General features: G+C 42.7%; 62 protein-coding genes and 1 riboswitch (1 of these 63 running past the window's edge). Of the genes, 26 read left to right on the top strand and 36 right to left on the bottom strand.

The annotated features are described in order from the left end of the window. The 7 genes from secY to rplQ form a co-directional block, all read left to right on the top strand. Positions 1-587: the end of a preprotein translocase subunit SecY gene (gene secY, locus L4C33_RS02975; protein ID WP_017054810.1), read on the top strand. It extends 748 nt beyond the left edge of the window; the window shows 587 of its 1,335 coding nt (coding positions 749-1,335); its start codon lies beyond the left edge, outside the window; it ends in the stop codon at positions 585-587. 41 nt (positions 588-628) lie between these two features. Then, on the top strand, positions 629-742 hold the full coding sequence (gene rpmJ, locus L4C33_RS02970; RefSeq protein WP_000868186.1) for a 50S ribosomal protein L36: 114 nt from the start codon (positions 629-631) through the stop codon (positions 740-742). A gap of 148 nt (positions 743-890) precedes the next feature. Next, positions 891-1,247, top strand: coding sequence for a 30S ribosomal protein S13 (rpsM, locus tag L4C33_RS02965; RefSeq protein ID WP_004738779.1), 357 nt, complete (start codon positions 891-893; stop codon positions 1,245-1,247). A 19-nt stretch (positions 1,248-1,266) separates the two neighbouring features. Further along, complete coding sequence (gene rpsK, locus L4C33_RS02960) at positions 1,267-1,656, top strand: 30S ribosomal protein S11 (RefSeq protein ID WP_004738778.1); 390 nt, start codon at positions 1,267-1,269, stop codon at positions 1,654-1,656. 31 nt (positions 1,657-1,687) lie between these two features. Continuing rightward, on the top strand, positions 1,688-2,308 hold the full coding sequence (gene rpsD, locus L4C33_RS02955; RefSeq protein WP_137375141.1) for a 30S ribosomal protein S4: 621 nt from the start codon (positions 1,688-1,690) through the stop codon (positions 2,306-2,308). Between the two features lie 22 nt (positions 2,309-2,330). Beyond that, a complete protein-coding gene (locus L4C33_RS02950; RefSeq protein ID WP_004729813.1) occupies positions 2,331-3,323 on the top strand; it encodes a DNA-directed RNA polymerase subunit alpha in 993 nt (330 codons plus the stop codon). Positions 3,324-3,347: 24 nt separating this feature from the next. Continuing rightward, a complete protein-coding gene (rplQ, locus tag L4C33_RS02945) occupies positions 3,348-3,728 on the top strand; it encodes a 50S ribosomal protein L17 (protein ID WP_004729812.1) in 381 nt (126 codons plus the stop codon). 224 nt (positions 3,729-3,952) lie between these two features. Here the strand turns inward: rplQ and L4C33_RS02940 are convergent, their stop codons facing one another. Then, positions 3,953-4,450: a DUF2780 domain-containing protein gene (locus L4C33_RS02940; protein WP_428810976.1), complete on the bottom strand. Its 498-nt coding sequence runs from the start codon at positions 4,448-4,450 to the stop codon at positions 3,953-3,955. A gap of 133 nt (positions 4,451-4,583) precedes the next feature. Beyond that, the gene (gene bamJ / locus L4C33_RS02935; RefSeq protein WP_428810975.1) at positions 4,584-5,204 is read right to left on the bottom strand and encodes a BamJ family beta-barrel-assembly machinery protein; all 621 of its coding nucleotides are present in this window, start codon (positions 5,202-5,204) and stop codon (positions 4,584-4,586) included. 213 nt (positions 5,205-5,417) lie between these two features. Here bamJ and L4C33_RS02930 point away from each other — a divergent pair, with 213 nt between their 5' ends. Then, positions 5,418-5,981: a LysM-like peptidoglycan-binding domain-containing protein gene (locus L4C33_RS02930; RefSeq protein WP_428810974.1), complete on the top strand. Its 564-nt coding sequence runs from the start codon at positions 5,418-5,420 to the stop codon at positions 5,979-5,981. Positions 5,982-6,015: 34 nt separating this feature from the next. On the opposite strand, the gene L4C33_RS02925 is transcribed toward L4C33_RS02930, so the two are convergent. The 10 genes from L4C33_RS02925 to L4C33_RS02880 form a co-directional block, all read right to left on the bottom strand. Next, the gene (locus L4C33_RS02925) at positions 6,016-6,864 is read right to left on the bottom strand and encodes a DMT family transporter (protein WP_428810973.1); all 849 of its coding nucleotides are present in this window, start codon (positions 6,862-6,864) and stop codon (positions 6,016-6,018) included. After that, a complete protein-coding gene (locus L4C33_RS02920; protein ID WP_428810996.1) occupies positions 6,864-7,316 on the bottom strand; it encodes a GNAT family N-acetyltransferase in 453 nt (150 codons plus the stop codon). Before L4C33_RS02920 ends, L4C33_RS02925 begins: the two co-directional genes overlap by 1 nt. Before the next feature lie 58 nt (positions 7,317-7,374). After that, on the bottom strand, positions 7,375-7,941 hold the full coding sequence (locus L4C33_RS02915) for a Crp/Fnr family transcriptional regulator (protein ID WP_428810972.1): 567 nt from the start codon (positions 7,939-7,941) through the stop codon (positions 7,375-7,377). Between the two features lie 80 nt (positions 7,942-8,021). Continuing rightward, entirely contained in the window at positions 8,022-9,776 is a 1,755-nt protein-coding gene (locus L4C33_RS02910; protein WP_428810971.1) for a bifunctional lysophospholipid acyltransferase family protein/GNAT family N-acetyltransferase, read from the bottom strand. Between the two features lie 2 nt (positions 9,777-9,778). After that, entirely contained in the window at positions 9,779-10,231 is a 453-nt protein-coding gene (locus L4C33_RS02905; RefSeq protein WP_428810970.1) for a hypothetical protein, read from the bottom strand. Between the two features lie 11 nt (positions 10,232-10,242). Next, a complete protein-coding gene (locus tag L4C33_RS02900; protein ID WP_428810969.1) occupies positions 10,243-10,680 on the bottom strand; it encodes a YHS domain-containing (seleno)protein in 438 nt (145 codons plus the stop codon). A 23-nt stretch (positions 10,681-10,703) separates the two neighbouring features. After that, positions 10,704-11,453: an NRDE family protein gene (locus L4C33_RS02895; RefSeq protein ID WP_428810968.1), complete on the bottom strand. Its 750-nt coding sequence runs from the start codon at positions 11,451-11,453 to the stop codon at positions 10,704-10,706. A 2-nt stretch (positions 11,454-11,455) separates the two neighbouring features. Next, a complete protein-coding gene (locus L4C33_RS02890) occupies positions 11,456-11,998 on the bottom strand; it encodes a hypothetical protein (protein WP_428810967.1) in 543 nt (180 codons plus the stop codon). A gap of 22 nt (positions 11,999-12,020) precedes the next feature. After that, entirely contained in the window at positions 12,021-13,154 is a 1,134-nt protein-coding gene (locus tag L4C33_RS02885) for a D-alanine--D-alanine ligase (RefSeq protein ID WP_428810966.1), read from the bottom strand. Then, a complete protein-coding gene (locus L4C33_RS02880) occupies positions 13,151-13,738 on the bottom strand; it encodes a DedA family protein (protein ID WP_428810965.1) in 588 nt (195 codons plus the stop codon). Before L4C33_RS02880 ends, L4C33_RS02885 begins: the two co-directional genes overlap by 4 nt. Before the next feature lie 93 nt (positions 13,739-13,831). On the opposite strand from L4C33_RS02880, the gene L4C33_RS02875 reads away from it, so the two are divergent. Further along, positions 13,832-14,275 (top strand): hypothetical protein, encoded by a 444-nt coding sequence (locus L4C33_RS02875; protein ID WP_428810964.1) that lies wholly within the window; start codon positions 13,832-13,834, stop codon positions 14,273-14,275. A 20-nt stretch (positions 14,276-14,295) separates the two neighbouring features. Here L4C33_RS02875 and cpdB read toward each other — a convergent pair whose 3' ends face one another. Next, on the bottom strand, positions 14,296-16,275 hold the full coding sequence (gene cpdB, locus L4C33_RS02870) for a 2',3'-cyclic-nucleotide 2'-phosphodiesterase (protein WP_428810963.1): 1,980 nt from the start codon (positions 16,273-16,275) through the stop codon (positions 14,296-14,298). A 426-nt stretch (positions 16,276-16,701) separates the two neighbouring features. On the opposite strand from cpdB, the gene cysD reads away from it, so the two are divergent. The 4 genes from cysD to cysC all read left to right on the top strand — a co-directional run bounded on the left by cysD (position 16,702) and on the right by cysC (position 21,538). Further along, positions 16,702-17,646 carry a sulfate adenylyltransferase subunit CysD gene (gene cysD, locus L4C33_RS02865; protein ID WP_428810962.1) on the top strand — a complete coding sequence of 315 codons (945 nt, stop codon included), beginning with the start codon at positions 16,702-16,704 and terminating at the stop codon, positions 17,644-17,646. 18 nt (positions 17,647-17,664) lie between these two features. Further along, positions 17,665-19,092, top strand: a complete 1,428-nt coding sequence (gene cysN, locus L4C33_RS02860) for a sulfate adenylyltransferase subunit CysN (protein ID WP_428810961.1) — start codon at positions 17,665-17,667, stop codon at positions 19,090-19,092. 64 nt (positions 19,093-19,156) lie between these two features. Next, complete coding sequence (locus L4C33_RS02855) at positions 19,157-20,881, top strand: SLC13 family permease (protein ID WP_428810960.1); 1,725 nt, start codon at positions 19,157-19,159, stop codon at positions 20,879-20,881. 33 nt (positions 20,882-20,914) lie between these two features. After that, complete coding sequence (gene cysC / locus L4C33_RS02850; protein ID WP_428810959.1) at positions 20,915-21,538, top strand: adenylyl-sulfate kinase; 624 nt, start codon at positions 20,915-20,917, stop codon at positions 21,536-21,538. Here the strand turns inward: cysC and L4C33_RS02845 are convergent. The 7 genes from L4C33_RS02845 to L4C33_RS02815 form a co-directional block, all read right to left on the bottom strand. Continuing rightward, a complete protein-coding gene (locus tag L4C33_RS02845; protein WP_428810958.1) occupies positions 21,535-22,449 on the bottom strand; it encodes a TIGR03899 family protein in 915 nt (304 codons plus the stop codon). The two genes, cysC and L4C33_RS02845, sit on opposite strands and share 4 nt — an antisense overlap. 303 nt (positions 22,450-22,752) lie before the next feature. Then, positions 22,753-23,247 carry a DUF3299 domain-containing protein gene (locus tag L4C33_RS02840; RefSeq protein WP_428810957.1) on the bottom strand — a complete coding sequence of 165 codons (495 nt, stop codon included), beginning with the start codon at positions 23,245-23,247 and terminating at the stop codon, positions 22,753-22,755. 12 nt (positions 23,248-23,259) lie between these two features. Further along, positions 23,260-24,519 (bottom strand): ABC transporter permease, encoded by a 1,260-nt coding sequence (locus L4C33_RS02835; RefSeq protein ID WP_428810956.1) that lies wholly within the window; start codon positions 24,517-24,519, stop codon positions 23,260-23,262. Next, the gene (locus tag L4C33_RS02830; protein ID WP_428810955.1) at positions 24,516-25,229 is read right to left on the bottom strand and encodes an ABC transporter ATP-binding protein; all 714 of its coding nucleotides are present in this window, start codon (positions 25,227-25,229) and stop codon (positions 24,516-24,518) included. Before L4C33_RS02830 ends, L4C33_RS02835 begins: the two co-directional genes overlap by 4 nt. 74 nt (positions 25,230-25,303) lie before the next feature. Next, positions 25,304-25,975: a zinc uptake protein ZrgA gene (zrgA, locus tag L4C33_RS02825; protein WP_428810954.1), complete on the bottom strand. Its 672-nt coding sequence runs from the start codon at positions 25,973-25,975 to the stop codon at positions 25,304-25,306. 38 nt (positions 25,976-26,013) lie between these two features. Continuing rightward, the gene (locus L4C33_RS02820; RefSeq protein ID WP_428810953.1) at positions 26,014-26,295 is read right to left on the bottom strand and encodes a DUF2607 family protein; all 282 of its coding nucleotides are present in this window, start codon (positions 26,293-26,295) and stop codon (positions 26,014-26,016) included. Positions 26,296-26,386: 91 nt separating this feature from the next. Further along, positions 26,387-26,938 (bottom strand): YtfJ family protein, encoded by a 552-nt coding sequence (locus L4C33_RS02815; protein WP_428810952.1) that lies wholly within the window; start codon positions 26,936-26,938, stop codon positions 26,387-26,389. A 254-nt stretch (positions 26,939-27,192) separates the two neighbouring features. On the opposite strand from L4C33_RS02815, the gene L4C33_RS02810 reads away from it, so the two are divergent. Further along, a complete protein-coding gene (locus L4C33_RS02810; RefSeq protein ID WP_428810951.1) occupies positions 27,193-27,393 on the top strand; it encodes a DUF1107 family protein in 201 nt (66 codons plus the stop codon). Between the two features lie 45 nt (positions 27,394-27,438). Here L4C33_RS02810 and msrA read toward each other — a convergent pair whose 3' ends face one another. Further along, a complete protein-coding gene (gene msrA, locus L4C33_RS02805; RefSeq protein ID WP_428810950.1) occupies positions 27,439-28,071 on the bottom strand; it encodes a peptide-methionine (S)-S-oxide reductase MsrA in 633 nt (210 codons plus the stop codon). A 166-nt stretch (positions 28,072-28,237) separates the two neighbouring features. Between msrA and tamA the strand changes: the two genes are divergently transcribed. From tamA to L4C33_RS02785, 4 genes are all read left to right on the top strand, one after another. Beyond that, positions 28,238-29,950: an autotransporter assembly complex protein TamA gene (tamA, locus tag L4C33_RS02800; protein ID WP_428810949.1), complete on the top strand. Its 1,713-nt coding sequence runs from the start codon at positions 28,238-28,240 to the stop codon at positions 29,948-29,950. Beyond that, positions 29,947-33,711, top strand: coding sequence for an autotransporter assembly complex protein TamB (tamB, locus tag L4C33_RS02795; RefSeq protein WP_428810948.1), 3,765 nt, complete (start codon positions 29,947-29,949; stop codon positions 33,709-33,711). Before tamA ends, tamB begins: the two co-directional genes overlap by 4 nt. Positions 33,712-33,723: 12 nt before the next feature. Next, positions 33,724-34,071, top strand: coding sequence for a gamma-glutamylcyclotransferase family protein (locus L4C33_RS02790; RefSeq protein ID WP_428810947.1), 348 nt, complete (start codon positions 33,724-33,726; stop codon positions 34,069-34,071). Positions 34,072-34,143: 72 nt separating this feature from the next. Beyond that, on the top strand, positions 34,144-34,500 hold the full coding sequence (locus L4C33_RS02785) for a DUF2799 domain-containing protein (protein ID WP_428810946.1): 357 nt from the start codon (positions 34,144-34,146) through the stop codon (positions 34,498-34,500). Positions 34,501-34,611: 111 nt separating this feature from the next. Here the strand turns inward: L4C33_RS02785 and ppa are convergent, their stop codons facing one another. After that, positions 34,612-35,145 (bottom strand): inorganic diphosphatase, encoded by a 534-nt coding sequence (gene ppa / locus L4C33_RS02780; RefSeq protein WP_428810945.1) that lies wholly within the window; start codon positions 35,143-35,145, stop codon positions 34,612-34,614. 123 nt (positions 35,146-35,268) lie between these two features. Here ppa and L4C33_RS02775 point away from each other — a divergent pair, with 123 nt between their 5' ends. Next, on the top strand, positions 35,269-36,210 hold the full coding sequence (locus tag L4C33_RS02775) for an ABC transporter substrate-binding protein (RefSeq protein ID WP_428810944.1): 942 nt from the start codon (positions 35,269-35,271) through the stop codon (positions 36,208-36,210). Next, positions 36,207-38,144 (top strand): ATP-binding protein, encoded by a 1,938-nt coding sequence (locus tag L4C33_RS02770; RefSeq protein ID WP_428810943.1) that lies wholly within the window; start codon positions 36,207-36,209, stop codon positions 38,142-38,144. Before L4C33_RS02775 ends, L4C33_RS02770 begins: the two co-directional genes overlap by 4 nt. 61 nt (positions 38,145-38,205) lie before the next feature. Here the strand turns inward: L4C33_RS02770 and fbp are convergent, their stop codons facing one another. After that, positions 38,206-39,216: a class 1 fructose-bisphosphatase gene (gene fbp / locus L4C33_RS02765; RefSeq protein ID WP_428810942.1), complete on the bottom strand. Its 1,011-nt coding sequence runs from the start codon at positions 39,214-39,216 to the stop codon at positions 38,206-38,208. A 280-nt stretch (positions 39,217-39,496) separates the two neighbouring features. Between fbp and mpl the strand changes: the two genes are divergently transcribed. The 5 genes from mpl to thiQ all read left to right on the top strand — a co-directional run bounded on the left by mpl (position 39,497) and on the right by thiQ (position 45,103). After that, a complete protein-coding gene (mpl, locus tag L4C33_RS02760; RefSeq protein WP_428810941.1) occupies positions 39,497-40,858 on the top strand; it encodes a UDP-N-acetylmuramate:L-alanyl-gamma-D-glutamyl-meso-diaminopimelate ligase in 1,362 nt (453 codons plus the stop codon). A 52-nt stretch (positions 40,859-40,910) separates the two neighbouring features. After that, positions 40,911-41,534, top strand: a complete 624-nt coding sequence (locus L4C33_RS02755; protein ID WP_428810940.1) for a flavin prenyltransferase UbiX — start codon at positions 40,911-40,913, stop codon at positions 41,532-41,534. A 44-nt stretch (positions 41,535-41,578) separates the two neighbouring features. Further along, positions 41,579-41,698: riboswitch (TPP riboswitch) on the top strand. A 52-nt stretch (positions 41,699-41,750) separates the two neighbouring features. Continuing rightward, entirely contained in the window at positions 41,751-42,743 is a 993-nt protein-coding gene (thiB, locus tag L4C33_RS02750; protein WP_428810939.1) for a thiamine ABC transporter substrate binding subunit, read from the top strand. Between the two features lie 15 nt (positions 42,744-42,758). Further along, positions 42,759-44,387: a thiamine/thiamine pyrophosphate ABC transporter permease ThiP gene (thiP, locus tag L4C33_RS02745; RefSeq protein ID WP_428810938.1), complete on the top strand. Its 1,629-nt coding sequence runs from the start codon at positions 42,759-42,761 to the stop codon at positions 44,385-44,387. An 11-nt stretch (positions 44,388-44,398) separates the two neighbouring features. Further along, positions 44,399-45,103, top strand: coding sequence for a thiamine ABC transporter ATP-binding protein (gene thiQ / locus L4C33_RS02740; RefSeq protein ID WP_428810937.1), 705 nt, complete (start codon positions 44,399-44,401; stop codon positions 45,101-45,103). Positions 45,104-45,217: 114 nt separating this feature from the next. On the opposite strand, the gene yjgA is transcribed toward thiQ, so the two are convergent. Further along, complete coding sequence (gene yjgA / locus L4C33_RS02735) at positions 45,218-45,742, bottom strand: ribosome biogenesis factor YjgA (RefSeq protein ID WP_428810936.1); 525 nt, start codon at positions 45,740-45,742, stop codon at positions 45,218-45,220. Between the two features lie 117 nt (positions 45,743-45,859). Between yjgA and pmbA the strand changes: the two genes are divergently transcribed. Further along, positions 45,860-47,203: a metalloprotease PmbA gene (gene pmbA, locus L4C33_RS02730; protein ID WP_428810935.1), complete on the top strand. Its 1,344-nt coding sequence runs from the start codon at positions 45,860-45,862 to the stop codon at positions 47,201-47,203. 90 nt (positions 47,204-47,293) lie between these two features. On the opposite strand, the gene mgtE is transcribed toward pmbA, so the two are convergent. The 12 genes from mgtE to L4C33_RS02670 form a co-directional block, all read right to left on the bottom strand. Further along, a complete protein-coding gene (gene mgtE, locus L4C33_RS02725) occupies positions 47,294-48,649 on the bottom strand; it encodes a magnesium transporter (RefSeq protein ID WP_428810934.1) in 1,356 nt (451 codons plus the stop codon). A gap of 130 nt (positions 48,650-48,779) precedes the next feature. Continuing rightward, entirely contained in the window at positions 48,780-49,055 is a 276-nt protein-coding gene (locus tag L4C33_RS02720; RefSeq protein WP_428810933.1) for an HPr family phosphocarrier protein, read from the bottom strand. A gap of 7 nt (positions 49,056-49,062) precedes the next feature. Next, positions 49,063-49,926, bottom strand: a complete 864-nt coding sequence (gene rapZ / locus L4C33_RS02715; RefSeq protein WP_428810932.1) for an RNase adapter RapZ — start codon at positions 49,924-49,926, stop codon at positions 49,063-49,065. Between the two features lies 1 nt (position 49,927). After that, positions 49,928-50,389 carry a PTS IIA-like nitrogen regulatory protein PtsN gene (gene ptsN, locus L4C33_RS02710; protein ID WP_428810931.1) on the bottom strand — a complete coding sequence of 154 codons (462 nt, stop codon included), beginning with the start codon at positions 50,387-50,389 and terminating at the stop codon, positions 49,928-49,930. A 1-nt stretch (position 50,390) separates the two neighbouring features. After that, positions 50,391-50,678: a ribosome hibernation promoting factor gene (hpf, locus tag L4C33_RS02705; protein WP_428810930.1), complete on the bottom strand. Its 288-nt coding sequence runs from the start codon at positions 50,676-50,678 to the stop codon at positions 50,391-50,393. Between the two features lie 48 nt (positions 50,679-50,726). After that, on the bottom strand, positions 50,727-52,202 hold the full coding sequence (locus L4C33_RS02700) for an RNA polymerase factor sigma-54 (protein WP_428810929.1): 1,476 nt from the start codon (positions 52,200-52,202) through the stop codon (positions 50,727-50,729). Positions 52,203-52,260: 58 nt separating this feature from the next. Beyond that, entirely contained in the window at positions 52,261-52,986 is a 726-nt protein-coding gene (lptB, locus tag L4C33_RS02695) for an LPS export ABC transporter ATP-binding protein (RefSeq protein ID WP_428810928.1), read from the bottom strand. A 3-nt stretch (positions 52,987-52,989) separates the two neighbouring features. Next, the gene (gene lptA / locus L4C33_RS02690; protein WP_428810927.1) at positions 52,990-53,484 is read right to left on the bottom strand and encodes a lipopolysaccharide transport periplasmic protein LptA; all 495 of its coding nucleotides are present in this window, start codon (positions 53,482-53,484) and stop codon (positions 52,990-52,992) included. Continuing rightward, on the bottom strand, positions 53,465-54,028 hold the full coding sequence (gene lptC / locus L4C33_RS02685; RefSeq protein WP_428810926.1) for an LPS export ABC transporter periplasmic protein LptC: 564 nt from the start codon (positions 54,026-54,028) through the stop codon (positions 53,465-53,467). Before lptC ends, lptA begins: the two co-directional genes overlap by 20 nt. Next, a complete protein-coding gene (kdsC, locus tag L4C33_RS02680) occupies positions 54,025-54,582 on the bottom strand; it encodes a 3-deoxy-manno-octulosonate-8-phosphatase KdsC (RefSeq protein ID WP_428810925.1) in 558 nt (185 codons plus the stop codon). The genes lptC and kdsC overlap by 4 nt, the downstream gene beginning before the upstream one ends. Continuing rightward, complete coding sequence (locus L4C33_RS02675) at positions 54,582-55,553, bottom strand: KpsF/GutQ family sugar-phosphate isomerase (RefSeq protein ID WP_428810924.1); 972 nt, start codon at positions 55,551-55,553, stop codon at positions 54,582-54,584. The genes kdsC and L4C33_RS02675 overlap by 1 nt, the downstream gene beginning before the upstream one ends. 48 nt (positions 55,554-55,601) lie before the next feature. Then, entirely contained in the window at positions 55,602-56,567 is a 966-nt protein-coding gene (locus tag L4C33_RS02670; RefSeq protein WP_428810923.1) for a calcium/sodium antiporter, read from the bottom strand. Positions 56,568-56,741: the final 174 nt, after the last annotated feature.

The following is a 56,741-nucleotide window of genomic DNA, read 5'->3' as shown; positions in this document are numbered from 1 at the left end:
AACAAGGTCGTAAAGTTTTTGCAGCTCAAAGCTCGCATCTGCCACTTAAAATTAATATGGCAGGTGTAATACCAGCGATTTTTGCATCAAGTATTATCTTGTTCCCAGGAACATTGGCTCAATGGTTCGGTCAGAACGGTGAGAGCAGCGCATTCGGTTGGTTAACTGATGTGTCTTTGGCTCTTAGCCCTGGTCAGCCGTTGTATGTAATGCTTTATGCAGCAGCTATAATCTTCTTCTGTTTCTTTTATACAGCGTTGGTTTTTAACCCACGTGAAACAGCTGATAACTTGAAGAAGTCCGGTGCATTCGTACCCGGTATCCGCCCAGGTGAGCAGACAGCGAAATATATCGATAAAGTGATGACAAGATTGACCCTAGCGGGCGCTCTATACATTACTTTTATATGTCTGATTCCTGAGTTCATGATGGTCGCGTGGAACGTTCGTTTCTACTTTGGCGGCACATCACTACTAATCGTAGTGGTAGTTATCATGGATTTCATGGCACAGGTACAGACTCATCTGATGTCACAACAGTATGATTCTGTGTTAAAGAAAGCGAATTTGAAAGGCTACGGTCGTTAATCCGACAGTAACTATTTCAATTCCATTTACGGAGTTTAGCAATGAAAGTTCGTGCTTCCGTTAAAAAAATCTGCCGTAACTGTAAAGTTATCAAGCGTAACGGTGTCGTTCGCGTGATTTGCAGTGAGCCAAAGCATAAGCAACGCCAAGGCTAATTAGCAGAAATTTTTACTTGAAATACAAGGTAGAGTCGAGTATATTTCTCGGCCTACCTTTTGCGTGCAAAAGAAGTAGTATGCCGCAGCGTATCCATAACGGGCTTTGCTGCGGATAATTCTTTTATGAACCCCTTAGGAGTGAATAATGGCCCGTATAGCCGGCATTAACATTCCTGATCATAAGCATTCTGTAATTGCATTAACTGCAATCTACGGTATCGGTAAAACTCGCTCTCAAGCTATTCTAGCTGAAGTGGGTATTGCTGAAGATGCTAAGATCAGTGAACTAACTGAAGAGCAGATCGATCAACTGCGTGATGGTGTAGCTAAATACACTGTAGAAGGTGATCTACGTCGTGAAGTATCGATGAACATCAAGCGTCTTATGGACCTTGGCTGTTACCGCGGTCTTCGTCATCGTCGCAGTCTACCACTACGTGGACAGCGTACTAAAACCAACGCTCGCACCCGTAAGGGTCCGCGCAAGCCGATCAAGAAATAGTCGGATAAGGTAGAGTACAATGGCAAAACAACCAACTCGCGCGCGTAAGCGCGTACGCAAGCAAGTAGCTGATGGCGTAGCGCACATCCATGCTTCTTTCAACAACACAATCGTAACTATCACTGACCGTCAAGGCAACGCTCTTGCATGGGCTACAGCAGGTGGTTCAGGTTTCCGTGGTTCTCGTAAATCTACTCCGTTCGCAGCACAAGTTGCAGCTGAGCGTTGTGGTGAAATGGCTAAAGAATATGGCCTAAAGAACTTGGAAGTTATGGTTAAGGGTCCAGGTCCAGGTCGCGAATCTACTGTTCGTGCACTGAACGCTGCTGGTTTCCGTATCACTAACATTGTTGATGCGACACCAATCCCTCATAACGGTTGTCGTCCACCTAAGAAACGTCGCGTTTAAGTTTCGTTTCTAGGAATATTGGAGAAAGATCATGGCAAGATATTTGGGCCCTAAGCTTAAGCTTAGCCGTCGCGAAGGTACTGACTTATTCCTTAAGTCTGGTGTCCGCGCGATCGAGACCAAGTGTAAAATTGATAACGCACCAGGTGTACACGGCGCTCGTCGCGGTCGTCTATCTGAGTATGGCGTTCAGCTTCGTGAGAAGCAAAAAGTTCGTCGTATCTACGGCGTTCTAGAAAAGCAATTCCGTAACTACTACAAAGAAGCTGCACGTCTTAAAGGCAACACAGGTGCAAACCTACTTCAGCTTCTTGAAGGTCGTCTTGATAACGTAGTTTACCGTATGGGCTTTGGTGCGACTCGCGCTGAATCTCGTCAACTGGTTAGCCACAAGTCTATCCTAGTTAACGGTAAAGTTGTAAACGTTCCTTCTTTCAAAGTAGCGGCAAATGACGTTGTTTCAATTCGCGAGAAAGCTAAACAGCAATCTCGTATTAAAGCTGCTCTAGAAGTTGCTGAACAACGTGAAAAGCCAACTTGGATTGAAGTAGATGCTGGCAAAATGGAAGGTACATTCAAGCGTATGCCTGAGCGTTCTGACCTATCAGCTGACATCAATGAACACTTGATCGTCGAACTTTACTCTAAGTAAGGTTAAAAAAAGAGAGGACACAATGCAGGGTTCTGTAACAGAATTTCTTAAGCCGCGTCTTGTTGACATTGAACAGATCAATACGACACACGCGAAAGTAACTCTTGAGCCATTAGAGCGCGGTTTCGGCCACACTCTAGGTAATGCTCTTCGCCGCATTCTTCTATCTTCTATGCCGGGTTGTGCCGTAACTGAAGTTGAAATTGAAGGTGTGCTACACGAATACAGCACTAAAGAAGGCGTTCAGGAAGATATCCTGGAAATCCTTCTAAACCTTAAAGGTTTAGCTGTACGAGTTGCCGAAGGCAAAGATGAAGTGTTTATTACACTGAACAAATCAGGCTCAGGCCCTGTTGTTGCAGGTGACATCACCCACGATGGTGATGTAGAGATCGCTAACCCTGAGCACGTTATTTGTCACCTAACGGATGACAACGCTGAGATCGCTATGCGTATCAAAGTTGAACGTGGTCGTGGTTACGTTCCAGCTTCAGCTCGTATCCATACTGAAGAAGATGAGCGTCCAATCGGTCGTCTACTAGTTGACGCTACTTACAGCCCGGTTGATAAAATCGCTTACGCTGTAGAAGCTGCACGTGTAGAACAGCGTACTGATTTAGACAAGCTTGTTATCGATATGGAAACGAACGGTACTCTTGAACCTGAGGAAGCAATCCGTCGTGCAGCTACTATTCTAGCTGAACAACTGGATGCGTTCGTAGATCTTCGTGATGTACGTGTACCTGAGGAGAAGGAAGAGAAGCCAGAATTCGATCCTATCCTACTACGTCCTGTAGACGATCTTGAACTAACAGTTCGCTCTGCTAACTGTTTGAAAGCAGAAGCGATTCACTACATCGGTGATCTTGTACAGCGCACTGAGGTTGAGCTACTTAAAACGCCAAACCTTGGTAAGAAATCTCTTACAGAGATTAAAGATGTGCTTGCTTCACGTGGTCTTTCTCTAGGCATGCGTCTAGAAAACTGGCCACCAGCGTCAATCGCTGAAGATTAATCGAAAAGTTAGAAGGATTAGGTCATGCGCCATCGTAAAAGTGGTCGTCAACTCAACCGCAACAGCAGTCATCGCAAAGCGATGTTCAGCAACATGGCTAGCTCTCTTGTTCGTCACGAAGTTATCAAAACTACCGTGCCAAAAGCAAAAGAACTACGTCGCGTAATTGAGCCATTGATTACCCTAGCTAAGACAGACAGTGTTGCTAACCGTCGTCTTGCATTTGCTCGCACTCGTGATAACGAAGTTGTAGCAAAACTATTTAATGAACTAGGCCCGCGTTTCGCGGCTCGCCAAGGTGGTTACACTCGCATTCTTAAATGTGGTTTCCGTACTGGTGATAAAGCTCCAATGGCTTACATTGAGCTTGTAGACCGCCCAGCTGCTGAAGAAGCTGCTGAGTAATCTATACTAGATTCTTAATACAAAAGCCGAGCATTAGCTCGGCTTTTTTGTACCTAAAATTCGGCGTTTGATCATAGTTTGGTATTAAATCTTCACTCGCAAAAGACGTCCCTCAAACTCTATTCCCTATATTTATCTTCAGGTATAAAAAAGAGCACCTTAGTGCCCTTCATTTCTGCTTTGTAGCTGTTCAATTCATCGATGAAACAATATTCGTTAGACAATTATTGCCAAATCGTTCCAAGAGAGCTTAATAGCGAATTGCTTGCTCCTTGAGATTGCAGTGCTTGAATAATAATTGGAGCAAAAGTCGATATCATTGATGCGTCCATCCCAAGGCCGGAAAATGCACTTTCAACGGCACCTTTCGAACTAAGCATAGATGTTAAACCTGTCTGCTGAAGAGTATCTAATCCAGGTACTAATGTTGCTAGCTCCTGTGAGTTTGAAGAGCTTAATGAGTTCTGAGCTAGGGCAAAAAGAGATCCGGCACCACCTAACGCTTGTTCTGTTGTGACCGATGTTTGTTCTGCAATAGAGTCTGCAACAGGTGTGGACTGGTTTTGTTGAGTCCAAATATTTATCGCTGTTGTTAGGGCTGTTTGAGTCAGTTGTGAGTAGTTGGTCGTCGAGGTAGAAGCTGATTCTTGACTAGAATCATTTGTACTTGCACAAGAAACAACAGCAAGGCTGCTGAGTACAGTAATGATTACTTTCTTCATTATTCGTCCTTAAGTAATAAAGTAATAGACTTTGATACTATAAACGAAAAACGGCGATGTTGTTACATCGCCGTTGCATTATTTTAACTTTCATTTGCGCCTAGTATTTTGTTTTACTTGGGCTTTTTGAAAATTAAAGAATTGCTAGAAGTTCTACTTCAAAAACTAGAGCTGCAAATGGTGGGATTGCAGCACCTGCGCCGCGCTCGCCGTATGCAAGATCTTGTGGGATGTATAGTTTCCACTTAGAACCTACAGGCATCATTTGTAGAGCTTCTACCCAACCTTGAATTACGCCAGTTACTGGGAATTCTGCTGGTTGACCGCGAGATACAGAGCTGTCGAAAACAGTACCGTCTGTTAGTTCGCCGTGGTAGTGAACACGAACTTGCTTGTCTGAAGTTGGGATCTCGCCAGTACCTTCAGTTAGAACTTCGTATTGAAGACCTGACTCAAGTACAGTTACTTCTGAACGCAGTGCGTTGTCAGAAAGGAAAGCTTCACCGTCAGCAGATGCTGCTTTTGCTGCTTCTTGACGTGCCGCTTCACCGCGAGTGTGTAGCTCTTGTAGTGCGTTGTTGATTTCGTCAACTTCGATAGCTGGCATGTCACCAACTAGTGCTGTAGCGATACCAGCAGCGATAGCGTCAACGTTTAGGCCTTCAAGACCAGAACCTGCTAGTTGTTGGCCCATTTGTAGACCGATACCGTAGCTAGCTTTTTGCTCAACAGTTTCAAATTTTACTTCAGACATGAATGTCACTCTTAATTATGTAGATAAAGGGAAAGGATACCAGTTCTGAGTTTGTGAAGAAATCCCTAGCCGTTAGGTTCTCGGATTAGCTGTGTATTTAGCTCTCAAAATTGTCCGATTTGTGCTAATTCGACGTGGGAATGCTTGAAATGTCTATACTCTATGCAAATTGCTTTTTAYACTCATACTAGTTTTAAATTTAGGCTGGAAGCTATGAATCGTCGTCATAAAAAGAAGCAAGAAGTAGATTACCTTGGGTTAGTTAAAGCTAAGGTTAGCGCTATCGATTTTTCACAGGCTAAAACTCAAGCCCTTAGTGCTTGGTCATCCCTTCCCGCTTTGCATCGAAAGGTTCTGCTCGTATTGGTTCCTGTTGTTGCTGTTCTCGCTGTTATTCCGTTACCTGCACCATCATCTGCAGTTAAAGCGCCTGCGACTAACGCTAGAGTGGAACTAGAGATCAATACGGTAGGTTTAAGTGCTCAAAAAAGCGATGAACAAAAGCAGCTTAAATCTAATCAGTGGCATGAGTACACCGTAAAGTCCGGTGATACATTGGCTCAAGTGTTCCGTAATAACGAGTTACCTTTGTCTGATTTAAATGCGTTAGTGAAAATTGAAGGTGGTGATAAACCTTTAAGTCGTATTAAGCAAGGGCAATTGGTTCGCTTTAAGTTAGCTGAAACTGGCCAGCTCGATATACTTCAGTTAGAAAAAAACGATTCTTCGGTGATGTTCTTCCGCCTATCTGATGGCGGCTTTGGTCGAAGTAAATAGAAGTATAAATCGTAGTGTAAAGTGAAAGAGAGAGCTAATTTTTAGCTCTTTTTTTGGGTCTTTTAAAAGGAGCAAGCGGCAAGATGATCAAAAGGATACCAATGAAAGTTAGGGTATCAGGTATCTCTTCGAACCAAATTGCACCTATTATCGCGACAAAGACTAACCCTGAGTATTCTGCTAGCGCAATCTGGCTGGAGTGTGCTTTTCTATAGGCTGCTACTGCAAAGCCGTTATAACTTAATATTAGTAGGGCGCTCAAACTAATATACCCTAGCTGTTCAGCCGTCACGGGTTGCCAATAAAGAATGCATAGTAAAAAAGATACAGGGAGAGAAAACAGTGTAGTCCACCATAATGTGGTCGCAACTGATTGCTCACTTGGTAACTTTCTAACTAGAACATTAAAAAGAGCGAGAGTCAGGGCTGTGCCAAGCGCAAATAATGCGGCCCAGTGAAACTGCGAGGGGCGGAGAACTATCAACGCACCAATAAAACCTATGGTCGTAGCGATAACCTTGCCCAATGTAGGTATCTCTTTTAAGAGCAAGATAGACAGTGGCAGCATGAGTAAAGGAGCGACGTAAAAAACGGCGTTAGCAGTGGCAAGAGGTAAGTGAGTAATTGCGACGACCATGCAGCCACTACCGATGAGGATTAGGTGTCCACGGGCGAATGTGATGCCGACTTGTTTTAGTGCTCTTTGCTCACCGCGTTGTGATAGCCAGATAGGCATGATGATCAGCAGTGAAATTAATTGTCTGAAGAAAATGTATTGGAAAGGTGGAACGTCGCCACCCAAAAGCTTTACGGCCACGTCAGATAGCGATGCAAAAAAGTTTCCTGCAATGAGTAGTAGGATCCCAGCAGAAATGTTTGTCACTATTTCTCTAATCTCATATCAATATGTGGTATGTCATCTTCTAGGTACATCTCGGATATCTGGGCAAAACCATGTTCCTGATAAAACGCCTTAAGATGTTCCTGCGCGCCAATATCAATAGATTGGCTAGGCCATAATATTTCACACTCAGCTAATGCTTGTTTTAGTAATTGGTGACCTAAACCGTTGCCGCGAGCTGTTTGTTTGGTTGCTACTCGTCCAATGCTTACATTGTCGTAGCTGGTTCCCGCTGGAAGTAATCTTGCGCATGCGACTAATTCATTACCAGAGAAGCCCATTAAGTGCTGAACTCCATTTTGGTGATCTTTATCGTCCAACTCTGGGTAAGGGCAGGTTTGCTCTACGACAAATACATCAACTCGAAGTTTTATCAGTTGGTAAAGCTGCTGTTTGCTCAGTTCATTGAAAGGAATGCATTGCCAAGTTGTCATCATTTTATCCGAATAGTGAAGATGACGACGACTTTAGCAGTGTCTATTTATATCAGCATTAACAATTGTTAAGTCGCGATTTTATTCTACTTAAGCTAATCGCGGTGATCCCTAAGTAAGCGGCAATTTGATTATCATTGAGCCTGCTTTCCAGGTCTGGATAATGTTCACAAAATAATTGGTAACGTTGCTCCGGCGTGTATAGCAGCATAAAACGTTCTTTATTTTCTTTATGCATCAACTGAGTCTCGAGCAGCTTTATGTATAGCGGGTTCGACTCTTCACGCCACTCTGCTAAAGCGCTCATTGGTAATTGCAGCAAAACTATAGGGGTAAGAGTTTCAAGCAAGTACGGTGAGGCTTGCTGCTTAATCAAGCTTTCAAAGCCTAGTACCCAATCTTGCTCCCAGTAGAACTCTTTACTGAATTGCTTACCTTCTTCAGTCAGATAGCAAGCGTGACATAACCCTTCGATAATAAAATAAAACGAATCAGGGGCCTCACCTTGGTTGACTAGGATATGACGGGTAGGCAACTCCAATGGTTTTGCGATATCGATTAATGATTCAATTTCATTGTCAGTAAAGTTGAAGGACTTAAGTTGTTGGATAAATGATGAGTGCATGCAAAAAAACAAAGCCAAGATAGATGAACAAATAATGTCATTTATCTTGGCCTAGGTATAGTTTGATTTATTCCATGAGGTCACGACTTAGTATTTTCGAAATAGGCTTTAGCTTCTTCTCTCCCCATGTATTTCGATAATGTATTAAGAGGAACATTTTTTAGGTCGACGACAATCAAGCCATCTAAAGCATTGTTAAAGACTGGATCGACGTTAAAGCAAACGAGTTTACCGTTCATTCCGAGATATTGACGAAGTAATACAGGTAACCCTTTCCCTTGCTCCATTCGAGCTAGCACTTTTGAAAGCAATGGGACACTGGCAAGAGAACTTAAAAGGTGTGTTTGCCAAAACACATTGGAGTTTGAGTTCAGTGGCGATGAAGGTGATACCAGCGTCGCCTTGTCTTGGTCGTAATGATGAATCGAAAGTGTGGCAGCCATTAACTGCCTTGCAGTATGACTATAATCATTACTGATACTGACAGGGCCAAACAGATGAGTGTATTTAGGGTTGCGAGATACAAAAGTAGCGATGCCTTTCCAAAGAAGAAGCAGGGCATTGAGGCTTCGTTGGTAGTTTTTACTTACAACAGAACGACCTAACTCAATGCTGTTGTCGAGTTTTTCTATGAACTGTTCGTCGTAGTTGAATAGACTTCTTGAATAGAGGCCTGCCAATCCATGTTCCTTAATTAATTCATCAACTAACCCCATACGGTAGGCTCCAACAAGCTCTTTCTTTTGGTTATGCCACACAAATAATTGATTGTAGTAGAGGTCATATTCGTCTACATCGCACGCTAAACCACTGCCTTCTCCCACTTCCCTAAAGCTTTCTTCTCTAACTCTTCCTATTTCTTGCATCAGCTTAGGTATGGATTGGCTTGGTGAACAGTAAACAGAGAAGTCCCCTTGCTCCAGAAGTAGTTGCTCTTTAGGGAGCACACTTATCTCCTCGGCAAGTTCATCTGGGTTAATTGGTGAGATGATCGCTGTATCAAAGGAGAGGGAGTTTGACGTGCCAAGGACTTCTTCGTCTGATTTACTCATCAAATAGGTGTTGAGTCTTAGGTAGTTGACGATATCGACATCTTTTTCAAAACTCTTCACTTCAGAGAAGGGAATACTCGCCCCAATCGATATTGCGATGCTAGTTTGTTGCTTGTTAAGAAGCTCTCGGCCAAGCAGAGCGGTTCTTAATAAAGGGTGGATACGCCCCGCTTGATAGAAGAGGTCACTGTTTTTGCCGCTAATGTAAATCGGAACCGTTGTAGCTTGATTTCGCTTCACAAACTTAGCAACAGATTGGCTCCACTCAATGTCGGTAAGTTTTTTTTCTCCACGATGATATGCAGAAACTTCACCAGCAGGGAAGACAATGAGTAGTCCACCGTCAGCAAGGTGCCTATGTGCGTCACGTACTGCTTTGGTATTGGTTCTCTGTGAGTCTTTACCGTTAAACACATCGATACCAATGAACAAGTCATCAAGCTCTGGCAGGCGTTTTAGAATTTGATTCGCGAGGACTTTGACATCTTTACGCACAGAGCCAACAAGATCAGCAAGGATGACACCTTCAATCGCGCCGAGTGGATGGTTAGCAACAATAACGACAGGGCCTTCATTTGGAATGTTTTGTACCGACCCTGATTCAACCTCATAACTAATGTTGAGAGCTTCTAGAGTGTGATTCATGAATTCAAAGCTCGATAATTTCTCAGGTCTTTGTTTGTATAAATTATCGAGTTTAGATAGTCCCGTTGCCCACTCGACAAGAGACTCACCTAAACCAAAAGGCGTGTAACGAGAAAAACGAAAAGGACTAGTAATCATAATTAGGCTGCCTTATTTACAAGTTGATATAAGAAACCATCTTGGCTTTTTAGGTCTTTAATACTTAGAAACGCGCCACATAACCAAACAACACACGCCATGCCAAACAGTAAGCCTCCGTCGTTACCTATAATCTCACCCATCTCGTTGAATTCAGGCATTTCGATACCCAGTGGAGTGAATAGATGAAAGAAAATAGCGCCGGTCATAATGCCAGTACTCATGACAGCTCCAATCCCGTGAAGGCGAGTGAACAATAGAATGGCAGCGAAGAGTTCAGCAAAGCCAATCATATAGCCGCCAAATATGCCGAACCATGTTAATCCTGACCACTCAGCTAATGTCCCAAAAATATGATCCGTTTCGTAAGAGCCTGAAAATTTGAAGAATAACGATTGAACAAAAACAAATGCAATAAATGCAGATGGGATATGTTTAGTTGGTTGAAATGTCATAAATAGTTCCCTTATTTAATTAGATTTGGCCAGTTCTTGTTTGCTTGGGTAATGTGTTGCTGTCTGTTGCCATCCCAACGTTGTTTGATTTCTTCGTCGTAGTTCAAATAAAGTTTGTCATCGACAATTGCCCATTGCTCAGGGTCTCCAGGAGCGAAATCATTTTTCTCCGATACAGCCCAAGCGCAATACCCACCATATTGCGGTGCATATTTTTCAGGATTATTAATGAAAGCGTTTAAATTCTTTTTTGATGAGAAGTACCAGTCAGCACCTTTATAAGATGTTGTGAATTTCTTGCTGCCTTCTACTGGTTTGTTTTCCGTGAAATAAGCAACGGTGTCGTATCCATCGAGGGCTTTGCTGCTAAAAATACCGGTGTAGATTTCGTCAGCGGCAAAAGCGAACTGGCTCATAGAGAGTAAAACCAATGCTAATAACTTTTTCATAGATAGTTCCTTGTCTGTGGATGTTAAGCGATTAAAGACTCTTGTTTATCGAAGGTATAACAGTGCTTTTCGAGTTGTTGTCGGTTGAGCCCATCGCAAGGTGAACCCGCTAAATAACTCATAGAAAAAAGATCAGATGAAACAGCCAAGTGGGTGAAACTTACCGTTTGGGCATCATCTCTATGCATACAGGTAGATAAATAGCCCTTCTCAGCATGATGATGGGAGTGGAAGTTAAGTAAGCTTTGCTGATTTTTTCCTTCAGAGGTGATCGACGTATACACTTCTTTTCTGTAGTTCTGAACTTCTTCGAGCGCAACACCAGATGAAAAGAGTGGGGAGTCTGTAACTGCAATCTTGGAACTGACACCGTTCCACGAAAATGCCCATACTTCGGGTTTATTAAGTGAGAGGTCAGGGCCAAAGACCAATAAAGTGAAGGGAGCAAAACAGCTGAGTTTTAGTTGATTAAAGAGTTCGGTAACTTCAGTGCGGCTTTGGCTTGGTGCTAAATGTTGGAGTAACAACCCACGGCTAAGGCAAGCACCAGATGGCAGTTTACCTTGGTAGTTATTCAGCAGACACAAAGATAGCCCATGTTCATTTAAGCTTATCCAACTACCATTTCCTACTGGATCAATCGGCATTAATACTTGAGTGTTATTAATATTTTGGCTTTGTGGTGGCGTAGCTAGAGGTCGGTTTTTTTGCTCATCACGATTAAAAAACACTTGATAGCCATTTTCTTCAAGGAGCCAGGTTACTGAACACATGATTACTGACCTCTCAAATAACTAGTGGTTGTTGGAGCATAACCAAAGGTACTGGTCACCGGTGTTTCTAGAAAAGTTGCGATGACTTTCATCATGGCGTAGTGGTGGTTTGCATGTAATGCGGCGAAAGTAATTTCTCTGCCTACGCTAGATGTCATGGATTGAGATACCTGACTGTTGAGTGAAACCTCTGTCTCGATTGTGATTAGCTCATCAAGCATATTGGGTTCCAGTTGTTTTAGCCAAGTCGCAATGTAATGTAGCTCTTTGATCGCAACAGATTTATCGGTTTCAACGCTATGACCACGGCGGCGAGCGTTGTAATTTATCTGATTACTTTCTTGCAGAATCAGCGCATGAAATAGGTCAAGCGTATGGCGAAAGTGCTCACCTATACTGCTGTCGACATGAGGCATGGCTTTGTAGTTGTAGTCTTGATCGCTAATGCCCGATAAAAATTGCTCTCCTTGATTGAGAATGTCGATAGCTCCTTGAACCACACAAGGAATTGAGGTTTGAGACGAAATATTGCTGGCTAAACTCATAGTGTTTCCTTGTTCTATTGAACTAATCCGTTGTTGGATACTGTTCTGTTAGGTTCTTCTCTTCACGCCAAGCTTGGAAGAGTTCTTTAAGTGGTGGCGTTTTATGACCTCTTTGCTGCTGCTTTGCGCCTATGTCAAAAAGAATGCGGTATTGACTAAGTAGAGTAGTGAAGATCTCCCTAAGAGGAGTCTGACGATCCCAGATGTGCGCCGCTTCGCTGCTCGCACCATTAATCTCTAATATGGTGAAATCTTCACCAGCCATTAAGCTTTGAATATCCTTGAATTTGATGTCTAAGCGACCATAGTGAAACCCGTCGAAATCATCAAAGATCTGATCAAAACGCTCTGTGAGAGCATCAGAGACATATTGATTTCCATTTCGGAAAATAGAGCCTCGACTGTGGCTGCCTGCAAAAGCTAATTGGAATTCTTGATCTTTTTCGAGCACCCAATCTAATTTGTCTAGATGACGAGGAAGATATAAATGACTGAGTTGCCCAGCCCTAGGGCATTGGTCAATCAGATCTTTTAAGGTACTAATTCCGTCACCTGTCACTGAAGGGGCGTATTTCAGAGTGATCGAAATGATCTCGCCTTTCTTTTGTCCAGGGTAACGAACGTAAAACACCCCAGCTTCAGCTTGATAAGGGGCTTTTTCTTGGATCAAGAAACGAGCACCGATAGGAAATGATTCAAAATAATCATGAAGTTGATCTTGTGATTTGATCAGTTTGACGCCTGCTCCTCGACACCCTAAGTCGGGTTTAGCTACTACAGGGAAAGAAAGATCGGCTTGCTTCATTGAAGTCTTTGCTTGATCGACTTGAAGATCGGTGTCTGAATCGACTTTGGTTACCGTGATAAAGGGCGATATCCACTTTAGCGATTCTTTACCTGCTAGGCTGAGAATGTCGTGTTTTGATTCACCCACCATGCCACTGAGTTTAATGCTTGGGTTAGCGATCAATGGGAGTTTCCAATTCCTATATTTAAGCCCCTGAGCCAAACTTTGAATGATGACTGGCGTATAAAAAAACCAGCTAGGTAAAAATTCATATGGCGAGACGCTACGAGTGCTGTCTATTTCTAACGTTGGCATGCCGGCGTTAATTTTATGAGGTGCGATACATTGAATATCCATTTTCTCGCTCATACTTGCTCTCTTGAGTAGGATTTGTTGATGAGTTTATTCGCCCCGTATAACAATAAAATTGCACATGGAATGATGACCCATTGATATTGTGATGCTTGTAACCAAGCCGCATTACCCAGGTAATAAATGGTGGAAAAGACTAGCCCTGTCCATAACGCTGTCGCTCCGATGACTGCGCTTAAGAAAATCGGAAGTGGGATAGTAAAAAAGCCACTGAGTGTGAAACCCACCGTTCGTAAACCAGGAATAAAACGAATTACAAATAAACTGATAAATGCATTCTTTCTAAGCTTAGTACGTAGCGACCTGAAATTACGGTTGGTGAGTGCTTTATAACGAATACCGCGAAAGTAGCGTCCTGACCGTCCAAGATAATAAAGACCAAGATCGCCAGTCGCGATACCAATAAATATAGCCACTAGCGCTAAACTTGGTGAAAGTAGCCCCTCTAGCGCTAACCCTGCAGCTGCCACAATAGCGACATCTTCTAATAGGTAAGACAAAGCAATGATTCCTACCATCAGCCAAACAGTGGATTGTTGACCAGAATTTAGAAAATTTTGAATAGTCTCAATAGCATCCATAATTCCACCAGGAAATTTACAGTATGATGTATTGATATCAGTTTATGAACTTCTTATCAATATTTAGTATTAGTTAAAGAGACAGGGGAAAGGATGAAAAACTTACAATTTGTTCAGGTTATTTTATTGACGGTGGGAATGTTTACTATTTTTCTAATGATTTCATCATCTTTTGATGTGTATTTAGTTGTTCCTATTTTTGCCTTTTTTGCTTACAGCACGCTCATTGGCGGAATTTTATGGGCGGTATGTTTAGCGAAACATCGTTGGCATTTTATTTTATCGAGCGTTTGCCTTGTGTTGTTAGGGACAATGGCGTCATTGGATATCTTGCTATCAAAAGAAGAAATGTTGATAGTATTAAATCAACAGTTTGGAGAGGTAGTGACTGAGAAGCACGTGGATGATGCTGTGCAGGTTCTTCTGGTATTAGTGAATATTTTTACGGGGAGTTTGGCTGCGGATGTGTTGTTCCACGGCTTGAGCCTAAACTCAAAAAGTAGATACAAAAAGGCCGAGCGTTTAGCTCGGCCTTAAGTTAGCTTATTGAGATTTATCTATTTAGCTAAATCAATTTGGTAAACGCCAAAACCAACATCGTCAGTTGCTACGCGTTTCATTGGGTATTGACCTTTATCTGCAATAAACTTCGCAGCTTTCTCGCTTGGAGATGTCTCGAAACGAACGTCTAAAGGCTTATCAGATTTAATTGGAGCAAACGTCCAGTTGTTGTCTGCTGCAGGGTTAACTTGACCTTCTTCAGCACTTACACGTGTGATGTAGTTTGCTACAACAGTACGGTTTTCATCTGGAGAATCAAAAGCGATAAACTCGCTACCAGTACCTGGGAATTTATTACTGTATGCACGGTAGTTGTTTGTTGCGATGATGAAGTCTTGCTTCATATCGATTGGCTTACCTTGGTAAGTTAGGCCAACAATACGCTCAGAACCTTCGTTAATAACTTTACAGTTACCATCGTATTTTGCTGGTTGAGTTACGTCGATTTGGTAGTTAACACCGTCCATCACGTCGAAGTTATAAGTACGGAAGCCATCCCAGTCAATTAGCTGTTGAGGCGCAGTGCTGTTTACATCGATTTGTTGGAATTGGCCTGCAGAGCACTCTAGCCATTCTTTCACTTCGTGGCCTGTTACTTTTAGTGCCACTAGCGTATTCGGGTATAGGTAAAGGTCAGCAGCGTTACGGAATGTCAGTTGGCCAGATTCAACTTCAGTGAAGTTTGCTGGATCATTCTTACGACCGCCTGCTTTAAATGGTGCAGCAGCAGAAAGTACAGGTGTACCGTCTAGGTCTGGGTCACCTTGAATGAAACGCTCCACGTAATCTTTTTGCGCTAGGTTAACGATCTGTACTGTTGGGTCGTCTTGCACTAGAGCCAAGAAGCTGTACATCACATCGTCTGCTTTACCAATTGGTTGGTTAACGAATTCACGAGTACCTTTATGGTCATTTTCAAGAGCTTGAACAATACCAGCATCTGCTTCAGCTAGAGAAGTTTTTGTCTTTTTATCAAAGATAGGGCGAGCTTCTGATTTACCTTGTGCTACAACCCATTTGCCATCTTGCTGTTCAAGCGTTAGATCCATCACACCCACGTGGCTGCCCCAACGACCTGGCATTACAGCGGCTACGCCATTGATAGTACCATTTTCGTTGTCGATGCCTTGAACGTTTTCAAACCCTTTACCTGGGAATACTTGATGAGAGTGACCAAATGCGATGGCATCGATGCCTTCAACTTCAGAAAGGTAGTAAGTCGAGTTCTCTTCACCTTGCTTATATGGGTCAGTTGAAACACCTGAGTGAGGAATAGCTACGATTACGTCAGCACCTTCCGCTTTCATTTGAGGAATAAGCTCTTCAGCTGATTCTTTAATGTCTTTCGCGAAAACTTTACCTTCTAGGTTTTTCTTATCCCACACCATGATTTGTGGTGGAACGAAGCCGATGTAACCCACTTTAATTTCATGCTCTACACCGCCAGTATCTTTGAATGTGTGAGTCTTAATGATGTATGGCTTGAAGTAATGTTCGCCTGTCTCAGCGTCAAATACGTTTGCACTGATGTATGGGAAATCAGCATCGTTGATAGACTCAGCTAAGAACTCAAGACCGTAGTTAAATTCGTGGTTACCGATGTTACCTGCGTCGTAATCTAGCTGGTTCATTGCTTTGTAAGCTGGGTGAACTTCGCCAGCTTTAATGCCTTTGTCTGCCATGTAGTCACCCATTGGGCTACCTTGCAGTAAGTCACCGTTATCAACTAAAACGCTGTTGGTTACTTCATTTCGAGCTTCTTTAACAAGAGTTGCAGTACGTGCTAAGCCGATTTTTTGAGAAGGCTTGTCTTTGTAGTAGTCGTAATCCATTAGGTTGGTATGGATGTCAGTAGTTTCTACGACACGTAGTTTAATCACTTCATCAGTATCAGGCGTTGTTGTGCAACCTGAAAGTGTAAATAAGCCTAAGCCAGCAAGTACTGCTAGTGATAAAGGTTTTATTGCAACTTTCATTTTTAGCTCCAAATTGAGTGGGTAAAATTCACCGCGTAATGTAACAAAATTCAATGAAACAATGATTACAGTGGAAGGTAAAGTGTGACATCGAACGAATACTTGATAGCGTTCTGCTAGATGCATCCCAGAAATGCTCGTTATGTGAGCAAGTTAGCTTCAAATATAGCCTCTCTCTATGTGATTGAAATGTCGCATTACATTTTCTCTTATCAGCTTTTCGAATAAAAAATGAAATTTTAGAATTTCCGGTAATATAAGAAGCTAGTCATAATGCCAATATCAAGGACGTATAGAGGCACGCTGACTAGCTTGATCGGTTAATCAACGGCTTCATCTATCACGCAAGTGCTTCTATATGCCAACTCACCAGATTCATCAGTGAGCCAGATACCTAATTCGGTAGTTTCATTATCGAGTGAAGAAATGCTCGTTTGCACGAGCCTTAAAGGAAGCACAGAAATGGACCAAGAACGTTTAACCCACTTAAAACAGCTAGAGGCGGAAAGTATTCATATTATCCGCGAAGTAGCCGCAGAATTTGATAACCCGGTGATGATGTATTCCATCGGTAAAGATTCATCTGTAATGCTTCACCTAGCTCGTAAAGCTTTTTACCCAGGTAAAATCCCTTTCCCACTATTACACGTCGATACTGATTGGAAATTCCGTGAAATGATTGAGTTTCGCGATCGTACGGCTGAGAAGTACGGGTTTGATCTGTTAATTCATAAGAATCCAGAAGGTCTTGCTATGGGGTGTAGCCCATTTGAACATGGCTCTTCTAAGCATACCGATATTATGAAAACTCAAGGGTTGAAGCAGGCGTTAAACAAATATGGCTTTGATGCTGCGTTTGGTGGTGCTCGCCGTGATGAAGAAAAGTCTCGTGCAAAAGAACGTGTCTATTCATTCCGTGACAAAAATCATACATGGGATCCTAAAAACCAGCGTCCTGAGTTATGGAAAACGTATAACGGCCAAGTGAATAAAGGCGAGAGCATTCGTGTGTTCCCTCTATCGAATTGGACCGAGCTAGATATCTGGCAATACATCTACCTAGAAAATATTGAGATTGTCCCACTTTACCTTTCTGAAAAGCGCCCTGTTGTTGAGCGTGATGGCATGCTGATCATGGTTGATGATGACCGTATGAAGCTACAAGAAGGTGAAAAAATCGAAGAGAAAAGTGTTCGTTTTCGTACTTTAGGCTGCTATCCACTAACCGGAGCGGTTGAATCTGAGGCGAATACGCTAACAGGCATTATTGAAGAAATGCTGGTAGCGACCTCTAGTGAGCGTCAAGGTCGTGCGATTGACCATGATCAGTCTGGTTCAATGGAGCTGAAAAAGCGCCAAGGTTATTTCTAAGAATCTAAGGAAAGAAGAATGAATAGTGCAGTAGAAGCCGAACTAGCCGAGCTAGGAATTGAAGGCTACCTAAGCCAACACCAACATAAATCAATGCTTAGATTTTTGACATGTGGCTCTGTTGATGATGGAAAAAGTACTCTAATTGGACGCTTGCTCCACGATACAAAACAAATTTATGAAGWTCAGTTAGCAGCGGTTCACTCTGATAGCCAACGCGTTGGTACTACAGGTGAAAAGCCAGACTTAGCTTTATTAGTAGATGGTCTACAAGCCGAGCGAGAGCAGGGCATTACCATCGATGTTGCGTACCGATACTTCTCAACGCAAAAACGTAAGTTCATTATCTCGGATACTCCGGGGCATGAGCAATACACACGTAACATGGCGACTGGTGCATCGACGTGTGATCTCGCAGTGATCTTGATTGATGCTCGTAAAGGTGTGCTTGATCAAACCCGCCGTCACTCGTTCATTTCGAACCTGTTGGGCTTAAAGCACTTCGTGGTTGCAGTAAACAAAATGGATCTTGTGGATTACTCACAAGAGCGATTCGAAGAGATTCGTGATCAGTATCTTGAGTTTGCTGAAAATCTTGAAGGTGAAACGAATATTCAGATCATCCCAGTTTCAGCACTGGAAGGTATCAATGTCGCTTCAGAAAGCAAAGAACTTGCGTGGTTTGAAGGCCCGTCTTTGTTAGATGTTCTAGAAAATGTCGATATTGATCAGAGTCGATCTTCAGGTGAGTTTCGTTTCCCTGTGCAATATGTGAATCGTCCAAACCTAGATTTCCGAGGCTTTGCTGGCACGATTGCTTCAGGTCGAGTCAACGTTGGTGATGAAATTAAAGCACTACCATCGGGTAAAAAGTCAAAAGTGGCACGCATTGTTACTTTTGATGGTGACTTAGAGTCGGCACAGGCTGGGCTTGCGGTAACTCTGACTCTTGAAGATGAAATTGATATCAGCCGTGGCGACTTAATTGTTTTGGAAAATGCGCAAGTGGAGTCGACTAACAATCTTCTCGCTGATGTTGTATGGATGACGGAACAGCCGCTTCAGTCTGGCCGTGAATACGACATTAAGATCGCTGGTAAGAAGACTGTTGGTAAAGTTGAAACAGTCCGTCACCAGTACGACATTAACAACCTGTCGACTTTCGAAGCTTCTGAGCTGCCATTAAATGGTATTGGTTTATGTGAATGGTCTTTGAATGAATCAGTGGCATTGGATAAGTACCTAGACAGCGCAGACACAGGTGGCTTTATCATTATCGACCGCCTAACGAACGTGACTGTCGGTGCTGGTTTGATTCGTCAAAGTTTAGATTCCGTAGAGCAGCAAACTGGTGATTTCTCAGCGTTTGAAGTTGAGTTGAATGCACTTGTTCGTAAGCACTTCCCACATTGGGATGCGAAAGATCTTAGTCAATTACTGAAGTAACGCGTTACTGAACAATTGACATATATAGGTGGAAGCACCTGCTTCCACCTAGTAAGGATGAGTTATGTGGGAACAAGGATTTGTATTAGCGATTTTGCTTGGCATCATAACCTGCCTGCTTGTAACTCGTATTAAACCAAGCTTTATTTTTGCCGGTGCTGCTTTCTTAGCATTCATTGGCGGCATGATTGATGTAACTAGTTTAGCGACGAACTTTACTAACTCTTCATTACTAACGTTAATTTTACTTATTTTAGCTTCAAGTGCGTTGGAGAAAACTCGCTTAATCAGTTGGGTAAGCCGAAATATCTCGGAAGGTCGGCTTGGCACTGTGGTTGCGAAGTTGGGTATTTCCACAGCGTTACTTTCTTCATTTACAAATAATACCGCGGTTGTTGTTTCTTTGATCGGAGCGATCAAACGTAACCAACAACATGCGCCATCTCGTTTATTGATCCCCCTTTCTTATGCGGCAATCTTAGGTGGAACTCTGACTTTGATCGGCACATCCACTAACTTGATCATTAATAGCTTTGTGGAAGATGCTGGGCTACCAAGTTTAAGCTTTTTTGCGCCAACGACGATCGGTTTGGCAGTGCTGGTAGGCGGAGTGTTGATCCTAATTCCACTGAGTTACTTACTGCCAGCGTACGATGAGCATTCACAAGATGATCTTCCTTACTTTTTAGAAGCTCGAGTAGAGCCGGGCTCTCCGCTAGTCGGTCGCAGTGTCAGCGAGAATAATTTACGTGCGCTGAGAAAATTGTTCCTCGCTGAAGTCATACGCGATGGAAAAACGACTGCTTCTATTGATCCAGACTTCATATTACACGCTAAAGATCGTCTGCTATTTTGTGGCGATATTGAAAGTGTTGCGACACTTCAAGAAATACAAGGGCTTACCCTGTTTGGTCAGCATCATTTAAACGGACAAAACTTTGTAGAAGTCGTAGTGAGCTCGTCGGCCAGCTTCTGTAATAAAACCTTAAAGACCAGTCAATTTAGAGATAAATTTGATGCAGTGGTTGTCGCAATCCGACGTGGTCATGAAAGATTAGAAGGTGGGCTAGGGAACATTGTACTCACTGCTGGGGATACATTAGTTTTAGTTCCGGGTAAGCAGTTTGAGCAACAAAGACAAGAGCACAATAAAGAATTTGTGTTAATGAACGACTTAGACTCAAGTGCCAAATTAGACGCAGATAAATCTACCTATGTACTGCTCGGCTTTGCTTCTGTGATTGGTTTAGCGTTGGCTGATTTAGTGCCAATTATTAAAGGACTCGCTGTTTTTATTTTATTGCTGGTGGCGTTTGGTATTGTCCAACTGTCAGAGCTTCGCCGTCGTTTCCCTGTTGATATCGTTGTAATTGTTGGTTCAGCATTGTCTATAGCTCAGCTGATGATTTCCTCAGGGCTTTCTATCCGTATGGGAGAAATGTTCATGGAGGCGTTTAATGGTTGGGGAGTCTTTGGTGCCCTAGTCGCAACTTATTTGATGACGTTGATTCTTACTGAGTTGGTAACGAATAACGCAGCAGCGGCACTCGCATTCCCTATTGGCTATAGTATGGCGATAGGTTATGGCGTAGATCCTATGCCTTTTATTATGGCGGTATTGTTTGGTGCAAGTGCGAGTTTTATTTCCCCGTACGGTTATCAGACCAACCTACTTGTTTATAGCGTAGGCAATTATCAACTGACGGATTATTTGAGAATTGGTATTCCGATTTCTATCGTATATTCAGTACTGGTACTGAGTTTGATCCCTTATTTTTTCCCTTTCTAGTCGTGTGATGAAAGCTCATTTCAAGGATTATTTATGACAACATCTACCTTAACTAAAGACGAAAATGTCGTCTGGCACCAGCACTCAGTTGATAAGGCATTTCGTGCCAATTTAAAAAGGCAAAAGCCTGCTGTGCTTTGGTTTACGGGGCTTTCTGGTTCAGGAAAGTCGACGGTAGCAGGAGCACTAGAAAGCCGTTTGGCAGAGCTGGGTTACCATACATATTTGCTCGATGGCGATAATGTACGTCATGGGCTATGCAGTGATTTAGGGTTTTCTGAGCAAGATCGCCGTGAAAATATTCGTCGTATTGGTGAGTTGGCAAAATTGATGGCAGATGCTGGACTAATCGTCTTGTCGGCGTTTATCTCACCACATCAAGCGGAACGAAAGTTGGTGCGTGATTTATTGCCAGAAGAGGAGTTCTTAGAGGTATTCGTTAATACGCCACTCGAAATTTGCGAACAACGAGACCCTAAGGGACTATATAAGAAAGCCCGCGCGGGGGAAATTGCGAATTTCACTGGTATTAGTTCTGCGTATGAAGCGCCAACTCATCCAGAAATTGATCTGCCTGCAGGCGATAAGTCACTGGATGAATTAGTCGATCAATGTATTGCTGAGCTGAGAGCTAGGAATATATTGCCAAACGATTAGACGGTATGGTGCACACTGCTTTTTACCTCGGTTTGCACCGTAAACTTTTGGCTTAATAGTGCTATCAACTGGTCGTGATACTGCATATTAGGTTTGTTACCGAGCAAGTGGCAAAGCTCATTTCCTGTTGGACTAAAGCGGTAATAGATAAGCTTTACGCCTTTAGACATCGGCTGCAAACTCATGTTCTTACCCTGGTAAGAGAGATGTAGAGCAGGGTCGAACTCAATCTCTCCTGATTCCAATTCCGTACTTAGTAATAAACCAAGCTCAATTAAATGCAGTAAGGTCGAATAGGGAAGCTTAAAACTACCAAGGTTTATGGTGTTGGTGGTGTCTCTTTTGCCAAAACTAAATATGCCGCCATGAGCTTTGAATCCGAGCAATAATTTTCTGCTGTTATCACTACCAAAACTACAGGCTAAAGAGGCTGCTCGTTGTAAGTTTTGCGCTTCTTTGGGCGTCATATCTTGAAGCACTTGTAGTGCTTTCATCGAAGTTGAGCCAGGGTTGGTGACTTCTCGCTTCAGGACTTGAGCCCATAACCTTTGCATTGAGGTATTGTGGATATGTTGTGCCATATCGAAAAAGCGATAGAGCCAATCTTGATCTGGATCGCCCGCAGTTTCGTCTTTACATGAAACATGGGCTAACTTCATGATTTGCTCTAAGTTCTTTTGGCACTGCTCTTTGTGTTTTTTTTCACGAAGCAAGGCTCGTTCGAGTAGTGTTTTTTCTGGTTGTTCGGAAGAGCTATTCGGCTCTTTAAACAAAGCGTCTAAACCAAAAGACTGAGCAATACTGAGAACACGACTGGCGCTGTCTTTAATGTAGGCTTTCTTTTCATGATGAGTGGATTGTTGGCTGCCACTTTCATGATCAATAACAACGGGCTGCTTGCTATCTGACATAAATTTACCATTAGGGAAAATAAGAGCTTAACTGGTTAAAATGTAACTCTTTATGAGGCTAGTTGCTAGATAAACCCTTATCAAACCGATTCAAATAAATTTGACTTTAGATAATGATAAAAAAATGTTAAATTTGTATTAATTCCATAGGAGGGGTTAATGATGCAGATTGGTGATGATAAGCTGAAAAAGCAGCTCTCTATCGCAGTATTGTTGGTAATGTATGTGGCTGTGCTAACCTATCTATCTAAATATATAACCTAGAGTAGATAAGTTAGCTGGTTATCAAACTGTTAATTGTATTTACATGTCATCGTATTCTTCAATACTTGTTCCTTCGATCAAATATCCTGTCTCTGCCAATTCGTGGCTCATACTTTCTGTTTTGAGAGTTCCGACAACATAAACCACATCCCATAATTCTTGAACTGGTGCACCTTGTGGAAATTTCACATAGATGATTTGGTTTGGTGGCGGTGGTGGTACGTGAATACACGCGCCAAAATAAGGCACTAACAGAAACTCAGTAACTTTATCTGCATCGCCTTCGAGTGGGATAACAAACCCTGGGATTTTGACCTGGCTGCCATTGAGTTCAGTGCGAATTGCCCCTAGCGTTGATTGTTTTGCTTGAGTTGAGTGATCAACCGTTGGCATGCCAAAAGGATCGAGCTGCGCCCGCTCACTTTCTGGAATTAAATCGATCCAATCTAAGGTCAATATTTCTTCATCGTTTGTATCTGCTGCATAGACTGGCATCATCAATAAGCCAATCATTAATAGAATTACTTTTTTCATTGTTACTCCGAGTTAAACTCTAATCGTCATGCCGTCAGCCAGTGATTGGCGGTAAGCACGTAAGGCTGGAATAAATCCAACCAGAATTCCTGCTACCTGTACAAGTGCAAGTAACTTCCATTCGTAAGCGGTTAATGCAGAAACAGATATATTAATACCGTAGGTTTGTTGAATAATCGGGGCTGCTATTCCTATGATTAAAAACAGCAGACTGACGCCTAGTATGATACCTAAACAGGTGAGGGCACTGGCTTCACTGATCAAAAGGCTGAATACATGTCTTGGTCTTGCGCCCATCGCTCGTAAGATTGCCATTTCACGGCGACGTTCTTGTAAGCTCGTTAATAAGCTGCTGAGCATGCCTAAAAGCCCAGCTACAACAACAAAACCTGAAACCACCAATAGTGCTTGCTCTGCGACAGCCATCATTCCCCAAAGTTCATGTAAAGCGATGCCGGGCATAATTGCACTAAGAGGCTCTTGGCGATAGGTGTTGATCTCTCGTTGTAGAGCGAACGTTTGAATCTTCGAATTTAACCCCAGTAGCATGGCTGTAATTTGTTTGGGCTCAAATTGATGCTGTTTGAGTTGTTCTATGTCTGGAGTGTGGCCTAAATTAGCCCCGGACTCCCAGCCGACATGGATGGCTTCAATAGCCCCTAATGAAACGTGTACGGTTTTATCTACGGGAGTGGCCGTTGGTGCAATGATTCCGACAATTTTAAAGGGCAAGTTATCGTGGCGACTGAACGCAACGTCACTGATACCGTGCGCAAGAATGATTTCATCCCCTAGCTTATAATCCAGCTTTTTCGCAACTTCAGAACCAATTACGGCTTCAAAGGTGCTATTGAATGGCTTTCCTTGTTGGAAGGTTAGTAATTGCTTACTTCCATAGCGGTAGTGTTCAAAGTAGCTCTGATTGGTTCCCATAACTCGAAAACCTTTGTGCGAGTCACCTAAGGAAATCGGAACTGCCCATTTTACTGATTTGTGTTGGCTGAACTCTTGATAACTTTTCCAATCAATATTGTTGGTTGCGTTACCTATTCTAAATACTGAGTAGAGTAGCAAGTTTACCTGCCCAGAACGTCCACCTACAATGAGGTCTGTACCTGAAATCGTATTAGCAAAGCTACTCTTAGCTTGGGTTCTAACCCTCTCTACGCCAAGGAGTAGCATGACAGAGACCGCCACAGTTAGAATGGTCAGAATAGCTGTTGTCTTGCGGTTGAGTACGCTTTTAAATGCTAAGTGAGTAATTACTTTCATACAATAACCTCAGCTTGGTTCAGCGCTTTGAGATCAACGCTACGTTTGAATAACTTTTCTAGGGTTGGATCGTGGCTGACGAAAATTAGAGTAGAACCGGCTTCACTAGCTTGTTCCATGAGTAACTCAATGAAGAGTTCTCGATTGTCGTGATCCAATGCTGAGGTAGGTTCATCGGCAATAATCAATTTAGGTTGACCAATTAAAGCACGGGCCGCCGCCACACGTTGCTGCTGACCAATACTTAGCTCTGTGACTGACTTGTGCATTAGCGTTTCAGGTAGGTGGAGCCTTTTGAGTAAGTCGGTTGCTGTTTGTTTTAAGTCTGCAGTGACTCTTTGTTTACGTTGCTTGGAAAACTGGCATGGTAAAATAACATTATCTAAAACAGACAAGTAAGGTAACAGGTTGAATTGTTGGAAAATATAACCAATATTTTCTGCTCTAAATTGATCTCTTTGACTCGGAGATAATTGAGTTAGGTCTTGTCCAAGTATCCGTACTTGCCCTTGCTGAGCTTGGTTGATCCCCGTAAGAAGGCTTAATAGTGTGGATTTCCCACAACCGCTTGGCCCTTTAATAAACAAGTGTTCTTGAGATAAAACCGTCAGTGAAGGAATGTCTAACGTAGGGGAGAGTTCTGGTTTCCATTTAAAGCAAATATCGTTCAGTTCAACGACGAGCTCTTGTTGTTCGTATTCACGAGGCATGGCAGATCCTGCAAACTAATGTTCAATACTTATAGATGGGGTAAGTAGGTACTTACCCCACCGTAGTGGTTTATTTAGAAACGGAAGCTAGGTTTAGTTGCTGTTAATTCTTGTTGAGTCTGAACCTTGTCAGTTAATAGATTTAGTGTGATTGCTTTTGTATTACTAAACTTAGTAAACCATTGAGTATTAATGCTATTTAAGTCTTCAATTGAATCACATTGGTAGTGATATTCAACGGTAAACTCTCCATGGCCTGAGCTTTCATGTTCGTCATGATGTTCGTGTCCATCATGATCATGTTTGTGCTCGTCATGATGCTCGTGTTTATCATGGTCATGTTTGTGCTCGTCATGGTGATCATGTTCATCATGGTCATGTTTGTGTTCGTCATGATGATCGTGACCCGCATGGCTATCTTCTTTTGATAGAGAGTTCGTTACCGATTTGAAGATCAACTTACATTGAGCCGCTTCGGGAAATTGAAACATCGCTTGAGGCTGATTTAATAATGCTGTTGCATTTTTTACAGCTTCTTCTTCCTGAGCATTCTTGGGTGCGTGTTCAAAACCTACAACATCAGAACCTGGAGCTGTGACTTCAAGCAATAATTCTTTCCCGTCTTGTGCAATATTCACTTCTACATGACCATGAACGTGTGCGTCGTGAGAACGGTAAGAGTCTGCAGCAATTGCTGGAGCTGTAAGTGCTAGGCTGATTAATKTTGCGATTGAAGAGTGTTTCATTGGTATTTTCCTAAATAATTAATAAGTGTGTAAAAGTTTTAGCTTATTAACTTAGGAGGAGAGCGCGCCAAAAATGCAAAATAGAGTCGTTCAGTGTGACGGACAGAGAGCGTCGCCTGATGGCTCATAACCTGCTTTACGATAGGCAGAACCAGAGCTTGGTAACCCAAACCACTTTGAGCGATGGAAAATAGCTCACAGTGGTGCTGAATATGATGGTTTGGGTCTTGATCCAGAGAGTGCGAAACCACAGCAAAGTTCAACATCAGTATAAATACTAATGCTGTTGTTGAGATGAACTTTACGGAAGAGTAGCGCAATATAATTCTCGTTTAACGACAGATAAAAAAGGATATTGTTATAATATAACAATATCCTAATGTGAGATCTTCAAAAAGAAAGATTTAGTTATTAAAGATTAGCAGCAATGAGTTTAATTACCTGATTTACTTCAGATTCAGAAAGTGCGCCTTCTTTCACAAATAGGACTTTACCTTGCTTGTCTTGCACAATAATGGCTGAACTTTCTTCTTGTAGTTCCCAAGTTGCAGCAACTTTACCTTCTTCATCTACGACCATAGAAGACCAAGGAAATTCTTGCTTACTGCTTTCTGCTGAAGATTTAACGAAAGAGCCTGTGCCCCAAATAGAGTCATCTTGATTAATAACTGTCGTTGTTTGGTAGTTGGCTTCGTCAAACTTAGATGCGGTAATTGCAGCCATTAATGGTGCATTCATCTCTTTAGAGCTGCTTCGGCCGGCAATGGCTTGAATAACGCGTACTTTGCCAAGGAGCTGAGAGGTTTCCCATGCTTGGTAAGCCGTCTCTTGATTTTCTATAACAATTTCACCATAGCTATCAATAGCAGCCGCAGGAACGGCTTGGCCTACAGTAAGGTTGTGAGCGTTCGATAGTAGTGGTGTTGAAGCGAGTAGGAGAGCAATAAGGTTCTTTTTATTCATTATGTTAAGTTCCATTTGTTGGTTTGCTCAGGAAGTATAATATGAATTGAGAAAAAGGCGGAGGTGAGATTTTTATAGTATGACGTAAATTAGATGTTGCAGAACTGTTTTGTAGAAGTATAATGCCCTGAAACCGCTAATACAGAGCTATATTGTGTTAGCAAAGCCAAAGGATTTGGCTGATAAATAACGCAATAACTACTCAAGTTAGTGCTAAATACTGTTGTACCCCAAATGGATGTTGAGGTTTGTATATGCTACGTGAATTTTCTACCTATCGCCCACGTCAAGTGGCGCGTCTTGTTAAAATCCTTTTCAAAGGTCAATTTACCATTGAAGGAATTGGTCAATTCCAATTCGATCAAGGTAAAGTATTGCTTCCTGAAGTTTCAAATAAAAAAAAGCTCTCTATCTTTAAAGAAGTAAACGGCACTATCGCCGCACTTCCTATTTAATTTATTTGAATTTGAGGTGAGTTTGCTTCTGCAAGGTTCTTCTTTTTAAGAACCGGGTGGGAAGCAAACACCTGTACCGCCAATGCCACAGTATCCGTTGGGATTCTTAGCTAGATATTGTTGGTGGTACATTTCTGCAAAGTAATAACGGCCAGCGGGTAGAACCTCTGTTGTGAGCGTTTGAGCTAACGATTGAGTAATGGCTTGCTGGTATGTTTTCTTCGAGCTTAAGACCTCATTATGCTGCTCTTCATTGTAGGTATAGATTGCCGAGCGATATTGAGTACCAAGATCGTTGCCTTGCCTCATTCCCTGCGTAGGGTCATGACGTTCCCAAAAGACTTCTAACAATTTTGAAAGTGAGAGTACCTCAGGGTTAAACACCACGCGTACGACTTCGGTGTGTCCGGTTTGTCCGGTACATACGTCTTCATAAGTAGGGTTAACTGTAAAACCGCCTGAGTAACCGACAGAAGTCGAAATCACGCCATCTAATTGCCAAAACAATCGCTCAGCTCCCCAGAAGCAACCCATTCCGAAGAGGATCTCTTGCTCTGATTCTTTAAGTTTTGCAGTTAAGTCCGAGTGATTGACGAAGTGTTTTTCGGTGACTTGGATTACGTTGGTTCTATTTGGTATCGCTGTCGCTGCGGTAACCATCTGTTGTTTGTTTAGCATTCTGGCTCCATTCGTAAGAAATCTGAGTTTGGGCGTTGTTCGAGTAAACTCACTAAGTTAAATAAAGAGACCGTATCAGCGTCTTATTTCTTGCAGACTTAGTACCTTATTAGCGGTATGATTTCTTTACTCTTAACGTATTGATAACTTGTTCACTTAATTAAGCATGATAAGAAAAACTTTGCCAGTCCTGATAGGCTCATTACTTTCATCTACCCTCGCTTTTGCTGATGTATCTCTTGAACTGGAAGGTTTAGATGGGGCATTGCAAGACAATGTAGATGCTTATCTGCTTGGTATTCCTGAAGATGAATATGCAGTATCACTTCGATTTCAATCTCGCCTCGAAAAGCTTATTACTGAAGCGGTAAACGCTTTGGGTTACTACCACCCGACCATCCAATTTTATCCTGCTGAAGATGACTCTGAATTACGTGTAGTTGTGGATAAAGGTGAGCCTGTTTTGATTTATCAGTCAGATATTCAATTAACAGGCGAAGCGAAAAACGACCCAGATTTTTTGGCTTTGATTGCTAAATCCCAACTGAAAGAAGGCATGGTACTTAACCATAGCCAATACGACTCCTTGAAGTCGTCTTTACGTAATTTAGCCTTGAGTAAAGGATATTTTGATGGTGAGTACGAGGTTAACCGTTTAGAAGTTGTTCCTGAACTTAATCGAGCTTATGTCCGACTGCATTACCAAAGCGGAATGCGTTATCACTTTGGTAAAACCAATATCAGCGGTAGCCAAATCGAAGAGCAAAAAGTGGAGTCATTAAGGCCCTACGAGAATAATGAGCCTTATTCAGTTTCTAAAGTGGGTGAATATAACCAAAACCTATCGAATACGGATTGGTTCTCTTCTGTTTTTGTTGAACCTGATTTAGAACATTTAGGTCAAGGGCGTGAAATCCCGATGAAAGTATCATTGGCTCCGCAAGCAAAAAACCAACTGGAAACAGGTATTGGTTTCTCTACTGATGTCGGGGTAAAGGGAACGCTCAAATGGAAAAAGCCCTGGGTTAATACCAGTGGGCACAGCTTTAATAGCTCACTTTCTATTTCTAAACCGGAACAAACGATTACCGCAAGTTACAAAATCCCTTTAGAAGATGTGCTCAACGATTACTATCAAGTTCAGTACGGAATGAAGAACGTCGATAACCGTGATACGAAAAGTTTGGAGTCAAATTTAGCAGTAGAAAGGCATTGGCGTTTAGATAATGGTTGGCATCGAACAATATTTGTTAGGTATTTGATTGAGAACTACGAACAAGGCTTGCAAGACGATGTCGGCCAGTTTGTTTTACCCGGTATTTCTTTTTCCCGTAGCCGAACTCGAGGCGGAGCAATGCCGTCATGGGGTGATAAGCAAAGTATCATGGTTGAAGCGGGCGACGACTCATTGTTATCCGAGACAAAAGTGGTTCGTATGATAGGTCGTACTTCCTGGATTCGTAGTATTGGTGAAAACCACCGAGGCTTAACGCGTTTAGAGTTTGGGGCAAACTTTGCGGATGAATTTGAATCTTTGTCTCCTTCACTGCGTTTCTTCGCTGGTGGTGACAATAATTTACGTGGTTACGGCTATGAGTCTATCTCCCCAGTGGATGCTAGTGGTGCTTTAACTGGTGCGAAATATATAGCGACTAGTAGCTTTGAATACCAATATCGCGTGGTTGGTAATTGGTGGGCTGCTGCTTTTGTTGATGTGGGTGACGCATTTAATGAAACTCCAGTGTGGAAAAAAGGTACCGGTGTTGGGGTTCGATGGGGCTCCCCTGTAGGGCCTATCAAGCTAGACTTTGCATGGGGGCTAGATGCTAATCCTGGTGATGAATTCCAAATACATTTCACTTTAGGGCCTGAGTTATGATTAAGGTGGTTTTTAAGTGGACTAAGTGGTTATCGATAAGCCTTACCTCATTGTTATTGCTTATTGTGGTTTTACTGGGCATTACGTTATTTACCAATACTGGTTTGAATATGGTGTTGTGGGGGGCTGAAAAAGCACTGCCTCAGTTAAAAGTAGAAAGTACTCAAGGCGCGATCTTTCCTCGATTCAGCCTAAACGGAGTGCAATTTGTGGATTCTAATCTACATATTGATACTCAGGTTGAGAAACTGACTGTTGCGGTTAATCCTCATTGCCTAGTCGATCCTAAAATTTGCATTGATGAATTAGCCGTCCATGGACTAGATCTTAGTTTTACTGAGTTACCACCCTCAGACCCTCAAGCGAGTGAAGAAACGGCTCCAGCTGCGACTTCAATTTCGACCCCATTACCCGTTGCGATCCGTAAGATCACTTTGTCTGATATTCAGCTCGATATCTTAGGGAATAAAATTGATTGGTCGCTATTTTCAACAGCGATGAAAATGAACGGGGATCGCCTAAAGATCGCTCCGACCTTACTTAACGACCTTAATGTTGAGCTTGCATCGTCTGAAGCAGAGCCAGAACCTCAACAATCTACGGCTTCTGATCCTAAAACTAAGCAAGCGATCACTTTGCCTGAAGTTTGGATCCCTCTTTCTATCGACTGGAAACGTTTTGACCTCAATAACTTTACTCTAAAGCAAGAAACGCCAGTCATCGTCAATCATTTAGGGTTAGAGGTACTGGCCGCAGGGCATAGTGTTGATGTGAAAACCCTTGAGATTGATGTACCACAGGCGAATGCTGAGCTTTCAACTAAGGTAGAGCTGAAAGGAGGCTATCCTTTGGTTCTTTCACTCGATGCCTTGGTGAAAGAAACAGAGGTAGCAGGTCAAAAACTTGTGCTTTCTGCACAAGGCAGTGTGGCGGATTTACAGTTTCATTCTGAATTTTCGGGTGTGGTTGAGGCTGAACTCGAAGGCTCGATTCAACCGTTAGAACCTACATTACCGTTTGATCTTTCATTAAGGGATGGTGTGGCTCAATGGCCTTTAACTGGCAAAAGTGACTACCAAGTTGATATCGCTAAGTTGAACACCAGTGGGTCATTAGAAGGTTATATCGTTGAACTCAATACAAAAGTGGTTGGTAAAGAAATTCCTCCATTGCGTATAGATCTGAAAGGTAAAGGGACACTGGAGCAAATCGACTTAGAGACGATTAAATTGGGCACCTTGGGCGGTGAACTTAATGGTCAAGTTATGGCGAATTGGAAGGCTCCAATCAATTGGCAAGCTGCACTCCAACTTGAAGACATTCAACCAGGGCTGCAATGGCCAGAAGCTGAAGGGCGTATTAGTGGTCTATTGGAAACGTCGGGTCAGCTTACTGAAGCTGGTGGCTGGCAAGTGGAGTTACCTAAGTTTGATATTGACGGAATATTGCGTGATTACCMGCTGAATATTGAAGGAAGCTTAAGTGCTTCTGACTCGAAAGCGGATGGAAATATCAAGCTAGAAACGGACTCATTGGTATTGTCTCATGGACCAAACGCTTTGCGCGCTCAAGGAAAACTCGACCAAAATTGGAAGATGAACCTTGCCGTAAACTTCCCTGACCTAGCAAAAAGTGTCCCTGATTTATCGGGACAGGCGGTGGGGAATATTCAACTGCAAGGTGCAATGAAAGAGCCTGATGTTCAGCTTGACCTGAATGTTGCGAACATCAACTGGCAAGATGAAGCAAAAGTAAAAAGCGTTGTTTTAAAAGGGCAAGTGACTCCATTACCGCACCCTAAAGCTGATCTCAGCCTATCGGTAGCTAAAGCCAGTTATCAAGAACACAATGTTGATAGCGTTGAGCTTAAAGTTAAGGGGGGAGAAAAAGAGCATCGACTCACGCTTGATGTGCTTTCTGACATTGTTTCTTCAAGTTTAGCTATCTCAGGAAGCCTGACTCAAAAGCCAAGTATGTTGTGGGATGGCAAATTAGAGCGGGTGAGTGTTACTTCAGAGCAAGGTACCTGGAAGCTTGAAGATGAAGTAGCGATTAAAGTCGATGTAGATAAACAGTCCGCAGATATTCAAGCTCATTGCTGGTTGCAAGCGGATTCAAGTGTGTGTCTGACTGAAGATCTTGTTGCTGGTAAATCCGGTGAAGCCAACTTAGCGATTAAGCAATTTAACTTTGAACAGGTTAAGCAATATATTCCTCAAGCTACGCAAGTAATCGGCTCAGTGGATGCTACTGCTTATGCTAAGTGGGCAGAGGGCGCTGCTCCTGAAGTGAAAGTACAAGTTGAGTTACCAAAAGGACAAGTGACCCAAAAATTAGAGCAGCCAGTGAAACTCGGTTGGGAGCGAGTGTCTTTGAATGCACATATTCAAAACAATAAGCTAGAAGCAGACTGGTTGGTTGATGTTACCGACAATGGAGACTTGTCTGGGCGCTTAGTATTGCCCGATGTGCAGGCAAAAGATAAAGAGCTAGATGCTAAAATTGCACTGGGTAGTTTCAATCTGGATTTCTTGCAGCCTGTCATTGGTGAATACAGTTTACTTGAAGCATTACTTCAAGCCGACCTCGAAGTAAAAGGTCCTGTAATGCACCCGCAAGTCTTTGGTCAATTTACCGTCGACCAAATGAAAGTGAAAGGCGATGTCACACCAATTGATGTGAACAGTGGAAAAATTGAACTCGACTTTAAAGGTTACAATGCTGATCTAGATGCTGGTATTCAAACCCCAGATGGTGAGTTAAAAATTACCGGTATGGGTGATTGGCAAGACCTTACTGATTGGAGTTCCAAAGTTCGTGTCTTTGCGGAAGAGTTGAAAGTTGATTTACCACCGATGGTAAAAATAAAGCTGCAACCTGACATGACAATCGATGTTACCCCTAAATTGGCTAAAATCTCTGGTGATATAGCCTTACCGTGGGGGCGTATCGTGGTTGAAGAGTTACCACCAAGTGCGATTGCAGTATCGAAAGATCAAGTTATCTTAAATGAGGAACTTGAGCCTGTTGATGGTGAAACAAAGATTCCATTTGAAGTTGAAACGAATATTAATATTTCTATCGGCGATGACTTTTTATTGTCGGCATTTGGTTTAGAAGGTGGTTTGGTTGGCCGCTTAAATGTCGCGCAAAAGGATAAAGGCCCATTTATTACCGGCGAAGTGAATATCGCGGACGGTACTTACCGCTCATTCGGTCAAGATTTATTGATTGATGAAGGTAAGATTCTAATGAACGGCCCCGCAGACCAACCTTATGTGGCAATCAATGCTATTCGTAACCCAGATAATACCCAAGATGACGTGGTGGCTGGTATTCGAGTAACAGGCCCTGCTTCAGAACCGACGATTGAAATCTATTCAGAACCCGCGATGCCACAAGCCAATGCTTTATCGTATTTGTTGCGTGGACAAGACATTGATGGGGAGTCTGGCGGCAACTCGATGACCACGACTTTAATCGGTTTGAGTTTGGCGAAAAGTGGCCAAGTCGTCGGAGAAATTGGGGAGGCGTTCGGTGTGCAAGATCTGCAATTGGACACAGCTGGCTCTGGTGATGATTCTCAAGTAACGGTAAGTGGATACGTGCTACCGGGACTACAAGTGAAATATGGTGTCGGTATATTTACTTCTCTGGGGGAATTCACCGTTCGTTACCGTTTAATGCAAGATCTCTATCTGGAAGCCGTATCTGGTGTAGATAGCGCTGTAGATCTGCTTTATCAGTTTGAATTTGATTAAGGAGAACAACAGATGCAGCATTTAGTTTTTGTCTATGGGACATTACGCAAAGGTGAGTCTAACCACCACTTTTTACAAGAATGTGAGTTGTTGGGGCAGTATTCCACTGACCCGAGCTATTCTCTTTTTAATCTTGGTCCATACCCTGCGGTGATAGAAGGAAAGAAAAGTATTCTTGGTGAGGTCTATTTAATTGATGAGGAAACTTTAGATCGGTTAGATAAGCTGGAAGATGTCCCAGTTGAGTATCGAAGAGAAACCATTGATACACCATTTGGTAGAGCATGGATCTATTTGTATCAGAAAGCGTACAAGTTAGATGATGAGATTATCACGGGTGATTGGTGCCAAAGAGTTTAGCTCTTGCTTCGGAAGTCGGTGAGTGGGAATTAGTACTAGGTGGACTTGTCATTTTTTCAATTGGAGGAAATTATGAGATATTTATGGTTACTAGCAACCTTACTGTTTTTGGGGTGCGCACAAACGCAGTTACCCGTTAGCTCGACCACCGACACTTGGCAAGAGTACGGTATTGAAAGAGCATTAAATGGCAGCTTAAAACTATCAGAAGCCTCGATGGCGAAAGCCAACGACGGAAAGCCTGTGAGCCTTGACCTTTATGCCGCTTATGAACAAGGTTATGAAATTGGACGAACCGAATATTGTTCCCAAGACGCTTATATTTTGGGTGTGAAGGGTAAGCAATACCTAGGCATCTGCGATAAAATCGATTATTGGTTTAGAGACGATTACAACGCTGGTCGTCAATCGATGTCGGGCGGTATTTAGTACTTAGTAGTATTAATGCCCGAACAATCTCGGTTATCTAACCCTGTTAAAAAGAGCCAGTATGACTGGCTCTTTTTGTATGTGTCTCTTTTTAAAATGTATTCAGGTTCTTCATTTACTGCTTTTAGCTCTTTCATAAGAACTGATTATTTCTTCTCGTGCTGCGTCGGCATTGTCCCAACCATCAACTTTTACCCACTTGCCTACCTCTAACTCTTTATAACGTTCAAAAAATTGAGTGATCTGAGCTTTCAGTAATTCCGGAATATCACCCACATCTTTAATGTGATCGAATTCTTTGGAAAGCTTGCAATGAGGGACGGCAAATACTTTGGCATCCTCTCCCGACTCATCTGTCATTTTTAACACCCCTACAGGGCGACAACGGATCACTGATCCTGGAAGTAATGGATAGGGTGTTGGCACTAGTACATCCACAGGATCCCCATCGAGTGACAGTGTGTGGTTCACATAGCCATAGTTGCAAGGGTAAAACATTGGGGCAGACATAAATCGGTCTACGAATACGGCGCCGGAATCCTTGTCGACTTCATACTTTATCGGATCTGCATTCGCGGGGATCTCTATGATGACATAAAGATCATCTGGCAGTGATAGCCCGGAGGGGACGTTATTTAAGCTCATCAGTGACTCCTTTCTCTACTCAGTTCTTTGAAGTAATTACTAACTATTCAAGATAACTATCAGCAGGATGTAGCAATTTGTCTATATTTATAAATGCAATTGATTGAAAAGGAATATCAGTAAATGAAATGGATGGTCATGCCGCTTTGTATACTATTGAGTTCATGTGGGAGGTATGAATCAATACCGGTAAGAATTGCGATAAACCCTTGGCCGGGTTACGAGTTCTTGTATCTAGCCGATAGAAAAGGGATTTTTGAAGAAGTCGGTTTAGACATAGAGTTAGTTGAATTAGCGTCTTTAGCTGATGTTCAACGTACCTATGTTCAAGGGCGAGTGGATGGCATGGCGAGTACCATGATTGAAGTGGTGCATGCTGTTGGTGAAGCTCAAGAACCTTTGACGATTGTTTTGCTACCTGATTATTCTAATGGCGGCGATGTCGTTGTATCGCGCTCTGACATTGCTCAACTCTCAGACCTTAAAGGCAAGGTGGTTAGTGCTGAATTAGGTTCTCTAGGGATGTTTATGTTGCACCTTGGACTTGAAAGGGTCGATTTACGTTTGAGCGATGTGAAACTCGATAATTCAGAGCAACTTGAAATTCAGTCATTATTTGAAAGCCGAGACATTGATGCAGCAGTGTCATACCCGCCTTTTTCAACCTTAATCCTACGAGACCCCAACTACCATATTATTTTCGATAGTAGTCAAATTCCAGAACAAGTGATCGATGTGATTTCCGTAAAGTCAGCGGTAGTGGAGCAAGATCCTGAGTGGGTCAGTCGCTTTCATCAAGCATGGGGAAAGGCTTTAGAATTTGCCAGAACAAACCCTCAAGAGGCTTATCAAATTATGGCTGAACGAGAAGGGATTTCCGTTGCTGAATTTGAAGATGCGCTAAGTGGCTTAAGTTTAGTTGGAGAGAGTGATCAGCGAGTCGTCTTGTCTGGAGATGGCTTATTAGAGAATGCGCAAAAGGTATGTTTTGTCCTGTCTTCCAACCAGCCGCTTAACTTTGAATGTTCAGATATAGAGCAAAAGATTCGAGTACCTGATCTATGAGTAAACTTCAGGAAAGTGTTTTAAAGGCTAACATAGCAAGAAAAGTGGTCGTACCGCTTATAGGTAGTCTTGTTGTGTTGTGTTGCATTATCAGTTTAACTCTGGCTTTTACTTATGACGCGATACTAAAAGAGCAGTTAAAGGAGCGCTCCATTGAGTTAGCTGAATCTTTTGTCATCGCGTCTGAGACCGAAGTCACTCAAGCAAACCTTATTCGTGTGACGAATTCCATGGGGAGCTTTCATGATGTTAATTTGGTGGTATTGCTTGAAGACAGCACTGCAAAAATTATTGCGTCCAACAGAAATAAGTACACCAATACACTAATTGAAAACACCTCTGACTTAGAACTTAGAGACAAATTAGCACATGCAATCACTCCAGAAGTGACCAAAGAACTACATAAGTTTGGTGACTTTTACCAATCGGAATACAAATTCTCACTGTTTTTTGATCCTAATTTACCTCCCCAAAAGTTGACGCTATTTTTGCTGATTGATCCAAAGTCTGAACAACGTAAAGTGACGGACTTTATGTTGATACTCGTTGTTGGGCTATTTATTGGGATGCTATTGGTGGGGGTTGGTCTTTATTTATCGATATCTAAAATAGTCTTAAAGCCAATTAAATTATTAGTGAGTGCGGTTTCCTTATCAGTGCCGGTTCCTCGGTCTGCCAAGGAGTCTTTTGACCCAAAAGATGAACTAGGTCGGCTCGCGTCAGCCTATGATTCATTAATGCACCGCTTGGCGAGTGAACATCAGACTCTCTTAGAAGAGAAGAAGAAAAGTGAAGCTGCGGTGCTGGCAAAAAATGAGTTTCTAGCGGTGATGACACATGAAATAAGAACCCCTCTGAACGGTATTATAGGGTGTAGTGAGCTTTTAAATGCAACTAAGTTAGATAGTGAGCAGCAGCAGTACCTCACATTGATAAAGCATTCAGGAGAGCAACTTTTAACCCTCGTTAATGACATTTTAGATTTATCAAAAATTGAAGCCAGCAAGCTGAAACTAGAACTACGGCCTGTTGATATTATTGGATTGTGTGAAGAGGTCGTCTCTCTATTTCAATTTAGAACACAAGATAAAGACATCCATTTCTCATTCAAAAACCACACCCAAAATGTTCTGAATGTCGGGATTGATAGTACTCGCTTGAAACAGGTATTGATAAACCTTGTCGACAACGCCTTTAAATTTACTGAAGAAGGAGAAGTTCGCTTAGAGCTTAGTGGACAAGTCATCGACAGTAATAATGTCAGATTGAAAGTGGAAGTTATCGATACAGGTATTGGTTTATCACAACACCAAATAGTGAACGTATTCGATAAGTTCTCCCAAGCTGACTCGAGTACCACTCGTAAGTATGGTGGCACAGGATTAGGGTTGAGCATTACATCTCAATTGATCGAATTGATGGGAGGACGTTTACAGGTGGAGTCGTTGGTGGGGCAAGGTTCAAGGTTCTACTTTGAGTTTACGGTAGCGAATTACAATCAGGGTCTAGAGGTTGTGACTGATCAGCCGCTCATGAACCAGTCTTTTGATAGAGAGTTCTCGATGCTGATTGTTGATGACATACAGCTGAATACCCTAGTCGCGAGTAAAATGCTGAGACATGACAAGCTTGAAATTGACATAGCACTAAGTGGAATGGAAGCGCTTAACAAGTGCCGAGAAACCTTTTATGACGTAATCATCATGGACTGTTTGATGCCCTCTATGGATGGCTATGAAACGACTCGTCAGATACGAAAGATGCAGTCCTCACGGCAGAGTTATATTTTCGCGCTTACTGCCAGTGCTCTCAAGGAAACGGAACAGCGTTGCTATGACGCAGGTATGAATAAGTTTTTGGCAAAACCATTGACCAAAAATGGCGCTCAGCTGATCCATGATTATTTGAGAGGCATAAAAAAACGAGCAAGCTGAAGAAGTATCAAGCTTACTCGTTCTAAGTTCTAAGTTAGACGTACAACATTAGGTGCGTTACTTAGTCTCGATTCAATTCCAGAAACTCTTCAACTTTATTCACCATTTTTGGCGAGCCTACAAAGAAAGGCACACGCTGGTGAAGCTCTGTTGGTTTTAGATCCATGATACGTTGTACCCCGTCAGAAGCTAAACCACCAGCTTGCTCCATGATGAACGCAATAGGGTTGCATTCGTACAGAAGGCGCAATTTACCGGTTGGGTGGCTTTCTGTACTTGGGTATAAGTAGATACCGCCTTTTAGAAGGTTACGGTGGAAGTCAGCAACCAAAGAACCAATGTAGCGAGAAGTGTACGGACGGTTGTCTGAAGGCTCACTTTCTTGGCAGTACTTAATGTATTTCTTCACACCCGTAGGGAAGCGAATGTAGTTACCTTCATTGATAGAATAAATTTTACCGTCTTCTGGAATCATCATGTTTTCATGAGATAAGCAGAACGTTCCTAGTGAAGGGTCGTAAGTGAAACCATTAACGCCTTTACCTGTGGTGTAAACCAGCATGGTAGAAGAACCGTAGATAACGTAGCCAGCCGCAACTTGCTTGTTACCTGGTTGTAGGAAATCTTCTTCTGTAGGCGGAGTACCAATTGGTGATACACGGCGATAGATAGAGAAAATAGTACCAACAGAGACGTTTACATCGATATTTGATGAGCCATCAAGAGGGTCCATAAGAACAACGTATTTCGCGTTCTTATTCAGCTCTTTGTTGAAGGCTACTGCTTCATCTTCTTCTTCACTCGCAACACCACAAACTTGGTCACGAGCTTCTAGTGCAGCTTTGAACTTGTCATTTGCGTAAAGGTCGAGTTTTTGTTGCTCTTCACCTTGAACGTTATCAACACCAACAGCGCCAGTAATGTCAGCAAGACCTGCTTTATTTATTTCTCGGTTTACAATTTTTGCAGCAAGACGAATCGACGACAAAAGGGATGATAGATCACCGCTTGCGTGGGGGAAGTCACTTTGTTTTTCAACAATGAACTCGCCAAGGGTGCGCATCTCAGACATGTTATTTCCTTAAACTTCTCTGAATAATAGGGATTTTGGGCATCAGTGATATCGCCTCTTAGTGGGCTTTATTCATCTGAACACCTAATTAAATTGTAAGGGTTAGATCTTTTTAATGGTAATGAAGTAAGCGACCAAGATCTCACTTAACATGTCGACTGAATTTGTTTTACATTGAGACTCGCTTTTATGGCGTGATTCATGGTAATTAATGCAGATAGTTTGATTGAACAAGTGTTCACTTCGTCAGCTCTTATAGACAGTATTTTGGAAGCGATTTATGCATATTCACATCTTAGGAATTTGCGGCACTTTTATGGGTGGTGCAGCGGTATTGGCTCGACAACTTGGCCATAAAGTGACGGGTAGCGATGCGAATGTCTATCCACCGATGAGCACATTATTGGAATCACAAGGTATTGAGATCATTCAAGGCTTTGATCCTCAACAATTAGAGCCAAGGCCAGACCTCGTCGTTATCGGCAATGCAATGAGTCGTGGTAATCCATGTGTCGAATATGTATTGGACAACAATCTTAAATACACCTCGGGCCCTCAATGGCTACAAGAGTTTTTATTGCATGACCGCTGGGTTTTAGCGGTGTCTGGTACTCATGGCAAAACGACAACATCAAGTATGCTCGCGTGGATACTGGAAGACTGTGGCTACGCTCCGGGTTTTCTGGTAGGTGGGGTCTTAGGTAACTTTGGTATTTCAGCAAGGCTGGGCGAAAGCATGTTTTTTGTCGTCGAAGCTGATGAATACGACAGTGCTTTTTTTGACAAGCGTTCTAAGTTTGTCCATTACCACCCAAGAACGTTAGTGATGAATAACCTAGAGTTTGATCACGCGGACATTTTTGATGACTTAGAAGCCATTAAGCGCCAGTTTCACCATCTTGTTCGTACTGTGCCAAGTAATGGTCGAATTTTCTCGCCTAAAGCGGATAACGCAATTGAAGATGTTTTAGCTCGCGGTTGTTGGAGCGAAACGGAATTCAGTGGTGAACAGTCAGATTGGTATACAGAAAAAATCATTAAAGATGGTTCGAAATTTTCAGTTTCTTTCCAAAATGAAACCGTTGGTATTGTTGACTGGGATCTAGTGGGTGACCACAACGTAAATAATGCCCTAATGGCGATTGCTGCTGCGCGTCATGTTGGCGTAACACCAGATCTTGCGTGTGAATCGTTGGCTAAATTTATTAACACCAAACGACGCCTTGAATTGAAAGGCGAGGTCGCGGGGGTGACGGTTTATGATGATTTTGCGCACCACCCAACGGCGATTGAACTTACTTTAGGTGGTCTACGCAATAAAGTGGGCGATAAGAAAATTATTGCGGTATTAGAGCCTCGCTCTGCCACAATGAAACGAGGCGTCCATAAAGAAACATTGGCTGACTCATTAAAACAGGCAGATTCGACCTATTTATATCAGCCCACTAATATAGAATGGTCGGTACAAGACATCGCAGACAAGTGCCATCAGCCAGCACATGTGGGCAGTGATATTGATGCATTTGTCGCGAAAATCGTTGCTGAAGCCGAGCCTCAGGACCAAATATTAGTAATGAGTAATGGTGGCTTTGAGGGAATACATCAAAAGCTTCTTGATGGGCTAAAGCAAAGGCATAAATAAAACGGCGAGCTTATACAGATGACGATAAGCTCGCTGTGAAAGACATAAGATAATGACCATTAAAAACAAAGCAATTACGTTAGCCTTTACTGGCGCATCGGGCGCTCCCTATGGACTTCGCTTACTTGAATGTTTACTCGCTGCTGATTACCAAGTGTATTTGTTGATCTCTTCTGCTGCGCGCGTGGTAATGGCAACTGAACATGATTTAAAATTGCCAAGTGGGCCAGATGCAGCAAAAGCAGCATTGGTTGCACATTTGAACTGTAACCCTGACAACTTGATTGTATGTGGCAAGGAAGATTGGTTCTCACCAGTAGCATCTGGGTCTGCTGCACCTAAACAAATGGTGGTGTGTCCTTGTTCTGCTGGCAGTGTGGCTTCAATTGCCCACGGTATGTCGGATAATTTAATTGAACGAGCGGCAGACGTTGTAATGAAAGAGCGAGGCCAGCTTTTGTTGGTCGTTCGTGAAACGCCATTTTCTACTCTACACCTCGAAAACATGCATAAGCTATCAACTATGGGCGTCACTATTATGCCTGCAGCGCCGGGCTTTTATCACCAGCCTAAAACGATTGAGGATTTGGTCGACTTTATGGTCGCTAGAATCTTAGATCACTTAGGTGTTGAGCAAGGTTTAGTCCCTCGTTGGGGATACGATCAAAGATCTTAGTCAGGATCTCGATAGCTTATTGACTAAAATCCAATTACAATTCAAATCACTCATCGGGGAGCTAATCATTCAATCTACGAATGAAAGCTGAGATCAAGTACACACTTGGGACCCGTAAACCTGAACCAGATAATGCTGGCGTAGGAATTGAGTTAGGAACTCTTCTTAAGTGAACCTCCCTCAAACCTGTGCCGCTCAGACCAAGGAGAGCGTCCAGTGAAATTCGCATTAACCTCATTAGCTTTAGCTACAGTGACTTCATTTTCAGCCTTTGCCGCAGATAATTCATTAACGGTATACACTTACGACTCATTCGCTGCTGACTGGGGCCCAGGCCCAACAGTTGAAAAAGCATTCGAAGAGAAATGTGGCTGTGATGTTAACTTTGTAGCACTTGCCGATGGTGTGTCTATCCTAAATCGCTTGCGCCTTGAAGGTGGCAATAGCAAAGCTGATGTTGTGCTGGGGCTAGATAACAACCTAATGGCGGAAGCTAAGAAAACCGGACTTTTAGCGACTCACAGTGTGGATACTTCTTCGGTTGCCTTGCCAAATGGTTGGACTGATAACACATTTGTACCGTATGACTACGGTTACTTCGCGTTTGTTTACAACAAAGAGAAGTTAGCCAACCCACCTAAAAGCTTAAAAGAGCTGGTGGAACAGCGTGATGATCTGAAAGTTATTTATCAAGACCCTCGTACCTCAACACCTGGCCAAGGATTAATGTTGTGGATGAAATCAGTTTACGGTGATGACACGACTGAAGCATGGAAACAGCTTGCGAAGAAAACAGTGACAGTAACCAAAGGCTGGTCTGAAGCTTACTCAATGTTCTTAGAAGGTGAGTCTGATTTAGTTCTGTCTTATACCACTTCACCGGCTTACCACTTGATTGCTGAAAGTGATACTAAATACGCAGCAGCAGATTTCTCTGAAGGTCACTACACACAAGTAGAAGTAGCGGCAAAAGTGAAAGGGTCGAAAAACGAACAGCTAGCTGATGAATTTATGGCATTCATTTTAAGTGATGAGTTCCAATCGGCTATGCCAACGGGCAACTGGATGTACCCAGTGACGGATGTGGAACTACCTAAAGGTTTCGAGACCCTCACTTTACCTAAGCAAGCGTTGAGCTTCTCTTCAGATGAAGTGGCTGAAATGCGTAAGCCTTGGATCCGTGAATGGCAAAGTGCATTAATTTTTTAATCCATTTAGGTTTATATGCAGAATAACATTCCTAAAGTTGGCATTGCGGTTGCGTTAGTCATTGCCACTTTTGTTATCTCCTCTGTTGGGGCATTGCTTAGCAATGCCCCTTCTCTTGATATTAGCCAAGTATGGTCAGACCCTTACTACTGGCATGTCACTAAGTTCAGTTTCTACCAAGCATTTCTATCAACTTTATTAAGTGTTGGTTTGGCGATACCCGTTGCTCACGCTCTTTCTCGCCGTCAGTTCATTGGTCGTAATTTGTTACTGAAACTCTTCGCATCGACTTTGGTACTGCCTGTGTTGGTCGGAGTGTTTGGTTTACTGGCAATTTATGGCAATAGCGGTTGGCTTGCTAAAGGCTTTGCCTTGATAGACGAGAAACTGCCATTCTCTATTTATGGACTGAATGGGATCTTGTTAGCGCATGTTTTCTTTAATCTTCCTTATGCGAGCCGATTGTTGTTGCAAGCTCTCGACACTGTACCGGCTGAGCAACATAAGTTGTGTGCACATTTAGGAATGAGTCACTGGAACAAATTTAAGTGGATTGAATGGCCAAGGTTGCGCCAGCAGCTACCTCATGTGTGTGGGTTGGTGTTTATGTTGTGCTTTACCAGCTTTGCGACAGTAATGGCGCTAGGTGGTGGTCCTAAGTCTACGACAATTGAACTCGCCATCTATCAAGCGATTAAGTTTGATTTTGACTTACAAGCAGGGGCGCTATTAGCTATTTGGCAAATGTTGCTGTGTGGCACTTTAGCGGTGAGTATTCAAAAGTTATCGAAGCCTCTGGCTGTTTCTTCTAGTCAGTTTTCTCAAGACAAGTTCTTAGTTAAAGATAACCTGTGGTCAAAAACCTGGGATAGCGTTTGGATCATGGGGGTCTCATTACTCGTTCTCCCTCCGTTAGCTATGGTGCTTATGAGCGGGGTTAACAGTCAGGCACTTAATGTGTTAGCCAGCGAAGCCTTTTGGCTGGCTCTTGGCACCTCACTTAAAGTGGCATTCTTGGCAAGCTTCCTTGCGGTTAGCGCCGGTGTTTCGATTCTATTAACCACTCGAGCATTGCGTCTCAAACATCAGAACTTTCGAGCTGACAAAATTGAACTGGTTGGCACTATTATTTTGGTTACGCCGGGGCTTGTTATCAGTACTGGGTTATTCTTATTGCTGCGAAGTACCACTGATGTTTTCAGTTTAGCTTTCTTCGTTGTTGTCGCGGTTAACAGCCTAATGGCACTACCTTATGTGATAAAAACGTTGGCTCAGCCGTTACTGCACCTTGCTCAACAATATCAATACTTATGCCCAAGCTTAGGAATGACGGGGTTCAGCCGTTTTCGTTTAGTCGAATGGCGAGCTTTACGTAAGCCGATAGCTCAAGCCTTTTCGATTAGCTTTATGCTCTCTATTGGTGATTTGAGTGCTATCGCATTGTTTGGAAGCCAAGATTTCAGAACTTTGCCTCTGTATCTTTTTCAGCTATTAGGTAGTTACCAAATGGAAGCTGCGGCAGTTATCTCGGTGTGCTTATTACTTTTGAGTGTCGGTAGTTTTAGTATTATTGAACGCGTATTTTCCTCGTCACAACGTTCTTCATCGAAACGCTCATCGTCAAGATTGGCCTCGTCGAAATAAAGGGATTCATCATGTTAGCGTTAAGCAACGTCCATTATCACTATCAACAAGAGATTTTCACGTTCGATTTTGAAGCGGAGCAGGGCGACATTGTCGCTTTGATGGGACCAAGTGGTGCGGGTAAGTCGACGCTATTAGCGTTAGTCGCGGGTTTTATTGAACCTACCCAAGGATCTATTACTGCCAGTAATCAATCTCTCGTGGGGTTAGAGGCGCATCAACGGCCGCTTGCGATGTTGTTTCAAGAACATAATCTTTTTGCTCATTTATCTGTTCGTGAAAATATTGGCTTAGGGCTACACCCAGGACTTAAGTTGTCTTCAGAGCAAGAGCAGCGAGTTATCGATGCTGCAGCACAGGTTGGCATCGGCGAATTTTTAGATAGATTACCTGAGCAGTTATCTGGAGGACAAAGGCAGCGCGTGGCATTGGCTAGATGTTTCGTTCAGCCTCATGATATTTGGCTTCTGGATGAGCCTTTTTCTGCGCTTGACCCACTATTACGTGAAGAAATGCTGGCGTTGGTTAAGCAGTTAGCAAGTGAGAGAAATATTACGGTATTGATGGTGACTCATCATATTGGTGATGCGCGAAGTATTGCGAATAAGTTTGCGTTTGTAGCGAAAGGCAAAGTGCTGGTGGCAGAAGGTATTGAAGGTTTATCCAATCAACATAGTGAACCAATACTGAGCGAATTTGTTCGTGCTGGGGAATAAAGTGACTGAGTTCATTCGTTAGCTGCAATTCATTGTTTTGAATTAGATAGTAAAAGACCTAGCCATGAGCTAGGTCTTTTTTGTTAAACATCAAACTACTGAAAGTTTGAGGTATTAAGCTTCTTCTTTCAGTTCTTTCAGAATTTGAAAGATTTCACGGAATGCTTTTGCTGGCTTGTTCGCTTTCTTCTCTTTGTTCGCTTGGCGAGCAAGTTGACGAAGACGTTGACGATCTGCTTCAGGGTGAGCTTCCATAACTTCAGCAATAGCAGTATCACCTTCAGCAACAATACGGTCACGCATTTGCTCAAGCTTATGTAGTTCAGCGGTTGCTTGTGAGTGCTTATTGCGAATCTTATCTAGAGCTAATTGGATCGGCTCTGGATCAACACTGCGCATTAGCTTACCGATGTACTGCAATTGACGACGCTTTGCTTCGTTCTTGAAACGTTGCGCATCTTTGATTGCTATCGCCATCTCTTCTGATAGTGGAAACTTTTCCAACACAGAAGGCTTAAGCTGAACTAATTCTTCACCTAAAACTTGAAGCGCTTCCATGTCTTCTTTCATTTCGGTACGACTTACCCAAATAATTTCTTCTTCAGGTTCCCAAGGGGCTTTCTGATTTTTACGGGCCATCTTTTCTGCCTATATCACTATCTCATACGAATATATGCCTATTTTAGCAAGAATCGTGGGGAGAATGCGAAATTCTTGTTATCCTACGTAATATTGATATTAAAAATTAGATTAGATATGGATGTGAAACAGCAAGTCGCTCAGCAACGTGTTGAGCTAGAAGCAGCCGTGGCGAAAGCTTTAGACCTAGCTGCTGTAAGTGCCGATGCGGCAGAAGTAGCAATTACAAAGTCTACTGGTTTGAGTGTTTCTACTCGCATGTGCGAAGTGGAAAACGTTGAATTTAATAGTGATGGTGCGCTGGGTATCACGGTTTACCGCGGTCAAAAGAAAGGTAGCGCATCTACATCTGATCTAAGTGAAAAAGCGATAGCACAAACTGTTGCCGCTGCACTTGATATCGCTCAGTACACGTCTGAAGATAAATATGCAGGCCCAGCACCGAAAGAATTGATGGTGCAAAACATTCCTGATTTGGATTTATTTCACCCAGATGAGCCAAACCCAGATGTAGCCGCTGAAATTGCGATTGCCGCAGAAAGACAGGCTCTGGCTTATAGTGACAAAATTAAACAAAGTGATGGCGCAAGTTATGACAGTCACTATGGGTTGAAGGTTTACGGTAATAGCCATGGTTTACTTGCAAGCTACGCATCAAGCCGTCATAGCACGAGCTGCTGTGTGATTGGTGAAGGTAAAAATGGTGAAATGGAGCGTGACTACAGCTATACGCTAGCACGTCACCGTGACGACTTGTGGACGCCTGAGCAAGTGGGTCAAGAAGCTGCTGAAAAGACAGTGAGCCGCTTAGACGCGCGTAAATTACCGACAGGTAAATACCCAATCATGTTTGCTGCCGATGTAGCCACTGGGCTAATGGGTCACCTGGTTATGGCTATCAGTGGCGGTAACTTATACCGTAAGTCATCATTCCTATTGGATCATCTAGGTAAGCAAATCCTTCCTGAGTGGTTCAACATTTCAGAGCGTCCGCATATTTTACGTGGATTAGCTTCTAGCCCTTTTGACAGCGAAGGTGTGTTCACACAAGATCGTGAAATCATCACTGATGGCGTGCTTGCGACTTACTTATTGACAAGCTATGCCGCTCGTAAGATGGATATGGCGCCAACCGGTCATGCTGGTGGTATTCATAACTGGTTTGTAAAATCGACTGGTCAAAACTTTGAGCAAATGCTGAAAGATTTAGGCACTGGCTTTTTAGTTACTGAAGTCATGGGGCAAGGTGTAAACACCGTAACGGGTGATTACTCTCGTGGCGCTGCAGGTTTCTGGGTTGAGAACGGTGAGATTCAGTTCCCAGTGTCAGAAGTGACGATTGCGGGTAACCTGAAAGACATGTTCAATCAGATTGTTGCAGTAGGTAGTGATGTTGAAACTCGCTCTCAAATTCAGACAGGTTCGATCCTGCTTGAGCCAATGAAAGTTGCTGGTGAGTAGTTTGTAACGAGCTAATTTATGCGAAAAGGGCTTGATTATTATCAAGCCCTTTTTCTTTTTATAGATTACTATTTTTTAGTGATTTAGTGTCTAAATCAGTATCGTTGCAAGGCCAAGGAAAACCGATAGGCCGATAACATCCGTTACTGTGGTCAGAGCCATACCACCAGCGAGTGCTGGATCGATATTCATTTTCTTCAACATAACAGGAATAGTTACCCCGGCTATGCCTGCAACGAGCAAGTTAGTCATCATCGCTGCCGAGATAATACCACCTAGTATCCAGTTACCTTTCCAGGCGACAACAATACCGCCAATAATGACGGCCCAAAGAATACCGTTTAGGAAGCCGATAGCCGCTTCTTTTAAGAGTAACTCACGCTTGTTACTGTCACCAATGTGACCAAGCGCTAAACCACGGATCACAAGTGCTACGGTTTGGTTACCGGCCACCCCACCCATCGAAGGTACAATGGTCATTAGGACTGCGATGGCGGCCATTTGATCTAGGGTTGCTTCAAACATGTTTGAAACTGAAGCTGCTGCTAACGCTGCTAGTACGTTAGCACCTAACCAAACGCTACGACGTCTTGCTGATTTGACGACTGGCGCGAAGGTATCTTCGTCATCGTCCATACCAGCCATACTCATCATGGAGTGTTCAGCATCTTCACGGATTACATCGACAACATCATCAATGGTAATACGACCAAGAAGGTATTGATTTTCATCGACGACCGGAGCTGAAACCCAGTTCCTACGTTCGAATAGGCTTGTAATATCTGATGCACTGGTTTCAACCGTTATGGCTTCTTCTGCGCTTTCCATTACGTCAGCGACAGCGATATCGGGTTGAGTAGTGATAAGTGCTGTGATTGGCAAGTTACCAATTAAGCGATTGTTTTCATCAATGACATATAACACATCAGTGGCTTCTGGTAGTTCACCACGCATTCTCATGTAGCGCAGAACTACGTCGATATCGACATCACCACGAATGGTGACGACGTCGGTATTCATTAATGCGCCGGCTGAATCTTCAGGGTATGAAAGTGCGGTTTCAACTAAAGCTCGATCTGCTGAGTCCATTTGAGATAGGACTTCACGAGATACGTCATCTGGTAAGCTTCGAAGTACGTAGGCAACATCATCGGTTTCCATACCTTCCGTTGCTTCTGCTAATGTCTCTGGTGCCATTTTTGACACGAGAGCATCTTTAACGTCTTCGTTTAATTCATCAAGAATCTCACCGTAATCTTCAGGATCGGTGAGTTGCCAAAGTACTTCACGGCTTTTACGTGGAGATGCCTCAAGCAAGTGCGCGATATCTTCAGGTTCCATGTCCTGAAGCTGACGGCGCACGTGAACAAAGCGACCATTTTCTAGTGCTTCGCTAACTTCTTGGAGGGTTTGGTGAGCTTGGTCGAATTCTAGTTGCTCTGCCATGTTTCCCCCTGCCTCTTAATCTTTACAATGCGTTGAATAGTAACTTAATTCTAGGTCTTATTTAATAATAACTTTGGAAGGTAAGTGATTTTATTCGGTGGTAGTACCAAAGACAGAAAATGGGAAAGTGCTATTCGCCTTCATCAAATTTGTCTTCAATTAAATGACACACAGCGTGTAACGCTTGTTCTGCATCAGAACCATTTGCTTGAATCGTAATATGTTGACCTTGTGCTGACTCCAGCATCAGTAAGCCCATGACACTATCTGCGGTAGCGCGTTTATCTTCTTCACTCACAATCGTTACCGTGGAATCGTAACTTTGCGCGAGTTCGACAAGTTTGACTGCAGCTCGTGCATGCAACCCAAGTTTATTTTGAATCAATACTGTTTTAGTCAGTTCCACAATCGACCTATAGATTTTTTTCTAGTGATGCATGACGAATTTGAACTTGATGTCCAAGCTCTGAAAAGTACTCACCAATCTTTTGTGTTAGATAAACAGAGCGGTGTTTACCACCAGTACAACCAATCGAAACCGTGAGGTAGCTGCGGTTGTTCTTCTCAAGCATAGGTAACCACTTTTCAACAAATCCTTGAATTTGTTGTTTTAGCTCTATGACTTCTTGGTGTTTCTCCAAGAAAGAATGGATGGGCGCATCAAGCCCAGTCATTGGGCGTAAATCAGGTTCCCAATGCGGGTTTGGTAAAAAACGTACATCAAATACGTAGTCTGTATCGCTAGGGATACCGTATTTAAAGCCAAAGGATTGGAAGACAATTATAAGGTCTTGCTTCTCTCGTCCTTCAACTTTCAAGCGTACCATTTCACTTAACTCATACAGAGTTTGATTACTGCTATCGAGAATTAGATCTGCTTGTTCGCATAGAGGACTAAGGAGCTTCTGTTCTAGTTCGATAGCTTGGTCGAGTGACAGCTTTTCCGTGCTTTGAGAAAGAGGGTGGATACGTCGTGTTTCACTGTAGCGTTTTAATAATGTTTCTTTATTTGCGTCGAGGAACAGGACATCAACATTGATGTTATTCGATGCTTTTAATCGGTCTAAAGCATCAGAAACTAAGGCAGGCTCTTTCGGTAGGTTACGTATATCAATACTAACAGCAACGTTTTGTTTACTGTCTTTCACCGAGTCAACGAACGCATCCAGCAGGTTGACTGGAAGGTTATCTACGCAGTAATAGCCTAGGTCTTCGAGTACACGAAGTGCTACGCTTTTACCTGCTCCAGACTGACCACTAACAACGATTAATCGCATGCTATTGCTCGCAAGTTTGGACGTTAGTCATAATCTCGTAAAGCTCTTGGTCGCTTTGCGCATTACGTAGTGATTTTAGAGTTTGCTTGTCATTCAAGCGTTCTGCCATACAAGAAAGGGTTTTTAAGTGCTCTTTACATTGTTCACTTGGAACGAGCAGAGCAAATAGTAGGTCGACAGGACGGTTATCAATAGCATCAAATTCAATCGGGTCTTGGCATTGAAGTAAGACCGCGATGGCTTTGTCGCTAGATTTCATTCGAGCATGAGGAATAGCAATACCATTGCCAATACCAGTACTGCCCATCTTCTCGCGACTGAGCATACATTCGAATAGCTCTGTGGAATCCTGGCCAGTAGTTTCAGCCACAATTTGACTGATCATTTCTAGTGCTCGTTTTTTGCTTGTGCATTGGACTGCACTTTTGGTGCAGTCCAATGAAAGTACTTCGCTTAATTGCATGTTAGTGACTACTTAGCTTTTCTTTGTGCTTGTTAAGTTGGCGGACAAGTTTGTCGACGAGTGAATCTATTGCTGCATACATATTTTCATCGTCGGCAGTAGCGTGGATTTCCCCATGATTAATATGGAGCGTCGCTTCTGCAATTTGATGGATTTTTTCAACTTTAAGAACAACCTGCACACTATTGATATGATCAAAAAAGCGCTCAAGTTTGTCGAATTTAGTGTGAACATAGTCTTGCATTGAATCGGTAAGATCAACGTGGTGCCCTTGAATATTGATTTGCATAGACTTTCCTTTTCAGTTAGTTACCTGATATCTATAACTGGAATAAGCTTATAGCAGGCGTTTACGCTGACTCGATGGGGCAATGCCCAGAGATTCACGGTATTTTGCTATTGTCCGTCTAGCAACCTGAATTCCTTGGTCAGCCAGTAAGGCAGCAATTTTGCTATCACTCAGCGGTTTTGCGATGTTTTCAGCCGCAACCAGCTTTTTAATTAGTGCGCGTATTGCTGTTGATGAACACTCTCCACCATTGTCAGTATTGACGTGACTGGAGAAGAAGTACTTCAATTCAAATATCCCACGAGGGGTATGCATAAATTTCTGGGTTGTAACACGAGATATGGTGGATTCATGCATGTCGACGTCGAGTGCGACATCATTCAACACCATTGGCTTCATTGCCTCTGCACCATGTTCAAAGAAACCGTGCTGATGTTCAACAATGCATCGCGCAACTTTGAGGAGCGTCTCGTTTCTGCTCTCTAGGCTTTTGATTAGCCATTTCGCTTCTTGAAGGTTGGAGCGGATGTATTGGCTATCCGCGCTATTGCCTTTACCAAGTTGAGCATATTGCTGATTCACTTTGAGCTTTGGCACGCTATCTGGATTGATGGTGACGTGCCACCTTCCTCTGTCTTTGAATACAGAGACATCAGGAACCACATATTCGGTTTCATCTGGTGTGATTTTACTGCCTGGGCGAGGGTCTAACTGTTGAATGAGCTGCAAAACTTCACGCAATTCATCTTCTTTAAGCTTAGTTTCTTTGATAACAAGCTTGTAGTCACGGTTACCGAGTTGATCGATATGTTTCGAAAGAACCAGTTTTGCTTCGCTTAGCCAAGGAGTATCTTCAGGGAAAGTAGCCAGCTGTAGTAGTAAACAGTCTTGAAGATCGTTAGATGCGACACCTAGTGGGTCAAACTGCTGAACACGCTTGCGAACTGCTTCAATTTCATCAAGCTCGATATCTTCATTATTGAAATTTTCTAAAATTTCTTCTGTTGATACGGTTAGGTAACCATGATTATCGATAGCATCAATAATGGCGAATGCAATGGTTCTATCTGTTTCAGAGAATGGTGTTAAATCGAGTTGCCACAGTAAGTAATCTTGGAGGCTTTGGGTGGTTTCACCTTGGTAGACAGGCATGTCGTCATCAACGGCAATTCCTGTGCTTCCTGTATTGGCGCTGTAAACATCTTCCCAAGTGGTGTCTATTTCAAGGTCATTACTGATTTCAGATTTTTCGATAAGATCTGAACTGTCGGGTAAGTCGTTTTCAGTGGAAGCTTCAGCACTTGTCTCGGCTGGCGCTTCTTTGTCTTCATTACTTTGCTTATCTTCAGCCGACGCTGCTTCCTCGTTGCCTTCTTCGACATCAAGTAGAGGGTTTGATTCGAGAGCTTCTTGAATCTCTTGCTGTAAATCCAATGTCGACAACTGCAACAAGCGAATCGCTTGCTGTAATTGAGGTGTCATTGCTAATTGTTGGCCTAGCTTAAGTTGTAATGAGGGTTTCATTCAGTATTACTTACCTTATTATTTTTTTTAGACTTAACTAACGATGCTCTCTATCTAATCATAGACGGAATTGTTCACCTAGATAAACTTGTTTTACTTGCTCGTTATTGAGAACATCTTCAGGTGTACCTTCAGCAATTAGGTGGCCTTGACTTACAATGTAGGCTTTTTCACATACGTCTAATGTTTCACGCACGTTATGGTCTGTGATCAATACACCTAAGCCACGATCTCGTAGATGTTCAATGATCTTCTTGATGTCGATTACTGAAATCGGGTCAACACCAGCAAAGGGTTCGTCGAGCAAAATAAACTGAGGGTTTGCGGCTAAAGCTCTCGCAATTTCAACACGGCGACGTTCGCCACCAGACAGCGCCATACCATTACTGGCACGGATATGTTGAATGTGGAACTCTTCTAGTAAGTCTTCTAGCTTATCTTGGCGTTGCTCGCTCGTTAGTTCATCTCGAGTTTGTAGAACTGCCATGATGTTGTCCTCAACAGACAACTTACRGAATATAGATGCTTCTTGAGGTAAGTAGCCTATACCTAAGCGAGAGCGGCTGTGCATTGGCAGTATGCTGATGTCGTTATCATCAATACTAATCGTGCCTTCATCACGAGCAACTAAGCCTACAATCATATAGAACGACGTAGTTTTACCTGCACCATTCGGTCCAAGCAACCCCACGATTTGACCAGATTCTACCTGCAAGCTTACGTCAGTAACCACTTTGCGCTTACTGTAGGTTTTTGCCAGGTTTTGAGCTTTCAATACTGCCATAATCTATTTGTTCACTTGAGCAGGTTGTAAGACAGTCGATACTCGCTTTTCAGAGCTGCTGTCCGCAATAAGTTTCTGAGACGTAATTTGGTACGTAATTACAGACCCTCGAATGATGCTGCCATCTTGAGACAACACTGCATTTTCAGTCATGATCAGTCGGTCGGTTACCATTTTATAATCAAGCTCGTTAGCTTCACCTTCGAGGGTTTTACCGTCATCAGTTAATTGCGAAAAGGTTGCAGGCTGGCCGTAACCTTTAATTGTTTGGATCTCGCCAGTTTCTGGGTGACGGGTAACGATTACTTTGTCGGCATTCATATTGATGCTGCCTTGCTTAAGCTTTACATCACCGATGAAGGTTACTTGGTTACTTTTCATGTCTAGCTGTTGACTGTCTGAATCAATGTAAACAGGTTGTTCAGAGTCTGAAGATAGAGCAAGTGCATTTGGCACAGCAAATGCGAAAGCTAATAGGCTAAGGTGTAAGAGTTTCATATCTACCTTGAACATTGTTAAAAAGGGTCGCATTATTTTCGTCGAAGTTCCCGATCATTGCTTGTCCCTCATTTTCAAATTGAGGGCCCACTAAATGTACAGGATCATCGGAATTAAAATCACGGCTTACTAGATGTATGACAAGACGATCAGTGGTCATAGTATCAAAGCTAGCGTTAGGTAATAGGTTTTTTGCTACAACATCATCATAAAGAGTGAGGACCTGTTCTTCGGTCATCACCGCTCTTTTCGATGTCACTTGCCATTCAACAACTTCACCTTCTCTATAGATAGAAAGGATCGGGTTTTCAAAAATAGTATCACCACTCGTTGCGTAGTGTTCTAAATGAGTCGATATAACTTTATAGCTGCGAATGCCATCGGAATTAAATGTGATGTTGTCTAAATTCTTACCAGTAAACATCGGTAGTTCTAAGTTTGGAACTACTTGGGTTGTGCGTGCATTTTCTTTGTCATAGAGGTAGTAAACCGACCATGAACAAATAAAAATCAGTATCAAATAAAGGATACGAGACAAACTCATATACTTAGACCTTTGTGAGTATCAAGTTCATCACGAGCTTGCAGAATAAGATCGCAAACCTCACGTACTGCACCGTAACCACCATTGATAGTCGTAACATAGTTAGCTCGTTGAACCAGAAGTGGGTGTCCATCTGCTACGCAGACCTTTAAACCGACTTTTTCCATTACTGGCCAGTCGATAAGGTCATCGCCAATATACCCAGTATGCTCAGGGGCAATGTTGAGTTGCTTACAAATATCGTTATAGGCTTTTACTTTGTCATCTTGACCTTGATAAATCAAAGAAATCCCCAGTGCTGTCATTCTGTTTTCAACAATCTGAGACTTACGGCCTGTAATAATCGCAATTTCAATGCCTGCATTCATCAGTGATTTAACACCATAGCCATCACGGGTGTGAAAAGTTTTTAATTCTTCACCATTGTTCCCCATGTAAATACGGCCATCTGAGAACACACCATCAACATCACAGATGAGAAGTTTGATGTTTTTCGCTATATCTAGAATTGGTTGTTCTACTTCGCCATAAAGTGTTTTAACGGATTGAGACATTACATTACTCCCGCTTTTAATAAGTCATGCATGTTAAGCGCACCCACTAACTGACCATTTTGACAAAGCATTAAGCCGTTAATGCTTTTATCCTGCATGAGATTCAGCCCGTCTACGGCGAGCATGTTTGCTTCTGCAATCGTTGGGTTTACAGTCATGACTTCACCAATAGGTGTTGTGTGTATATCAACTCGTTTGTCGAGGATACGGCGTAAATCGCCATCGGTGAATACACCAAGCATAGAGCCATTTTCATCGACAATCGCGGTCATACCTAAGCCTTTTTGAGATATCTCTAAAAGAGCGTCACGTACTAGTGCTTCTGGTCGAACAATAGGTAAGGCATTACCCGAGTGCATGATGTCTTCAAGCTTTAGAAGTAACTTGCGACCCAACGCACCACCTGGGTGGGAAAGGGCGAAATCCTCAGCGGTAAAGCCACGAGCTTGTAACAACGCCATTGCTAGAGCATCACCCATGACTAAGGTTGCCGTTGTGCTGGTCGTCGGCGCTAGTGCCAGAGGACATGCTTCTTCCAATACTGTGATTTGTAAGTGAAGGTTAGCTAGGCTCGCCATATTTGAATTAGGCTTACCTGTCATGCTGATGATTTTAATATTGAGACGTTTAAGTACGGGGAACAGGCTTAAAATTTCAGATGATTCTCCAGAGTTAGAGATCGCTAAAACAATGTCGCCTGGTTCTATCATACCTAAGTCACCATGCGCAGCTTCGCCTGGGTGAACAAAGAAAGAGGATGTCCCAGTACTTGCTAGTGTTGCAGCAATTTTCTTCCCGATATGACCTGACTTACCCATTCCCATAACCACGACTTTTCCTTTGTTACCAAGGATAAGATCGCAAGCTTGAACAAAGTCGTCGTTAAAATACTGGTCTAATTGTGTTAATCCAGCTATTTCCGTGGCTAGTACTTGTTTTGCCACGCTGCGGTAATCAAACGGTTGAGACATCTAATACTCCAGAGTTTACGTTCACTTTACTTCACATTAATCGTGAGATTAAGCGGCCATGTTCATTAGTAAGTACACTTGGTAGGCCAAGAAACAAGCGACCAAAAAACCACCTTCAATACGATTAACACTGCGTGATTTACCTAGTGCCATAATGACTAATAGTAGTGATACACCAAGCATGACCCAGAAGTCTCGACCCATGGCGAACTCGCTAAGAATGGAGGGATTTAAAATGCCAGGGATACCCATCACAGCAAGAATATTGAATACGTTAGAGCCGATGATATTACCTACAGCCATATCATCTTCTCCCTTCATTACACCCGCCAGAGAAGCGGCTAGTTCAGGAAGACTTGTACCAATTGCGATGATAGTCAGACCTATCACTAGATCGCTCATACCGAAGTATTTAGCGATAATAACAGCGTTATCGACAAGCAAATCGGCAGCTAATGGTAAAACGATTAAGCCAATCACGACCCACATAGCCGCTTTAGCATTGCTGACCCCTTCAGGGATCTCAGACTCTTGTTCTTCAATGAATGCATCGCCGTTTTGTTTTTCTTTACGGCTAATTTGTAGCATGGTGAATAAAAAAGCACCGAAAAGAACAAAAAGAAGAACGCCTTCGTAGAAACCTAAGTGACTATCCCAAAGAAGTGCACCAGCCAGCAACGTAACACCTATCATTAGTGGTAGTTCACGGCGTATTACACCTGAGCTAATAGATAGCGGTTTAATTAGCGCGGTAATACCTAGGATCAAAGCGATGTTCGCAATGTTAGAACCTAATACGTTACCTACTGCTGTATCTGTTTTTCCATCTAAAGCTGCGGTTGCAGAAACCATCATTTCAGGAGCTGAAGAGCCCATTGCAAGAATTGTCATACCAATAACTAGTGGTGAGATACCTACATTTCGAGCCAGTGCTGCAGCGCCAAAAACCAACTTGTCGGCACTCCAAACTAAAAAGACGAGACCTACGATAAGAAATGCTATGGCTTCAAGCATGATGATTCCTAAAAAATATATAAAAAGACATGATTAACCGCCAATTTTGACGTGTTGCTGATTAAAAGGGAAGTGACTGTTTAAATTAATTATTGCTTAAGTGTAAAGAAACACCTGAGTGGTCGATGTTTACTATATGACATCTCTATAAATTGGCACTATTTAGTATAGAGC

It is taken from the genome of Vibrio makurazakiensis (assembly GCF_050337375.1).
Taxonomy (GTDB): domain Bacteria; phylum Pseudomonadota; class Gammaproteobacteria; order Enterobacterales; family Vibrionaceae; genus Vibrio; species Vibrio makurazakiensis.
This window is presented reverse-complemented; position numbering and strand designations above follow the sequence as displayed.

Coding starts and splice junctions, on each gene's coding strand:
- rpmJ (WP_000868186.1), top strand. CDS start 629: ATGAAAGTTCGTGCTTCCGTTAAAAAAATCTGCCGTAACTGTAAAGTT.
- rpsM (WP_004738779.1), top strand. CDS start 891: ATGGCCCGTATAGCCGGCATTAACATTCCTGATCATAAGCATTCTGTA.
- rpsK (WP_004738778.1), top strand. CDS start 1,267: ATGGCAAAACAACCAACTCGCGCGCGTAAGCGCGTACGCAAGCAAGTA.
- rpsD (WP_137375141.1), top strand. CDS start 1,688: ATGGCAAGATATTTGGGCCCTAAGCTTAAGCTTAGCCGTCGCGAAGGT.
- L4C33_RS02950 (WP_004729813.1), top strand. CDS start 2,331: ATGCAGGGTTCTGTAACAGAATTTCTTAAGCCGCGTCTTGTTGACATT.
- rplQ (WP_004729812.1), top strand. CDS start 3,348: ATGCGCCATCGTAAAAGTGGTCGTCAACTCAACCGCAACAGCAGTCAT.
- L4C33_RS02940 (WP_428810976.1), bottom strand. CDS start 4,450: ATGAAGAAAGTAATCATTACTGTACTCAGCAGCCTTGCTGTTGTTTCT.
- bamJ (WP_428810975.1), bottom strand. CDS start 5,204: ATGTCTGAAGTAAAATTTGAAACTGTTGAGCAAAAAGCTAGCTACGGT.
- L4C33_RS02930 (WP_428810974.1), top strand. CDS start 5,418: ATGAATCGTCGTCATAAAAAGAAGCAAGAAGTAGATTACCTTGGGTTA.
- L4C33_RS02920 (WP_428810996.1), bottom strand. CDS start 7,316: ATGACAACTTGGCAATGCATTCCTTTCAATGAACTGAGCAAACAGCAG.
- L4C33_RS02915 (WP_428810972.1), bottom strand. CDS start 7,941: ATGCACTCATCATTTATCCAACAACTTAAGTCCTTCAACTTTACTGAC.
- L4C33_RS02910 (WP_428810971.1), bottom strand. CDS start 9,776: ATGATTACTAGTCCTTTTCGTTTTTCTCGTTACACGCCTTTTGGTTTA.
- L4C33_RS02905 (WP_428810970.1), bottom strand. CDS start 10,231: ATGACATTTCAACCAACTAAACATATCCCATCTGCATTTATTGCATTT.
- L4C33_RS02900 (WP_428810969.1), bottom strand. CDS start 10,680: ATGAAAAAGTTATTAGCATTGGTTTTACTCTCTATGAGCCAGTTCGCT.
- L4C33_RS02895 (WP_428810968.1), bottom strand. CDS start 11,453: ATGTGTTCAGTAACCTGGCTCCTTGAAGAAAATGGCTATCAAGTGTTT.
- L4C33_RS02890 (WP_428810967.1), bottom strand. CDS start 11,998: ATGAGTTTAGCCAGCAATATTTCGTCTCAAACCTCAATTCCTTGTGTG.
- L4C33_RS02885 (WP_428810966.1), bottom strand. CDS start 13,154: ATGAGCGAGAAAATGGATATTCAATGTATCGCACCTCATAAAATTAAC.
- L4C33_RS02880 (WP_428810965.1), bottom strand. CDS start 13,738: ATGGATGCTATTGAGACTATTCAAAATTTTCTAAATTCTGGTCAACAA.
- L4C33_RS02875 (WP_428810964.1), top strand. CDS start 13,832: ATGAAAAACTTACAATTTGTTCAGGTTATTTTATTGACGGTGGGAATG.
- cpdB (WP_428810963.1), bottom strand. CDS start 16,275: ATGAAAGTTGCAATAAAACCTTTATCACTAGCAGTACTTGCTGGCTTA.
- cysD (WP_428810962.1), top strand. CDS start 16,702: ATGCTCGTTTGCACGAGCCTTAAAGGAAGCACAGAAATGGACCAAGAA.
- L4C33_RS02855 (WP_428810960.1), top strand. CDS start 19,157: ATGTGGGAACAAGGATTTGTATTAGCGATTTTGCTTGGCATCATAACC.
- cysC (WP_428810959.1), top strand. CDS start 20,915: ATGACAACATCTACCTTAACTAAAGACGAAAATGTCGTCTGGCACCAG.
- L4C33_RS02845 (WP_428810958.1), bottom strand. CDS start 22,449: ATGTCAGATAGCAAGCAGCCCGTTGTTATTGATCATGAAAGTGGCAGC.
- L4C33_RS02840 (WP_428810957.1), bottom strand. CDS start 23,247: ATGAAAAAAGTAATTCTATTAATGATTGGCTTATTGATGATGCCAGTC.
- L4C33_RS02835 (WP_428810956.1), bottom strand. CDS start 24,519: ATGAAAGTAATTACTCACTTAGCATTTAAAAGCGTACTCAACCGCAAG.
- L4C33_RS02830 (WP_428810955.1), bottom strand. CDS start 25,229: ATGCCTCGTGAATACGAACAACAAGAGCTCGTCGTTGAACTGAACGAT.
- L4C33_RS02815 (WP_428810952.1), bottom strand. CDS start 26,938: ATGAATAAAAAGAACCTTATTGCTCTCCTACTCGCTTCAACACCACTA.
- L4C33_RS02810 (WP_428810951.1), top strand. CDS start 27,193: ATGCTACGTGAATTTTCTACCTATCGCCCACGTCAAGTGGCGCGTCTT.
- msrA (WP_428810950.1), bottom strand. CDS start 28,071: ATGCTAAACAAACAACAGATGGTTACCGCAGCGACAGCGATACCAAAT.
- tamA (WP_428810949.1), top strand. CDS start 28,238: ATGATAAGAAAAACTTTGCCAGTCCTGATAGGCTCATTACTTTCATCT.
- L4C33_RS02790 (WP_428810947.1), top strand. CDS start 33,724: ATGCAGCATTTAGTTTTTGTCTATGGGACATTACGCAAAGGTGAGTCT.
- L4C33_RS02785 (WP_428810946.1), top strand. CDS start 34,144: ATGAGATATTTATGGTTACTAGCAACCTTACTGTTTTTGGGGTGCGCA.
- ppa (WP_428810945.1), bottom strand. CDS start 35,145: ATGAGCTTAAATAACGTCCCCTCCGGGCTATCACTGCCAGATGATCTT.
- L4C33_RS02775 (WP_428810944.1), top strand. CDS start 35,269: ATGAAATGGATGGTCATGCCGCTTTGTATACTATTGAGTTCATGTGGG.
- L4C33_RS02770 (WP_428810943.1), top strand. CDS start 36,207: ATGAGTAAACTTCAGGAAAGTGTTTTAAAGGCTAACATAGCAAGAAAA.
- fbp (WP_428810942.1), bottom strand. CDS start 39,216: ATGTCTGAGATGCGCACCCTTGGCGAGTTCATTGTTGAAAAACAAAGT.
- mpl (WP_428810941.1), top strand. CDS start 39,497: ATGCATATTCACATCTTAGGAATTTGCGGCACTTTTATGGGTGGTGCA.
- L4C33_RS02755 (WP_428810940.1), top strand. CDS start 40,911: ATGACCATTAAAAACAAAGCAATTACGTTAGCCTTTACTGGCGCATCG.
- thiP (WP_428810938.1), top strand. CDS start 42,759: ATGCAGAATAACATTCCTAAAGTTGGCATTGCGGTTGCGTTAGTCATT.
- thiQ (WP_428810937.1), top strand. CDS start 44,399: ATGTTAGCGTTAAGCAACGTCCATTATCACTATCAACAAGAGATTTTC.
- yjgA (WP_428810936.1), bottom strand. CDS start 45,742: ATGGCCCGTAAAAATCAGAAAGCCCCTTGGGAACCTGAAGAAGAAATT.
- pmbA (WP_428810935.1), top strand. CDS start 45,860: ATGGATGTGAAACAGCAAGTCGCTCAGCAACGTGTTGAGCTAGAAGCA.
- mgtE (WP_428810934.1), bottom strand. CDS start 48,649: ATGGCAGAGCAACTAGAATTCGACCAAGCTCACCAAACCCTCCAAGAA.
- rapZ (WP_428810932.1), bottom strand. CDS start 49,926: ATGCGATTAATCGTTGTTAGTGGTCAGTCTGGAGCAGGTAAAAGCGTA.
- ptsN (WP_428810931.1), bottom strand. CDS start 50,389: ATGCAATTAAGCGAAGTACTTTCATTGGACTGCACCAAAAGTGCAGTC.
- hpf (WP_428810930.1), bottom strand. CDS start 50,678: ATGCAAATCAATATTCAAGGGCACCACGTTGATCTTACCGATTCAATG.
- L4C33_RS02700 (WP_428810929.1), bottom strand. CDS start 52,202: ATGAAACCCTCATTACAACTTAAGCTAGGCCAACAATTAGCAATGACA.
- lptA (WP_428810927.1), bottom strand. CDS start 53,484: ATGAAACTCTTACACCTTAGCCTATTAGCTTTCGCATTTGCTGTGCCA.
- lptC (WP_428810926.1), bottom strand. CDS start 54,028: ATGAGTTTGTCTCGTATCCTTTATTTGATACTGATTTTTATTTGTTCA.
- kdsC (WP_428810925.1), bottom strand. CDS start 54,582: ATGTCTCAATCCGTTAAAACACTTTATGGCGAAGTAGAACAACCAATT.
- L4C33_RS02675 (WP_428810924.1), bottom strand. CDS start 55,553: ATGTCTCAACCGTTTGATTACCGCAGCGTGGCAAAACAAGTACTAGCC.
- L4C33_RS02670 (WP_428810923.1), bottom strand. CDS start 56,567: ATGCTTGAAGCCATAGCATTTCTTATCGTAGGTCTCGTCTTTTTAGTT.